Source organism: Bacillus sp. AFS053548 (genome assembly GCF_002575105.1).
In the GTDB taxonomy this organism is placed as follows: Bacteria; Bacillota; Bacilli; order Bacillales; family Bacillaceae_G; genus Gottfriedia.
The window spans coordinates 1-57158 of record NZ_NUHI01000014.1; the positions used below are offsets into that span (position 1 = coordinate 1).

Annotated in this window: 69 protein-coding genes, 1 pseudogene and 2 riboswitches (1 of these 72 running past the window's edge); of the genes and pseudogenes, 47 read left to right on the top strand and 23 right to left on the bottom strand. The window is 31.7% G+C overall.

The window, feature by feature from the left end:
- Positions 1-106 precede the first annotated feature (106 nt).
- The 3 genes from CN946_RS07235 (at position 107) to CN946_RS07245 (ending at position 2788) form a co-directional block, all read left to right on the top strand.
- Entirely contained in the window at positions 107-1402 is a 1296-nt protein-coding gene (locus CN946_RS07235) for an MFS transporter (RefSeq protein ID WP_098860531.1), read from the top strand.
- Positions 1403-1558: 156 nt separating this feature from the next.
- Positions 1559-2029, top strand: a complete 471-nt coding sequence (locus CN946_RS07240) for a DUF4825 domain-containing protein (protein WP_098860532.1) — start codon at positions 1559-1561, stop codon at positions 2027-2029.
- Positions 2030-2128: 99 nt separating this feature from the next.
- The gene (locus CN946_RS07245; RefSeq protein ID WP_098860533.1) at positions 2129-2788 is read left to right on the top strand and encodes a serine/threonine-protein kinase; all 660 of its coding nucleotides are present in this window, start codon (positions 2129-2131) and stop codon (positions 2786-2788) included.
- 252 nt (positions 2789-3040) lie between these two features.
- On the opposite strand, the gene CN946_RS07250 is transcribed toward CN946_RS07245, so the two are convergent.
- Genes CN946_RS07250 through CN946_RS07260 form a run of 3 tightly spaced genes read right to left on the bottom strand, consistent with a single transcriptional unit; the run spans position 3041 to position 4387 of the window.
- Positions 3041-3574 carry a permease gene (locus CN946_RS07250; RefSeq protein ID WP_098860534.1) on the bottom strand — a complete coding sequence of 178 codons (534 nt, stop codon included), beginning with the start codon at positions 3572-3574 and terminating at the stop codon, positions 3041-3043.
- Positions 3571-4053 (bottom strand): hypothetical protein, encoded by a 483-nt coding sequence (locus CN946_RS07255; RefSeq protein ID WP_098860535.1) that lies wholly within the window; start codon positions 4051-4053, stop codon positions 3571-3573. Before CN946_RS07255 ends, CN946_RS07250 begins: the two co-directional genes overlap by 4 nt.
- Positions 4046-4387: a PadR family transcriptional regulator gene (locus CN946_RS07260; RefSeq protein ID WP_098860536.1), complete on the bottom strand. Its 342-nt coding sequence runs from the start codon at positions 4385-4387 to the stop codon at positions 4046-4048. The genes CN946_RS07255 and CN946_RS07260 overlap by 8 nt, the downstream gene beginning before the upstream one ends.
- Before the next feature lie 350 nt (positions 4388-4737).
- Between CN946_RS07260 and CN946_RS07265 the strand changes: the two genes are divergently transcribed.
- The 3 genes from CN946_RS07265 to CN946_RS07275 all read left to right on the top strand — a co-directional run bounded on the left by CN946_RS07265 (position 4738) and on the right by CN946_RS07275 (position 6310).
- A complete protein-coding gene (locus tag CN946_RS07265; protein ID WP_098860537.1) occupies positions 4738-5220 on the top strand; it encodes a DUF2975 domain-containing protein in 483 nt (160 codons plus the stop codon).
- A gap of 10 nt (positions 5221-5230) precedes the next feature.
- Positions 5231-5449, top strand: coding sequence for a helix-turn-helix domain-containing protein (locus tag CN946_RS07270; protein WP_098860538.1), 219 nt, complete (start codon positions 5231-5233; stop codon positions 5447-5449).
- Positions 5450-5527: 78 nt separating this feature from the next.
- Entirely contained in the window at positions 5528-6310 is a 783-nt protein-coding gene (locus tag CN946_RS07275) for a DUF817 domain-containing protein (RefSeq protein ID WP_098860667.1), read from the top strand.
- Positions 6311-6422: 112 nt separating this feature from the next.
- On the opposite strand, the gene CN946_RS07280 is transcribed toward CN946_RS07275, so the two are convergent.
- Complete coding sequence (locus CN946_RS07280) at positions 6423-6605, bottom strand: hypothetical protein (protein WP_069034392.1); 183 nt, start codon at positions 6603-6605, stop codon at positions 6423-6425.
- A 483-nt stretch (positions 6606-7088) separates the two neighbouring features.
- Here CN946_RS07280 and CN946_RS07285 point away from each other — a divergent pair, with 483 nt between their 5' ends.
- From CN946_RS07285 to CN946_RS07300, 4 genes are all read left to right on the top strand, one after another.
- Entirely contained in the window at positions 7089-7796 is a 708-nt protein-coding gene (locus CN946_RS07285) for a hypothetical protein (RefSeq protein ID WP_098860539.1), read from the top strand.
- Between the two features lie 258 nt (positions 7797-8054).
- Entirely contained in the window at positions 8055-8483 is a 429-nt protein-coding gene (locus tag CN946_RS07290) for a hypothetical protein (protein WP_098860540.1), read from the top strand.
- Positions 8484-8635: 152 nt separating this feature from the next.
- The gene (locus CN946_RS07295; RefSeq protein WP_098860541.1) at positions 8636-9229 is read left to right on the top strand and encodes a hypothetical protein; all 594 of its coding nucleotides are present in this window, start codon (positions 8636-8638) and stop codon (positions 9227-9229) included.
- A 108-nt stretch (positions 9230-9337) separates the two neighbouring features.
- Complete coding sequence (locus CN946_RS07300; protein WP_141546874.1) at positions 9338-10045, top strand: DNA alkylation repair protein; 708 nt, start codon at positions 9338-9340, stop codon at positions 10043-10045.
- Between the two features lie 105 nt (positions 10046-10150).
- Here CN946_RS07300 and CN946_RS23665 read toward each other — a convergent pair whose 3' ends face one another.
- From CN946_RS23665 to CN946_RS07315, 3 genes are all read right to left on the bottom strand, one after another.
- Positions 10151-10507 (bottom strand): hypothetical protein, encoded by a 357-nt coding sequence (locus CN946_RS23665; RefSeq protein ID WP_353616187.1) that lies wholly within the window; start codon positions 10505-10507, stop codon positions 10151-10153.
- Entirely contained in the window at positions 10437-10604 is a 168-nt protein-coding gene (locus CN946_RS07310) for a hypothetical protein (RefSeq protein WP_176547243.1), read from the bottom strand. Before CN946_RS07310 ends, CN946_RS23665 begins: the two co-directional genes overlap by 71 nt.
- A 326-nt stretch (positions 10605-10930) precedes the next feature.
- Entirely contained in the window at positions 10931-12133 is a 1203-nt protein-coding gene (locus CN946_RS07315; RefSeq protein WP_098860543.1) for a macrolide family glycosyltransferase, read from the bottom strand.
- Positions 12134-12247: 114 nt separating this feature from the next.
- Here CN946_RS07315 and CN946_RS07320 point away from each other — a divergent pair, with 114 nt between their 5' ends.
- The 3 genes from CN946_RS07320 to CN946_RS07330 all read left to right on the top strand — a co-directional run bounded on the left by CN946_RS07320 (position 12248) and on the right by CN946_RS07330 (position 13684).
- The gene (locus CN946_RS07320) at positions 12248-12781 is read left to right on the top strand and encodes a hypothetical protein (protein ID WP_098860544.1); all 534 of its coding nucleotides are present in this window, start codon (positions 12248-12250) and stop codon (positions 12779-12781) included.
- Positions 12782-12994: 213 nt separating this feature from the next.
- Complete coding sequence (locus CN946_RS07325) at positions 12995-13363, top strand: hypothetical protein (protein WP_141546876.1); 369 nt, start codon at positions 12995-12997, stop codon at positions 13361-13363.
- A gap of 120 nt (positions 13364-13483) precedes the next feature.
- The gene (locus CN946_RS07330) at positions 13484-13684 is read left to right on the top strand and encodes a hypothetical protein (RefSeq protein WP_098860546.1); all 201 of its coding nucleotides are present in this window, start codon (positions 13484-13486) and stop codon (positions 13682-13684) included.
- A 358-nt stretch (positions 13685-14042) separates the two neighbouring features.
- On the opposite strand, the gene CN946_RS07335 is transcribed toward CN946_RS07330, so the two are convergent.
- The gene (locus CN946_RS07335; protein ID WP_286133855.1) at positions 14043-14801 is read right to left on the bottom strand and encodes a L,D-transpeptidase family protein; all 759 of its coding nucleotides are present in this window, start codon (positions 14799-14801) and stop codon (positions 14043-14045) included.
- 230 nt (positions 14802-15031) lie between these two features.
- Between CN946_RS07335 and CN946_RS07340 the strand changes: the two genes are divergently transcribed.
- The 3 genes from CN946_RS07340 (at position 15032) to CN946_RS07350 (ending at position 16787) form a co-directional block, all read left to right on the top strand.
- The gene (locus CN946_RS07340; RefSeq protein ID WP_098860547.1) at positions 15032-15214 is read left to right on the top strand and encodes a hypothetical protein; all 183 of its coding nucleotides are present in this window, start codon (positions 15032-15034) and stop codon (positions 15212-15214) included.
- Between the two features lie 171 nt (positions 15215-15385).
- A complete protein-coding gene (gene htpX / locus CN946_RS07345; RefSeq protein ID WP_098860548.1) occupies positions 15386-16258 on the top strand; it encodes a protease HtpX in 873 nt (290 codons plus the stop codon).
- A 118-nt stretch (positions 16259-16376) separates the two neighbouring features.
- A complete protein-coding gene (locus CN946_RS07350) occupies positions 16377-16787 on the top strand; it encodes a hypothetical protein (RefSeq protein ID WP_098860549.1) in 411 nt (136 codons plus the stop codon).
- Between the two features lie 105 nt (positions 16788-16892).
- On the opposite strand, the gene CN946_RS07355 is transcribed toward CN946_RS07350, so the two are convergent.
- A complete protein-coding gene (locus tag CN946_RS07355; RefSeq protein WP_098860550.1) occupies positions 16893-18329 on the bottom strand; it encodes a glycoside hydrolase family 1 protein in 1437 nt (478 codons plus the stop codon).
- Positions 18330-18569: 240 nt separating this feature from the next.
- Between CN946_RS07355 and CN946_RS07360 the strand changes: the two genes are divergently transcribed.
- From CN946_RS07360 to CN946_RS07375, 4 genes are all read left to right on the top strand, one after another.
- Entirely contained in the window at positions 18570-19295 is a 726-nt protein-coding gene (locus tag CN946_RS07360) for a MurR/RpiR family transcriptional regulator (protein WP_098860551.1), read from the top strand.
- A 102-nt stretch (positions 19296-19397) separates the two neighbouring features.
- Positions 19398-20180, top strand: coding sequence for a class I SAM-dependent methyltransferase (locus CN946_RS07365; RefSeq protein ID WP_286133856.1), 783 nt, complete (start codon positions 19398-19400; stop codon positions 20178-20180).
- A gap of 216 nt (positions 20181-20396) precedes the next feature.
- Complete coding sequence (locus tag CN946_RS07370; RefSeq protein WP_141546877.1) at positions 20397-21563, top strand: collagen-like domain-containing protein; 1167 nt, start codon at positions 20397-20399, stop codon at positions 21561-21563.
- A 197-nt stretch (positions 21564-21760) separates the two neighbouring features.
- Positions 21761-22240 (top strand): hypothetical protein, encoded by a 480-nt coding sequence (locus CN946_RS07375; RefSeq protein ID WP_098860554.1) that lies wholly within the window; start codon positions 21761-21763, stop codon positions 22238-22240.
- Positions 22241-22295: 55 nt separating this feature from the next.
- Here CN946_RS07375 and CN946_RS07380 read toward each other — a convergent pair whose 3' ends face one another.
- Together CN946_RS07380 and CN946_RS07385 are read right to left on the bottom strand one after the other, a co-directional pair.
- Positions 22296-22535, bottom strand: coding sequence for a DUF6429 family protein (locus CN946_RS07380; protein ID WP_098860555.1), 240 nt, complete (start codon positions 22533-22535; stop codon positions 22296-22298).
- A gap of 140 nt (positions 22536-22675) precedes the next feature.
- On the bottom strand, positions 22676-22921 hold the full coding sequence (locus CN946_RS07385) for a hypothetical protein (protein ID WP_098860556.1): 246 nt from the start codon (positions 22919-22921) through the stop codon (positions 22676-22678).
- A 188-nt stretch (positions 22922-23109) separates the two neighbouring features.
- Between CN946_RS07385 and CN946_RS07390 the strand changes: the two genes are divergently transcribed.
- The 7 genes from CN946_RS07390 (at position 23110) to CN946_RS07415 (ending at position 27828) form a co-directional block, all read left to right on the top strand.
- The gene (locus tag CN946_RS07390; RefSeq protein ID WP_098860557.1) at positions 23110-23535 is read left to right on the top strand and encodes a DUF7878 domain-containing protein; all 426 of its coding nucleotides are present in this window, start codon (positions 23110-23112) and stop codon (positions 23533-23535) included.
- Between the two features lie 201 nt (positions 23536-23736).
- Positions 23737-24102 carry a hypothetical protein gene (locus CN946_RS07395; RefSeq protein WP_098860558.1) on the top strand — a complete coding sequence of 122 codons (366 nt, stop codon included), beginning with the start codon at positions 23737-23739 and terminating at the stop codon, positions 24100-24102.
- A 145-nt stretch (positions 24103-24247) separates the two neighbouring features.
- A complete protein-coding gene (locus CN946_RS07400) occupies positions 24248-24628 on the top strand; it encodes a VOC family protein (RefSeq protein ID WP_098860559.1) in 381 nt (126 codons plus the stop codon).
- A 343-nt stretch (positions 24629-24971) separates the two neighbouring features.
- Entirely contained in the window at positions 24972-25121 is a 150-nt protein-coding gene (locus CN946_RS23350) for a hypothetical protein (protein WP_176547244.1), read from the top strand.
- A gap of 130 nt (positions 25122-25251) precedes the next feature.
- On the top strand, positions 25252-26313 hold the full coding sequence (locus CN946_RS07405; RefSeq protein WP_098860560.1) for a DmpA family aminopeptidase: 1062 nt from the start codon (positions 25252-25254) through the stop codon (positions 26311-26313).
- A 117-nt stretch (positions 26314-26430) separates the two neighbouring features.
- Positions 26431-26694, top strand: coding sequence for a hypothetical protein (locus CN946_RS07410; RefSeq protein WP_098860561.1), 264 nt, complete (start codon positions 26431-26433; stop codon positions 26692-26694).
- A gap of 648 nt (positions 26695-27342) precedes the next feature.
- Positions 27343-27828, top strand: coding sequence for a cysteine hydrolase family protein (locus tag CN946_RS07415; RefSeq protein WP_098860562.1), 486 nt, complete (start codon positions 27343-27345; stop codon positions 27826-27828).
- A 163-nt stretch (positions 27829-27991) separates the two neighbouring features.
- On the opposite strand, the gene CN946_RS23355 is transcribed toward CN946_RS07415, so the two are convergent.
- Positions 27992-28135, bottom strand: coding sequence for a hypothetical protein (locus tag CN946_RS23355; RefSeq protein WP_176547245.1), 144 nt, complete (start codon positions 28133-28135; stop codon positions 27992-27994).
- 288 nt (positions 28136-28423) lie between these two features.
- On the opposite strand from CN946_RS23355, the gene CN946_RS07420 reads away from it, so the two are divergent.
- The 3 genes from CN946_RS07420 to CN946_RS07430 all read left to right on the top strand — a co-directional run bounded on the left by CN946_RS07420 (position 28424) and on the right by CN946_RS07430 (position 31050).
- On the top strand, positions 28424-29380 hold the full coding sequence (locus CN946_RS07420; protein ID WP_098860563.1) for a S8 family peptidase: 957 nt from the start codon (positions 28424-28426) through the stop codon (positions 29378-29380).
- A 67-nt stretch (positions 29381-29447) separates the two neighbouring features.
- Complete coding sequence (locus CN946_RS07425; protein ID WP_286133876.1) at positions 29448-30554, top strand: NAD(P)H-dependent flavin oxidoreductase; 1107 nt, start codon at positions 29448-29450, stop codon at positions 30552-30554.
- 52 nt (positions 30555-30606) lie between these two features.
- On the top strand, positions 30607-31050 hold the full coding sequence (locus CN946_RS07430) for an NUDIX domain-containing protein (RefSeq protein WP_098860565.1): 444 nt from the start codon (positions 30607-30609) through the stop codon (positions 31048-31050).
- 84 nt (positions 31051-31134) lie between these two features.
- Here CN946_RS07430 and CN946_RS07435 read toward each other — a convergent pair whose 3' ends face one another.
- Complete coding sequence (locus CN946_RS07435; protein WP_098860566.1) at positions 31135-31767, bottom strand: RraA family protein; 633 nt, start codon at positions 31765-31767, stop codon at positions 31135-31137.
- A 403-nt stretch (positions 31768-32170) separates the two neighbouring features.
- Between CN946_RS07435 and CN946_RS07440 the strand changes: the two genes are divergently transcribed.
- Entirely contained in the window at positions 32171-32782 is a 612-nt protein-coding gene (locus CN946_RS07440) for a hypothetical protein (protein ID WP_098860567.1), read from the top strand.
- Positions 32783-32887: 105 nt separating this feature from the next.
- Here the strand turns inward: CN946_RS07440 and CN946_RS07445 are convergent, their stop codons facing one another.
- Complete coding sequence (locus CN946_RS07445; protein WP_097978761.1) at positions 32888-33076, bottom strand: hypothetical protein; 189 nt, start codon at positions 33074-33076, stop codon at positions 32888-32890.
- A gap of 316 nt (positions 33077-33392) precedes the next feature.
- Here CN946_RS07445 and CN946_RS07450 point away from each other — a divergent pair, with 316 nt between their 5' ends.
- The 7 genes from CN946_RS07450 to CN946_RS07480 all read left to right on the top strand — a co-directional run bounded on the left by CN946_RS07450 (position 33393) and on the right by CN946_RS07480 (position 41282).
- Complete coding sequence (locus CN946_RS07450; RefSeq protein ID WP_098860568.1) at positions 33393-34571, top strand: MalY/PatB family protein; 1179 nt, start codon at positions 33393-33395, stop codon at positions 34569-34571.
- Between the two features lie 17 nt (positions 34572-34588).
- Positions 34589-35038, top strand: coding sequence for a VOC family protein (locus CN946_RS07455; RefSeq protein ID WP_098860569.1), 450 nt, complete (start codon positions 34589-34591; stop codon positions 35036-35038).
- 45 nt (positions 35039-35083) lie between these two features.
- Positions 35084-35962: an aminoglycoside phosphotransferase family protein gene (locus CN946_RS07460; RefSeq protein ID WP_098860570.1), complete on the top strand. Its 879-nt coding sequence runs from the start codon at positions 35084-35086 to the stop codon at positions 35960-35962.
- A 398-nt stretch (positions 35963-36360) separates the two neighbouring features.
- Positions 36361-37338 (top strand): VanW family protein, encoded by a 978-nt coding sequence (locus CN946_RS07465; RefSeq protein WP_098860571.1) that lies wholly within the window; start codon positions 36361-36363, stop codon positions 37336-37338.
- A 182-nt stretch (positions 37339-37520) separates the two neighbouring features.
- The gene (locus CN946_RS07470; RefSeq protein WP_286133857.1) at positions 37521-38795 is read left to right on the top strand and encodes an ATP-binding protein; all 1275 of its coding nucleotides are present in this window, start codon (positions 37521-37523) and stop codon (positions 38793-38795) included.
- 647 nt (positions 38796-39442) lie between these two features.
- Entirely contained in the window at positions 39443-40711 is a 1269-nt protein-coding gene (locus CN946_RS07475) for an MFS transporter (RefSeq protein WP_286133859.1), read from the top strand.
- Positions 40665-41282 (top strand): TetR/AcrR family transcriptional regulator, encoded by a 618-nt coding sequence (locus CN946_RS07480; protein WP_098860572.1) that lies wholly within the window; start codon positions 40665-40667, stop codon positions 41280-41282. Before CN946_RS07475 ends, CN946_RS07480 begins: the two co-directional genes overlap by 47 nt.
- A 38-nt stretch (positions 41283-41320) precedes the next feature.
- On the opposite strand, the gene CN946_RS23980 is transcribed toward CN946_RS07480, so the two are convergent.
- Positions 41321-41731, bottom strand: coding sequence for a peptidoglycan recognition protein family protein (locus CN946_RS23980; protein WP_098860573.1), 411 nt, complete (start codon positions 41729-41731; stop codon positions 41321-41323).
- A gap of 848 nt (positions 41732-42579) precedes the next feature.
- Between CN946_RS23980 and CN946_RS07490 the strand changes: the two genes are divergently transcribed.
- The gene (locus CN946_RS07490; RefSeq protein WP_098860574.1) at positions 42580-42798 is read left to right on the top strand and encodes a hypothetical protein; all 219 of its coding nucleotides are present in this window, start codon (positions 42580-42582) and stop codon (positions 42796-42798) included.
- Positions 42799-42918: 120 nt separating this feature from the next.
- On the top strand, positions 42919-43431 hold the full coding sequence (locus CN946_RS07495) for a membrane lipoprotein lipid attachment site-containing protein (RefSeq protein ID WP_098860575.1): 513 nt from the start codon (positions 42919-42921) through the stop codon (positions 43429-43431).
- Between the two features lie 147 nt (positions 43432-43578).
- Here the strand turns inward: CN946_RS07495 and CN946_RS23360 are convergent, their stop codons facing one another.
- Both CN946_RS23360 and yjeM read right to left on the bottom strand, forming a co-directional pair.
- On the bottom strand, positions 43579-43719 hold the full coding sequence (locus CN946_RS23360) for a hypothetical protein (protein ID WP_175403438.1): 141 nt from the start codon (positions 43717-43719) through the stop codon (positions 43579-43581).
- An 80-nt stretch (positions 43720-43799) separates the two neighbouring features.
- Complete coding sequence (gene yjeM, locus CN946_RS07500; protein WP_286133860.1) at positions 43800-45299, bottom strand: glutamate/gamma-aminobutyrate family transporter YjeM; 1500 nt, start codon at positions 45297-45299, stop codon at positions 43800-43802.
- A 200-nt stretch (positions 45300-45499) separates the two neighbouring features.
- Here yjeM and CN946_RS07505 point away from each other — a divergent pair, with 200 nt between their 5' ends.
- Positions 45500-46198 (top strand): DUF421 domain-containing protein, encoded by a 699-nt coding sequence (locus CN946_RS07505; protein ID WP_098860576.1) that lies wholly within the window; start codon positions 45500-45502, stop codon positions 46196-46198.
- A 48-nt stretch (positions 46199-46246) separates the two neighbouring features.
- Here CN946_RS07505 and CN946_RS07510 read toward each other — a convergent pair whose 3' ends face one another.
- The 5 genes from CN946_RS07510 to CN946_RS07530 all read right to left on the bottom strand — a co-directional run bounded on the left by CN946_RS07510 (position 46247) and on the right by CN946_RS07530 (position 50689).
- Entirely contained in the window at positions 46247-46759 is a 513-nt protein-coding gene (locus CN946_RS07510) for a cupin domain-containing protein (RefSeq protein ID WP_098860577.1), read from the bottom strand.
- A gap of 16 nt (positions 46760-46775) precedes the next feature.
- A complete protein-coding gene (locus CN946_RS07515; protein WP_098860578.1) occupies positions 46776-47402 on the bottom strand; it encodes a methylthioribulose 1-phosphate dehydratase in 627 nt (208 codons plus the stop codon).
- Complete coding sequence (locus CN946_RS07520) at positions 47399-48052, bottom strand: 2-hydroxy-3-keto-5-methylthiopentenyl-1-phosphate phosphatase (RefSeq protein WP_098860579.1); 654 nt, start codon at positions 48050-48052, stop codon at positions 47399-47401. Before CN946_RS07520 ends, CN946_RS07515 begins: the two co-directional genes overlap by 4 nt.
- 6 nt (positions 48053-48058) lie before the next feature.
- Entirely contained in the window at positions 48059-49279 is a 1221-nt protein-coding gene (locus CN946_RS07525; protein WP_098860580.1) for a 2,3-diketo-5-methylthiopentyl-1-phosphate enolase, read from the bottom strand.
- A gap of 64 nt (positions 49280-49343) precedes the next feature.
- A riboswitch (SAM riboswitch) is annotated at positions 49344-49447 on the bottom strand.
- Positions 49448-49504: 57 nt separating this feature from the next.
- Complete coding sequence (locus CN946_RS07530) at positions 49505-50689, bottom strand: aminotransferase class I/II-fold pyridoxal phosphate-dependent enzyme (protein WP_483295377.1); 1185 nt, start codon at positions 50687-50689, stop codon at positions 49505-49507.
- 146 nt (positions 50690-50835) lie between these two features.
- Here CN946_RS07530 and CN946_RS07535 point away from each other — a divergent pair, with 146 nt between their 5' ends.
- The 3 genes from CN946_RS07535 to mtnA all read left to right on the top strand — a co-directional run bounded on the left by CN946_RS07535 (position 50836) and on the right by mtnA (position 54140).
- The gene (locus tag CN946_RS07535) at positions 50836-51618 is read left to right on the top strand and encodes a carbon-nitrogen family hydrolase (RefSeq protein WP_141546879.1); all 783 of its coding nucleotides are present in this window, start codon (positions 50836-50838) and stop codon (positions 51616-51618) included.
- A gap of 63 nt (positions 51619-51681) precedes the next feature.
- A riboswitch (SAM riboswitch) is annotated at positions 51682-51840 on the top strand.
- Between the two features lie 53 nt (positions 51841-51893).
- Complete coding sequence (gene mtnK / locus CN946_RS07540) at positions 51894-53087, top strand: S-methyl-5-thioribose kinase (RefSeq protein ID WP_286133862.1); 1194 nt, start codon at positions 51894-51896, stop codon at positions 53085-53087.
- 6 nt (positions 53088-53093) lie between these two features.
- The gene (gene mtnA / locus CN946_RS07545) at positions 53094-54140 is read left to right on the top strand and encodes an S-methyl-5-thioribose-1-phosphate isomerase (protein WP_098860582.1); all 1047 of its coding nucleotides are present in this window, start codon (positions 53094-53096) and stop codon (positions 54138-54140) included.
- 433 nt (positions 54141-54573) lie between these two features.
- On the opposite strand, the gene CN946_RS07550 is transcribed toward mtnA, so the two are convergent.
- Positions 54574-55233 (bottom strand): CatB-related O-acetyltransferase, encoded by a 660-nt coding sequence (locus CN946_RS07550; protein ID WP_098860583.1) that lies wholly within the window; start codon positions 55231-55233, stop codon positions 54574-54576.
- A gap of 396 nt (positions 55234-55629) precedes the next feature.
- Between CN946_RS07550 and CN946_RS07555 the strand changes: the two are divergent.
- The 3 genes and pseudogenes from CN946_RS07555 to CN946_RS07565 form a co-directional block, all read left to right on the top strand.
- Positions 55630-56057 (top strand): annotated as a pseudogene (locus CN946_RS07555) (GNAT family N-acetyltransferase).
- A gap of 284 nt (positions 56058-56341) precedes the next feature.
- Positions 56342-56743: a MerR family transcriptional regulator gene (locus CN946_RS07560; RefSeq protein WP_056470089.1), complete on the top strand. Its 402-nt coding sequence runs from the start codon at positions 56342-56344 to the stop codon at positions 56741-56743.
- A gap of 57 nt (positions 56744-56800) precedes the next feature.
- Positions 56801-57158, top strand: partial view of a glutamine synthetase family protein gene (locus CN946_RS07565; RefSeq protein WP_176547246.1) — the start only. 944 nt of this gene lie beyond the right edge of the window; the window shows 358 of its 1302 coding nt (coding positions 1-358); the start codon lies at positions 56801-56803; its stop codon lies off the right edge, out of view.

Genomic DNA, 57158 nt, shown 5'->3' on the forward strand with positions numbered 1-57158 from the left:
GTAGCCTAACTAGGCAAAATCGGACACGTGGAAAAGGGAAATAAACGAAATCTATAAAAATAATCGTTCTTATTGATTTTTATAAGTTTTTGGCAACGGTGTTTAAATGAATAATCGAGCGCATAATTTTGCAATGGATTATGTGAATTCAGAGGAAAAACAAAAGATGCTATATAAACGGACACTATTGATGGTTAGCATTTCGCAAATTTTTGGTGGAGCGGGATTAGCTGCCGGAGTTACAGTCGGTGCATTATTAGCTCAACAAATGCTTGGGACAGATGCTTTTACTGGTCTTCCGGCATCCCTTTTTACATTAGGTTCAGCAGGAGCGGCATTAATTGTTGGTAGGCTTTCTCAAAGATTTGGTCGACGAATCGGGCTTGCTGCAGGATTTTTTACAGGTGGACTTGGAGCAATCGGTGTAGTAATTGCGGCAATGACAAACAGTATTATCCTTTTATTTGCATCACTCTTGATTTACGGTGCAGGAACAGCAACCAATTTGCAAGCTAGATATGCAGGAACTGATTTAGCAAATAATAAACAGCGTGCAAAAGCGATTAGTATTGCAATGGTTTCCACAACATTTGGTGCTGTTGCAGGTCCTAACCTAGTAGGTCCAATGGGAAAATTTGCAGTCTCCATTGGCGTGCCAGCACTTGCAGGTCCATTCATTTTATCTGCAACAGCTTTTATTTTGGCCGGCCTATTTCTTTTCATAATGCTTAATCCAGACCCGTTGATTTTAGCAAAAATAATCGAGTCAAATAAAACACAAAAAGTGGATGTAGTTCATTCCACACATATTGAGAATATGAAAGCAAAGAGGGGTATTGCTGTAGGGGCAACGACAATGGTACTGACACAAATTGTTATGGTTGCTATTATGACAATGACACCTATTCACATGAAACATCACGGTCATGGACTAAACGAAGTAGGTATTGTAATTGCGTTCCATATTGGCTCAATGTATCTTCCTTCACTCATTACAGGTATTCTTGTAGATAAAATAGGGCGAACAGCTATGTCAATTGCATCTGGAGCCACTTTATTACTAGCAGGAGTATTAGCCGCATCAGCACCAAGTGATTCGATGATTCTCCTTATAGTTGCTCTTTCGTTACTAGGATTAGGATGGAATTTTGGACTAATCAGTGGGACTGCTCAAATCGTTGATTCAACAGATTCTACTACACGCGCCAAAACCCAAGGTACTGTGGATGTATTTATCGCACTAGCAGGGGCATCAGGAGGCGCATTGTCTGGTATGATTGTTGCTAATTCAAGTTATGCAACATTATCATTAGCTGGAGGAATCTTATCCTTAATCCTTATACCAGTCGTGATTTGGTCACGTGGTGGAAAGAAAGAACGTGAACAAGGTCTTCATATGTAAAATGAAATTTAAGATGAAATAGGAGCTGATTAATCAGCTCCTATTTCACAATTTGCACGCTTGTTATGAAGTTTAATATATTTCTTATTAAAATCGTATGTTTATCGTGCTCACGAATTGAACTTGTACACAATTAAAAAGAGCAAAGGGGGAAATATGAAAAAAATTTTAGGTTATTTCATACTATTAATATTATTAATCAGTTTAACCAGCTGTTTCTTTAACAAAAACACAAATAAGGATATTTTTCATTATAAAAATTCTTATGTCGGTAATAACAGTGCTGTAGGAAGTATTATAAAACAATTACCAAATCATAATGAATTCACCAAAATGTCCCTCCAAACAAAAAAGAAGCCTTATGGTATGACGATTGTTTATAAGAATTTACCGGCTAATACTAAAAATATCGTAATAAATAATGGAACTTACTTATTTGTATTGATCAAAAATGTGGAATGGATTGTTTTTGATTTTGCTGATCAAAAATATACTGTGACAAGACAACAATTTAATGAATGGTATGGAAAAGATTTAAGTTCTTATACGAATGAAAAGGACCTAGAGGAACTAATCCACACTAATTTAAAAGATAAAAACAAAGTAAATCAGTTATTTAAGAAATAAAATCTTTTATTATTGTTAGCTATTATTAAAGGGATTGGTAAATTCTAATAGGCTAATAGATTGAGAAATAATAGTAAACAGTTATAAAGGGGTAAATGCATGTCTATTTTAACAAATCAATCTGATTTTATGATTCTAATTGAAAATGAATTAATTCCGAATGTAAACCTCAAGAGTGAACGGCCAAATGACCCAATAGTAGTTAAGAATATACCTAAAGGCTGGAAATGCATTGGCTCAGGTAATTATGCTGCCGTTTTTATACATCATTCCGAACCAAATGTGGTTGTTAAAGTTTATGGAAAAGATCTAGATGGTTTAGAAAAAGAAGTTCAAGTCTATAAACAATTAGGAGAGCATCCAGCTTATTCGAAATTGATCCAATTCGGTGAAAAATATCTAGTATTAAAAAGATTAAATGGAATTACCCTATACAACGCCCTTGCAAATGGTGATCGAATACCTGAGAGTGTGATTAAAGATGTAAATATTGCGCTTAAGTATGCGATAAGTCGTGGGTTAAATCCATACGACGTTCACGGGAAAAATGTGATGATGAAAGATGGTAGGGGATACGTTGTAGATATATCTGACTTTTACAAAAAAGGAAAGGATGAAAAGTGGGAAGATTTAGTCAAAGCTTACTATAAACTATATAAAAAAACTTTGTATAAAGTACCTATTAAAATCCCGTTGAAATTCCTAGATTTTACTAGACACTCATACAGATTTTACAAAAAATTGAAGAGAAAGTTTTAAGATAGATTACGTTGGGAAATGTTAGTTTAATAGGTTATATAATTGAACATTTCATATGACTGCAATGGATACTAAACAAGAAATAGCGGTTTATATTTTAAGAAGACTAGCATACGGGCTAGTCTTCTTGAGTTTGCAGTTATACATTTAGTTTATTAATGTTGAGTATAAATTCGCTCTTCATTTTGTACTCTTTTTTTCACTAAGACCTAATTAAAATAATGACTGTTTTCATTTATTCGTAGTATATAACTATTTAGAAATATCATGGTGCTCTTCATAATGTAACAATTGTTTACGATTATAAAACTTCTCAAAAATGATTCCCATTAAATAGTAAAAGACTAAGCCAAAACATAAATGGATAAGTGTAAATTTAATACCAAATGAATCAAATTCATAGATAACGACAGGTAGTTTAGCCGTTGTCCAAACTCCTAAAAAGAAAACAACATAGCGAATACTTGCTCCTTTTTTCAGTAAAAGTACCGCGATCGGAAAAGCTAGGTATAGAGGACCAGCTGCAATACCACCGAGTAAGAGAGCAAACAAAACACCGTAAATACCAGATTTATCTCCCATATATTTAATAAGATTTTCTTTCTCAACCCATTTATCAAGTAAGCCAACAAAAATTAAAACAGGTGGGAGGAGAAATAACATATTTAATATACTATTTCCAGTTAATTGAAATGCTTTCATTCCAAGGGAGTGGTTTATTAATGTTAGAACGATGAACACTACTAATAAAATAAAAAAGAAGCGATATTTTTTTAATTGACTCATACCATCACCAACCAAATAATATATGCAAAGAAAAGAGACATTAAAAGTCCACTTGCATTACGTGCATATGCAAAACTTCTTCCAAATAATTTTTGTTCCATAGGTAACGTAATAATTCCTACTGACATTAATGTTGACATTAACACTGCTACTTGTGGGAGGCCAGCACCATTTTGGACTAATGTTTCTCCAAGAGGAAAAACGATAAAACTTGGAATTAGTCCAACAGAACCAATTAATGTAGATAGTATTATTCCTTTTATTCCAGAGTGTTCCCCAATAATTGATGAAATGAGTGTAGGTGTTAATAAGGATAGGGATAGTCCTACAAAAAACATAATCGTTAAAATTTCAGGAAAAATATTACAAAACATTTTCCATGATTTTAATAGAGCTTCTTTCGTTTTTTTTCGATCTTTTATAAAAGAAATTATAGTAAGGATTATTGCTAAACTGTATAGGATCGAAGCATTAATCATGATTCTTCACCTTCCATACATTGTATCTGCGCAAGAAAAATGTTAAATTCTTAAGCTTTTCTTCAATGTTTATTTGAAATTCTTCCAATTTTTCTATTCCAACTTCAGTAATTTTATACATCTTAATTGGTTTGTCTTGTTCGGATGTACCTAAATAAGACTCAACAGCACCTTCAGTCTCTAATTGCTTTAGAGTGCGATATAATATGGAACTGTCTATTGGATTGATTGGTAGTTCTTCCTCACACTTCTGCAAAAGCTTCCCTCCATAACTATCCCCCTCTGTTAAAAACAATAAAAGAAATGCACCAGTATGTCGGCCTGTATGTTTCATAATTAGTTAACCTCCTTAATTCGAATATCTTCCTAACATCATCTAATTTTAACTGTTAACAACAGTATACTGTTAGTAACAGTAAAATGTTACTAACAGTATAATTAATCTATAAAGATATTTCAACTCTTAGATTATAAAATTTTTCTCTTTCAGAGGTTGAGATGGGTTGGAGAATATAGGTTTTATATAAGAATTTCTTTAGTTGAAAATGCTTTTTTACTATTCATAAAATGTGAAAATGTTTTTATAACAATAATAATAATATAATAAAAAACAACAATAATTTATTGTAAAACGATAAATAATATGTTAAATTCAAATTGAAAATAATTTAGTGAGGTGCTTTTATGAAACGGGGGTCAACTCTCTTTTTAAAAATGGTAGTGATTCTTATTGGGTTGCCAGTTCTTACATTGTGTATATTTGTGGTTCCAAAGATTGCAGAATTTGCTGCTGAGCTGTATCCGAATATTGCTTTAATGAAATATTTCATTTTTATAGATCTATATGCTGCAGCTATTCCTTTCTATTTTGCTCTTTATCAAGCTTTTAAACTTTTAAGCTACATTGATAAAAACAAAGCTTTCTCGGAATTATCGGTTAACGCTTTAAAGAAAATAAAATTCAGTGCAATCGCAATCAGTGTTTTGTATGTACTAGGATTGCCGCTTTTTTATTTAATTGCTGATATGGATGACGCTCCAGGAATTATCGTTATTGGCATGGTCTTGATTTTTGCTTCAATGGTAATTGCAGTCTTTGCAGCCGTACTCGAAAGGCTTTTGAAAGAAGCGATTGATATAAAATCAGAAAATGATTTAACGGTCTGAGGTGAAGAACATGGCAATTATTATCAATATTGACGTGATGTTGGCGAAAAGGAAAATGAGTGTAACCGAGCTTTCGGAAAAGGTTGGGATTACGATGGCGAATCTTTCTATATTGAAAAACGGTAAGGCAAAAGCGATTCGTTTTGCAACATTAGAAGCGATTTGTAAGGCCTTAGACTGTCAACCTGGAGATATTTTAGAGTACCAAATTGATGAAGATAACAAGTAGATAGTTGAGATTGATATTAAAAATTAAGAAGGAGAGCTAATTGTGAATTTAATACTTCAAAAGGCTGAGTCACATTTTATAAGAGCGGTAAAACAACTTGTTCGATTTGGTTTTGAGCAGGCTTTATCATGTATTTTTCCTGTTGTGATTTTTGCCTCTTTAGCTTTTACTAAAATTGTGCCACTTCCATTTCTTCCAAGATATGATTGGCTACTACTAATCTGTATATTGATGCAGTGGCTGATGGTGCGTACTAAGCTTGAAACATTGGATGAATTAAAGGTCATTACACTGTTTCACCTAATTGGCCTTGCACTTGAACTTTTTAAGGTACATATGGGCTCTTGGGCATATCCTGGGGAAGGATACTCAAAGCTATTTGGAGTGCCACTATATAGTGGATTTATGTACGCAAGTGTTGCCAGTTATTTATGTCAAGCGTGGAGAAGGTTGAATGTTGAACTAATTAATTGGCCTCCCTTTTTTGTAGTTGCTTCACTTGCAGCAGCAATTTATTTGAATTTCTTTACTCACCATTTTTGGATGGACGTTCGTTGGTGGTTATCAGGGCTTGTCATAATTGTTTTTTGGAAATCTTGGGTCACTTATGAAATTCATGGGAACAGGTACCGTATGCCAATCGCACTTTCTTTCGTACTAATCGGATTTTTTATATGGATAGCCGAAAATATTGCAACGTTTTTTGGTGCATGGCAATATCCTAATCAGTCGGTTGCATGGAGTTTAGTTCATCTAGGTAAAGTAAGTTCATGGCTCTTATTAGTAATTGTAAGCTTTCTGATTGTCGCTACCTTAAAGCGAGTTAAAGGAAATAATTCAATTAAAAGGAAAGAACACTAAAAAAGTAAAAAAATAACCTGTATCTAAGATTAACTAGTAATCAGATACAGGTTTATTTAATAATTTGTATCGTTAGTGTATTTTAATAAGATGCCTGAACCTAATATACTGCCTACTTACCGATAAGATTCATAAACCCTTTGTATATTAGGAAAAGGGAGAAAATTAAAATAGCTAAAATACCAATTAAATCTGTTAATGGCTCTACACTTGATAAGAATGTGCCTGCTAAAGGCATTTTGATTAAAGCAAAACCAGCAATAATACTAGCTAACATTAAAAAAATTCTTTCCATTCATTCATCCCTCCATTCAATATATTTTATGTGCAAGTAGAATGTAAGTGCTTTCAAAGACAGCCTTTTATAAAAAATGTGCTTTTGTCACGGAAAATAAGGAATTGTTCATATGAATACACTTAGGAAAATTAAGAGGAGTAAGGCGTTTAGGATACTATTTAATCTTTTAATAGATTTAGTTTTCAAGTTCTTTTTACATAGATGGTAGTCAAAACTATTTCATTCCGATCATTTAACCACTTTTTAATCTAATCGCCGTTTCACATATTAATCTCTTTCATCTATTAATAGAGATTAATCATAATAGGAGTGAAGAATAATTGAGTTCAAGGCATAAACATATGTATCTTTCCAAACGTGGAATCTTTATTTAGGATTTCCCGTCGTTAGTAGGAATAACACTTATGGCTGAATCTATGAAGGGCATTTCATTAAAGAAATTGAATACTATTAAAAAAGACTATTTTTAAGGAGGTTTTAATGAAAAGGATTAGTCTGTTCAAGCTATCGTTTATCATATTGCCTTTACTACTTGTCGCTTGTCGTTTCACCCCTTCAGAAAGCCAATCAATTATAGATTGGGTAGACTTTGTTAGAGTTAATGGGGTTGAGTACAATGGCATACAATCAGGGATTTTAGCTAATGAAGAATTCATTGATGAAAAAGTAGGGGAAGTTAAATTCAGGGTAGCAGATCATGTTACAAATCCCAATTATAAAATAAAAGATGGAGATGCAGCATTCCATGAGAAAGGAACGGCCATTTATTCAATCAAGGGTAATCCTGAATTAATTGCCTTAAAAGAAAAAACGGCAATAAATGGATATAGAATCTATTTTGCAAAAGGAACAACTGATTATAAGTGGTATTTTAAAGATGTACCAATCGAAAAAGTAGATCTGATTGAAATCTACCAATCTTTTTCACCTGGCGCGAAAAAGATATCTGAGATTAAAGACAAAGAAAAAATAGTTAACTTTCTAGCTATCTTAAAGAATAGTAAGGAAGATTCAAATTTTCAACCAAACAATGATCATACAGATTCTACTCGCTATGAAATTGTACTGTATACAAATGAACCAATCGCTTATAAGTATACGATTGAATTTGACGGAGCTAACTACTACTGGTATCCGTGGGATACTTCAATTTTGTCAAATGAGATTGGGGAATTTATACCAAAGTAGTGTTTTAAACCATTTCTAAATAACAAAAATTAACTCGCTAATTATTTTTAGCGAGTTTTTGCTTAATCTAACTACATAGGACAAAACTCAAATCAATTATGTGAAATCCGACCGAAATCTAGTCATCGAAAACCAACTAGTAAAATATGTGAAAGATAGATGAAACTAGAACATTTTTTATATTAAACTACCTTTAAAAATGGTAAAATATGGTTATATCATATTAGAAAGCGGATCTTTTTTACGGAGGGGCTATAATTGAGAAAGCCATATATATTTTTGATATGCCTAGCAATCCTAGCTTTATGCTTAGGTGGATTTTATTTTGAAAAAATGAAGTATACCAAAACAAAAAATGAAATATTGATTGGTTACAACTACACAAAATTTGGGGAAAATATAATCAAATGTAAACCAGTAAAAGTAGAAAAACAAGCAAAATTAAATCAATTAGAAGAAATATTTTTATTTAGTAAAAAAGTAGAAAAACCAATTGTTGATTTAGCTAAATATGATATTCAGTTATCATTCAGAAGTCCAATAGATGAAACAGTTGAATATAGTTCATTACTTTGGTTCACAAAAAGTGGTGCAATCATAAAAATTAATGGATTTAACGGATATAGAAGCGTTGGTATTGAGAATGCCAAATCAATAAAAAATATCATAAATTATATAGAGTTGTAATGATTAAATGATGTTTTAGTAAATGAGTTGTCATGGCAACTTATTTTTTTTTGATGTTAAAAGGGAGAATTGGTTGGAGATTTAGTAGTGGAAGAAATGATATAATATTATAAAAAGCAAGCTTATTATTTAAACTTTAAGTTGGTGATTGAATGTTTCGTTTCTTTAAATCTAAAAAGAAGGTAAGCTTCAGTGAACAATTATGTGAATTGCAAAAGATTGGTATAGAATTAAATCCAAATTTAAATGAAGAATTAATTCTTGCTGAGTATAGTAAAGAGGAATTTGAAAGAGAACCTTACCTACTATTACTTATCGAATTAGGAAGTGAAATGGAGCTAAACGAAAATTATATTAACTGTTCAAATGAAATATGGCATTTGGACACGGAATGTATTGAGGACACAGGAGATTATGTTCGAATTGCAGAAAGAATTAAAGACTTATCAAAAGATTATTTAAATCTTAAAAATATTAAAGATTTTGTAGATGTTGAAAATCAAACGGCATCAATTTCATTTACTTTAGATGAAAAAGATTATTGTTGGAAGTTAGAAGTAAATGATGACTGGATCGATGAGAAAATTATTGTCAAGTTTAATGACTTATTAGAAATAAAAAATACGGACAAGAGAGTTTATATTCTAGATTTAGGAGGACAAGATTGTTTAGTTGGTATTTATTCTAAAGAACAAGTAAAGAAGTTAAATAACTTACTTAAAGGATATAAATTTGTATCATTATAAAACAACAACACCTTACTATTGAACTGTTAATTTGATTATGTCCTTGAAAAAAAATTTGGATAAAAGGAAACAATGTAGTGGGAATGTGAAGAAAGGAAGTGTAAAACGGTGGAATTGGAAACGGTTATGCAGGAGCTAGAAGCACTAGGTAAGGAACGGACAAAAAAGACATACATAAGTAACGGGGCACATGAGCCACTATTTGGAGTGGCAACTGGGGCAATGAAGCCGATTGCTAAGAAAATTAAAATGGATCAGCAATTAGCGAATCAATTATATGCAACAGGAAATTACGATGCGATGTATTTTGCGGGGATAATTGCAGAGCCTTTGAAAATGACTGAAGAAGACTTTGAAAATTGGATTGATGGAGCTTATTTCTATATGCTTTCAGACTATGTAGTTGCTGTTACTTTAGCTGAAGCTGATATTGCGCAAGAGGTAGCCGATAAATGGATTGCTAGCGGAGACGAACTTAAAATGTCAGCTGGTTGGAGCTGTTACTGTTGGCTTTTGGGGAATCGCTCGGATACTGAATTTGACGCAAACAAAATTTCAAATCTGCTTGACCAGGTGAAAGAGACAATCCATGAATCTCCTGAACGAACAAAATCTGCAATGAATAATTTTATTTATACAGTAGCCATTTCATATTTACCTCAACATGAAAAAGCGGTTGAAACTGCAAAAGCCATTGGACCAGTCGAAATGAAAAAGGACAAGAAAAAAAGCACCATTTTACTTTGCTCTGAAAAAATTCAAAAAGATTTAGATAAAGGTATATTAGGATTTAAGCGTAAACATGTAAGGTGTTAAAGTATAACATTCGTTTTTTTAATTGATGATATAGGTGTAATGGGTATCATTTTTTTAAATTGTTAATAGAAAAAGCTGAATCATTATTTTGATTCAGCTTTTTCTTTAATATTGATATGACTTTTTTCTATTTTTGAAAATAAAAAAGTAGCTTAAAAAGATAATGAGAATTAAACCTAAACTAATAAAGACTCCCATTCTTTGAGTTGCGTGAACTAATCCACCTGAGACCCCCACTAGTATTAATAAAATGCCTAAGTAAGAAGTGAAGGGGTAACCGAACATTTTAAAATGATCATTTTTATCTCTTTCTTTTCTTAGTTTAATTTGTGAGGATAAGATTGTTGTCCAATTTAAAATCATCATAACGCCTGCTGCAGTTGTTATATATTCATATATTTTTCCTGGTAGAATAAAAGAAAATATTAAAGAAAAATACAAAAAAGGAAGTGATTCCTCCAATAATATAATTGAGCAATATTGCTGGACCTGCTATTTGGATCGATAAACCAGTACCTAAAAAGAATCCAGCCCCAATGATCGAACCAATTCCGATCAAAGAAATCTGCCACCAAGAAAGTTTAGATGTTTTTCCTTTTTCAAGATTAGCCTTTTTTTGTCAAGTACTGGCTGCTTTATCGAATGTTTATTATCCATTAAAGGTCTCCTTAATTTTATTCAATACTAGTTATACATTCCCCATTTGTATAAAATTAAATCGGTTATTTTAGAATTATTTCTAAATAATAGAATGTCAGTGTCAGTCTATTATTGGTTAGAAATCGTATCTATTTCTATAGTTGAATAAAAATGAGAGCCGAACATCGGCTCTCATTTTACTCTTTAGAAGACTAGTAAAGAAAGGAATAGGAAGATGAAAAGGTGTTACTTAGAATTTTTATAAAATTGGAAGATCTCATTAACAGCTTGATGATAGCCTCCCGCTTCTCGAAAAGATTTCTTTATGCTGTCGATTGCTTTTTTGTAAGACGAGTTATTATTTAACACATTTTCCGCGGCTTCACGTAGTTGTATTTGTGTTAAATTTTGTGATTGTAATTGCAAACCTGCACCAATCTTGGCTATTTGCTCTGCAATCATTGGCTGATCAGCATTCTGTGGGATTACGATTAATGGAACACCATAATAGAGACCCTCACTTGTACTATTCATTCCACCATGAGTTATAAATAATTTAGTATATTTTAGTACTTCGGTCTGTGGAACATATTGTTTCACAATAAAGTTTGAAGGAATACCCCCTAAATCATCTAGATTGGTATGTTTACCAATCGACATTACGACTGAGTGTTCACTATTTCCAAATGCTTCAAAACATAACTTATAAAAATCAATTGAGCGGTTAAAAACAGTTCCCAGAGAAATATATATAGGATTTTTACTTTTAATGGTAGAAAGGTCAAAAGGATCCTGTTGTATTCGTGAACCGATAGATGGGCCGACAAATTTGTATAAATGATTAAAGGCTTCCCCATCAGGTTGAAAGGCTCTAGTTGTATATACGATTGTTAATGGGGCAGGATTACAAAAAACTTCAAAATATGAATTGATCTCTACACCATATTTTTTCTTAATATTTAATGACAGTTTCTTAAATTCATCATTAATCGGTTTAATTATCTCTTCAGGAATATTCTTTGACTGCTTTTCCAACATTTTATCGAATGTTTCTTTTGTCTCTGCAAAAGAAGTACAAGAACTGATTGCGGGAAGATTAAGAATTTGAGCAATTAAACGTCCACAACCAAACATTGAATCGTGTATGATGTAATCGAAATGCTCTCCTTTAATCTGTTCAAGAACACTAGGTATTACGATTTCTGCTGTATGTAATAGACCATTGATTCTTTCTAGTAAATGAGTTCGACCACCTGAGAGAAAGGCTTTAATAAATTTTTGTTCATCAATTGTCCGCATTGTAGCTCTAGTCTTTTCAATTCGTTCTCGAAAAGACTCTATCGAAAAGTAGACAACCTCTTCACCTCGTGAAATAAGCTCTTCTACAACTGCAATAGTAGGATTGATATGCCCTTCTGAGCCTCCATTTATAAATAAAACACGTGCCATTCCAAACACTCCTCGGTTCAATTTATTACTATTTAAAAGAAAAATGAATAAGCTTAACTAAATAACATTGTATAATGTTAAAGTAAAAAATGAAAATATTGGAGGTGATTTTGAGTGAAGGAACAATTAATTAATTTAACAAATACAGAAGAACTCGTTGAAATTTATAATGATTTAGGGGATGTTGATGTATGTGCTGTTGCAAAGGTTCTTTATGTATCAGATGACTATGTAATTTTAGCTAATATTACTCCAAATGGAATGTACGATGGCTATTCATTAATGAAAACAGACACTATTTTTCAAATTAATGTAGATTCTCGCTATCTACGAAAAATAAAAAAACTATATTTAACTAAGAAACAAACCCATATAAAGCTTGAAATGGAAAATAAAAATTTAATGGAAGGTATTCTTGATATTGCTTATCAAAATAAATTTTTAATTTTAGTAGAATTATTGGAAAGTGCTAACGTGCAAGGTATCATTAAATGTAAAGTAGATGATATCCTCGTTTTATCGGTCATAAACCAATATGGTGAATACGATGGAGAATCAATATTCAAGATAGAAGATATCACCTCAATGAATATAGATGATGAAGAAAGAAATTGTATAAAATTACTAGATTTTGATAATCGAGAATAAAGATAGATTATCTATTAATTTTTGTATATCAAATGCCGCCTTCTATTAAATAATTAATTTAAAAAATTTAAATTGGTTGGAGTATATGAAAAAGGATTTCCAAAATAATAGATAGTTTATAGTTTTATTTTTATAGGAAGTGAAAAAATGTTTACATATTATTCTATGCTCATAGTAGGATTGTTTTTGATTTTAGGAGCAGTTTTTATATTTATGCCAATGTTTATTGATCGAGTATACTCGTTAGTAAAGATCAGTAAAAGTATTGGCTGTTTATTACTTGGTGTTTTACTTTTAGCGTTTACTCTTCCAAGTCTTAAATATGTTGTATTTAAACAATATGATGTCGTAAGCGGAAGATGTGTTATAGAAATTGATAGTTCAAGCCGTACTTCTGAAGCCGATTTTGATATGCAAGATACAAATGAAATATTTACTTTCAGAGATATTCCTAATCTGGATGCTTATGGGAGATTAGTTCCATATTATTGTAAGGTGACAGTTACAAAAGATCATAATTTTGAAGTAAGTTACAAAATATATAATAGCAAAACAAGAAAATTAATTTTGGCAAGTGAATAGTTTATTTTAAAAAAACTACTTTTAAACTACTTGGACAAGTGAGTTCAAAAAAAGTTAAAGGAAATTGTGAGTTCATTATTGAATTTAAATTAAATAATAAAAATGCAAAAGGAGATAATAATGAAACAATTGATTTCTGCTTTGTATATTTTGTTTGGATTATTAATTGTAACATTAACCTACTTTTCTAATTTTTCTGGTCCAAGATATCTCACAAATATAGGTTGGTTTCTTATTGTAATTGGAATTATATATCCATTTTATAGTCGAGTTGTGAATTATTTTAAGATTGAATATGAAGATGAAAAAAATAGTGTATAACTACAACGAAAGGCTGCTTAGGTAGTCTTTTTAATATGGAAATTTTACACTCGAATAATCGTTAATAAATTTTTACATATAGAGAATTAATAAAATCTTATATTAGCACTTATTCAAATTTTACCTAGTTTTGTTCAATTTATAGAGGGCTTTTAATATTAAAGAGAACAGAGCAATTATATCGAAAAGTTTAGCTTCTTCTACATCAAAAATGAATCAACAAAATTAGTTGGAGCTAATGGTACATATTGTAAATTAGCTAAAAATAAATAAAGCTAAGATTTAGTGTTTAGGTTTTAGCACAAAAAGATTACTAGAAATAAAAAAATAGAGGAAGATCCTCTATTAAAAGTCGAACTTATAAACCGCCAAGCGCTTTAATCGTTGCAGGTCCTACAATTCCATCTACTTTTAAATGCCGGTCTTTTTGAAATTTGCGCACGGCTTGGTCTGTATTGTTTCCAAAGATACCATCGATACCTTTTGTACTATAGCCTAGTGTTGTAAGCTTTTGTTGAAGCTTCTTAACTGTAGTTCCACGATTTCCCTTTTTTAATACAGTTCCACTTGGGATAACAGCATTTGAACCACCATTACTACTTGTTACTTTGTATCCATTTGAATTTGCAATTGAGTCAAATGATTTACTTGAAGTTGTAATGACTACAGGTGTGCTCAATTTTACTCTATCAAAAAGCCATTCTACTTCATTATCATACATTCTAACACAGCCGTGACTGACGTATTTTCCAATCGAACTTGGATTATTGTTACCGTGGATGGCATATGTAGTTCCCCATGTACCACGAGCATTTAATCCAAGCCAACGGTTTCCGAGTGGATTTCTTGGATCTCCGCCAGGAATGTGACCTGTATAGTAAGGTCTATTCACAATCTTATTTACAATTTTAAACTTTCCTTCTGGCGTTAGAGTTGGACTTTTACCAGTGGCAACTTTAAAAACTTTGTAGAGTTTACCATTTTCATAATAAGCTAGTTGATTTGTTGATTTATTAATTATAATGAATTGAGATGTAGCTGCCTGGCTAGGTTTAATACCAATACCCACAAACATAAGACAGGTTAAAATTAAAACAGCAAGCCATTTTCTGATCAATACCGTCCCTCCCGAATCATATTCTAAAAGTCTTAATCAATTAATCCTATGATTGTAGAAGTTGTCCATTTGTCATTTTTTTCAAATATGCTTAAAATAACTAAAGAAGATGACATTTGTAATGAATTTTCATAGTTCTTTTGGTTTGTATGATTTGGACGTAAAAATGAAATGTGGTACTATTGGCTCGAAAAGGGGAATGGTATATTTAAAGTAGTGGAGGTGAAAAGATGAAAATTAATCATTATATGCTCCAACTATCTTTACTAATCATCATTATTTTTGGTGGGACTTTTATTCTTCATTTAATAAAAACTGGTGAGTTTTTAATAGATCAAATTCTTGGATTTTCAGTAGGGATCTTAATCCTATTCTTTACTTTAATTTGGAGAAAATCTAGCGAACTTTCATAAGTCATAAAATTTGAGAAATCTAATATAACAAAATTCGAGTTTTATAGTAGAATGAATATAAGTTTAAGAAATTTATTGTGTTCTTGGATTGTATAAGAAATTAGGCTCTATATTTAAGAATAAAAGTTAAATATAATAGTCTTTCAAGTATTTAGTTAGGGAGGAACGATTTTGTTTAAACGTATTTCTTTCTTTATTTTTGTTAATATTTTAGTGTTAATTACAATTACAACGATTACAACATTATTAGGTGTACCACGTTATATTGGTAATGGAGGATACTGGGTACTGCTTGCATTTAGTGTAATTGCAGGTTTTAGTGGAGCGATTATTTCTTTGTTATTCTCTCGTATAATGGCCAAATGGGTAATGGGTGTAAAATTAATTGATCCTCGCTCTTCACAAATTGATCGTTTAAATTTTGTATTAGAAGAGACTTATCGTTTAGCAAAACAAGCTGGTTTGAAGAAGATGCCACAAGTGGGCGTTTATGATTCAGTAGAAGTTAATGCTTTTGCTACAGGACCTAGTAAAAGGCGATCTTTAGTAGCTGTTTCTAGTGGAATGATCGAGACCATGGATCGTCCAGCAATTAGTGGTGTTCTAGCACACGAAATTGCCCATATAAAAAATGGGGATATGGTTACTACAACATTATTACAAGGTATCATTAACACTTTTGTCATTTTCTTCTCCCGTTTAGTTGCAAAAATTGTTTCTAATTTTGTAAGAGAAGAGTTATCTTATGTAGTTTATTTTCTTTGTTCAGTAGTATTTGAGATTGTATTTAGTATTTTAAGTAGTCCAATTATTTTCTGGCATTCAAGAAATAGGGAGTTTAAGGCAGACAGGTATGCAGCAGAACTTGGTGGAAAAGATAACATGATTCATGCTTTAGAATCATTAAGTCGAAATATAAGATTAGTTGATGATCGTCAAAAATCGATTGCAGCTTTTAAAATTAGCGGAAAAGAGAAATTCGCAAGATTATTCTCAACGCATCCACCATTAGAAAAACGAATCGAACGTTTAAAATCATTATAAAAGTTAAAGGCTTTTTACATTTAACGATGTAAAAAGCTTTATTTTGTATTAAATTGAAAGAAGGATTTCATTTAGTTTTAGGGAATATAGATACTAAAAAGATGAGGTGTACTTTAATTTGGAGAGAGATAAAATTGAAAAATTGAAGACAGCAGGAATAATTTTAGGTACCTTTGTTATAACCCTCGGAATTATCATATCTATTGCTATTATTAATTTTAATCACGCTAAAGCACATCCCATTATTATCAAAATTCCTAAATCAGAAAGAATAATTACTCTTGTTAATAAAGAAGAATTAATGAACGTAGATTCAAATTTAAAAACTAATGTTTGTGAAGTTATCGATCTTCCAAAAACAAATAATAAAAATCAGTATCAAATAGTTTGTGATGATTCTGAGAAATACGGATTTACTTATAAAGAAATAATAGATAAAAATTCTCACCCTGCCTTGAAAGTCGGTGACACGGTTTACTTAACAATTTATAAAGATGGTAAATTAATGGTGAGAATAGAAAATGAATAAGTGTTAGAAGTCTAAATAAATGTTGAAAGCTAAATACACACCTATCTGATTCCTAATATGAATAAAGGAACTTCGAATTATAAGAAGTTCCTTTTTCTAATTTATTTATAGTTTTTCTCCATTTGAAGCAATTACGTCTTTGTACCAGAAAAATGATTTTTTCTTCTTTCGTTCTAATGTTCCACTACCGTCGTCATGTTTATCGACATAAATGAAGCCATAACGTTTTGAGAACTCACCTGATGATGCACTAACAAGATCAATACAACCCCAACTAGTATAACCCATCAATTTTACGCCATCTTGAATGGCTTCTCCCATAGCATTAATATGCTCACGTAAATAATCAATTCGATAATAATCATTAATTGTTCCGTCATCTTCTACTTTGTCATATGCACCTAGACCATTTTCTACAACAAATAACGGTACTTGGTAACGGTCATACAATTGATTTAAACTAATTCGTAAACCTACGGGATCAATTTCCCAGCCCCAGTCACTTGCTTTTAGGAAAGGATTTTTAACTCCGCCAATCAGATTTCCTTGTGAGCTTTCTAAGTCAGATTTTTCCTTTTTCTCTGTTCTAGACATATAATAACTGAACCCAATATAGTCAACAGTGCCTTCTTTAATTAATTCTAAATCTCCATCTTGCATTTCAATATTAATATTGTTTTCTTTAAAGAAACGCTTAATAAATGACGGATATTCGCCACGAACCTGAACGTCTGCACAGAAGTAGTTAAAAAAGCGTTCTTCTTCAAGGGCATACATTACGTTTTTAGGATTCGAATCAAATGAATAAACTGGAGCATATAAAATCATACAGCCAATTTGAGAATTTGGAATGATTTCATGACATGCTTTGACAGCAATACTACTTGCAACAAATTGATGATGAAAGGCCTGAAATGTTGGTTGGTATTTATCTTTTTCTTCTTTTACCGAAAAACCAAGACCCATAATTGGCATAATTAATCCACTATTAATTTCATTAAAAGTCATCCAATATTTTACTTTGTTTTTATAACGATTGAAGATTGCGTTCACATATCTTTCAAAGAAGTTTACTACTTCTCTATTTCTCCAACCGCCATATTGTTTTACAAGATTTACTGGCATTTCATAGTGTGAAATTGTAACAACTGGTTCAATGCCATGTTTGTGTAGTTCGTCAAAAACACGATCATAGAAAGCCAATCCTTCTTCATTTGCTTCTAATTCATTTCCATTTGGAAAAATTCTTGTCCAAGCAATTGACATTCGGAAAACTTTAAAACCCATTTCCGTAAATAAAGCAATATCTTCTTTATATCGGTGATAGAAGTCAATTCCTTCGTGGTTAGGATAATTATACTTTGAACGATCAATCTCAAAATTAAATCCAGGTGACTGTAAAATGTTCAAGCGTTCCTTTCCGCCTGGAAGAACATCGGCTATATTTAAACCTTTGTTCCCTTCATAAAATCCGCCTTCCATTTGATTAGCAGCAGTAGCGCCACCCCATAAAAAATCTTTAGGAAATTTAAACTGATTCATTTTTTTACCTCCTAATTTCTTTTTAGATGTTTTAATCCATATTTTTAATTAATGAGAATATAAACGAATCATAACGTTAACGAAGATGTTAGTAAATATGTGAATTGAATCTAGTTTCTATTCACAAAAGTAAATATTTGTTTCAGAAAAGTAACGCTGTGTTTTTTGTTTTTGTATGCTAAGATAATAAAACAGAATATATTTAAATTGGAACTAGCTATAAAAGGAGAACTATATAAAATGTTTTCAAATGATCAAATCGCATCTTTCAATGAGTTAGAGTTATCTTTATATAATTACATTTCACAAAATATGGAAAAAGTCGCATATATGCGTATACGTGAAATTGCAGATGAAACCCATGTTTCAACTTCAACAATTTTACGTTTTTGTAGGAAACTAAATTGCGACGGCTTTTCTGAATTTAAAGTAAAGTTAAAAATGTATTTGGAAGAGGAGAAACGGACCTTTGTAAAAAGCGCTCAACATACGCTAGTGGAATTTTTTGAGAGATCTTTAAAAGGTGATTTAGAAAATAAAGTGAAAGAGGCTGCTATTGAAATAAACAAAGCCGAAAATGTAATTTTTATTGGGATAGGTAGCTCAGGTATTCTCGCTGAATATGGTTCAAGGTACTTTTCAAGTTTAGGGAAATTTTCACTTTACATAAAAGACCCACATTTTCCGATTCATTCTAAATTAACAAAAAATAGTATAGCAATTGCTTTGTCAGTCTCTGGAGAAACTGTTTTCACAGTAAATCATCTGAATTTGCTTAAACAAGAAGGTTGTAAAATTATTAGTATTACGAACAACAAATTATCGACAATTGCCAAAATTTCTGATTTAAATATTCCCTATTATGTAACAGAAGAGTATTTTGAAGAGGCAAATATTACTACTCAAGTACCTGTGGTCTATATAATTGAATCAATAGCGCGCGAAATTTATCGAATTAATCAATAAGTCAAATGGTCTATGAATATTTTTACTAATTATAAGAAGGGATTTCTCGTAATGTGAGGAACTTTATTTATTCTGATAAAGAGTAAAGGAGTATTAATATTCATGAAATTAATCGATCCAACATTACATAAGGATTGGGTAACACCACATTCAACAAAGTGGTATGAACAAATAGGCAAATTATATGGGGAATATAAATATCCTTGGAATTCAACAATTACAGAGCCAAATGGGGAGTTAATTTTTAATAATGAAGTATTTGAAATAATAAATAACAAAACTGTATTAGATGTAGGGTGTGGTCATGGAGAATTCACTATTAAATGTAGTGAAAAAGCAAAAGAAATTGTAGGATTTGATCTTACAAATGATTTTATTAAAAGTGGTAATGAATCAAAAAAACTAAATGTGTCTTTTATTGTTGGCAGCACAAAAAATGGATTGCCATTTGAAACAGGACAATTTGACTGTGCTTATAACAGAAAGGGACCGACTTCAGCTTATCAAGAACTTAAAAGAGTAGTAAAAAAAGGAAGCAAGATCATTGGACTTCATCCTGGTGATGATTTAGGAATTGAATTGCCTAAATTATTTCCTAATCTTTTTGAATCAATTAATAGTGAGAAATCTATTTTAAAAACGATAAGACAAAGAGTTGAATTAAGTAAGTTTGAAAGTGTAGAAATACAAGTTATTAATAGTTTTGAATTTTTACATACGCCACTGGATGTTTTAATACTAAGATGCTTCGGCCAAAAACAATCGCTAATTAAAGATATAATAGAAAATAATTTCTTAGAAGTAAAACGAATATTTGAACAAAATGCAACTAATGAAGGATTGCCGATTACTTTTTCGCGCTACATCCTTAGAGCGCAGGTTTAATTTTATTTAAGAGGATAAAGATATCCTCTTTTTTTTGAGTTTTAAACTATAAAAATATCTATCTTTATTCCATGTTTTTCTATGTAAAAAATTACCATTTATTTTATAGACATATAAACTAATCAAATTTTAATGTAAAAACATAAATTATATTGGTATGGAAAATGGACAAGAATTTATTACCAAATCGGTTTTCTAGTAAGAAAAGGTGATAATTTGGGAAAAGACAACAAAGAAAATAAAAAATCTTGTAATTGTAAAGATTGCAAATGTAAGTGTAAGAACTGTGAGTGTAATGAATGTAAGAAATGCAAATGTAAGGACAGTAAATGTAAGAATTGTAAGAGCTGTAAATGTAAAGATTCAAAGAAATGTTGCTGTTGTGATAAATGTTGTAGAGGACCTAGAGGTAAGAGAGGTAAAACTGGTCCACAAGGGCTAACTGGAGTAACCGGGGCTGCCGGATCAACTGGTCCGACTGGAGAAAGAGGAGTAACAGGTTCGACGGGCTCAACCGGAGTAACCGGAGCGAATGGTGTAACAGGAGAAGGAGGAGTAACAGGTCCGACCGGCACAACCGGAGCGAATGGTGTAACAGGAGAAAGAGGAGTAACAGGTCCGACCGGCATAACCGGAGCGACTGGTGTAACAGGAGAAAGAGGAATAACAGGTTCGATGGGCCCAACCGGAGCGAATGGTGTAACAGGAGAAAGAGGAGTAACAGGTTCGACCGGTTCAACCGGAGCGAATGGTGTAACAGGAGAAAGAGGAGTAACAGGTTTGACCGGTTCAACCGGAGCGAATGGTGTAACAGGAGAAAGAGGAATAGCAGGTTTGACTGGCACAACCGGGGTAGCCGGGGCAACAGGTGTGACGGGAGCAACAGGGGTAACAGGAGCAACGGGAACGACAGGAGCAACAGGGGTAACAGGAATAACAGGCCCAACCGGAGCAACAGGTCCAACAGGTCCAACAGGTCAAAGACCAACTCTAACATTTGCAGAAAACGCAGGATCGATTGCTGTATTCCCACCACTTAATACAGAAGTAACAATTGTAAGTATCACTCAGGCTGTACTCGCAAATCAGCAGCTTAAAATTGACTATGCAACAGCAATCGAGTTAGTGGTTACTGCAAACTGGTCAGTTACATTTGAGTTGAGACTTTATAGGGATGCAACTTTAATAGACACTAGAGTATTTAATAGTAGCCAGCCGACAGCTGGTACTCACCGATATCAATTTGCAAGTACTCAAGTTAATATAGCACCGGCAAATGCAACTTCAACCTATAGTCTTAGAGTAATATTTACTGCAATTTCGAATGTTACTTCAGCATCGGCAATTAATAGAGATATGAATATAATCACATTTACACCTTAAGAGTTAGAGTTAAATTAATAGATTAATATTTCCCCTTATAATAGACAGTTTAAAATGTTAACGCTGTTTATTAGAAGGGGCTTTTTTAATTTGAGATAAGGGCAAATGGATGAATAAAGAGCCTAATCTTCAACTAAAAACATTTTATTTTTTTTCACATACTTTAATAAAAAAAGAAAAATAAGGATGTGGAGAATTTGAATCGCTTTAATGGCCGTAAAGTCGAACAGTTACGATTTGATATTGAATTTAGAAGCCAATTTACTTTTATAGTAAATGATGAAACTTTCAGTTGTGTTTTAAAAGATATTGCTAACGATTCAGTAAATATTGTTGGAATTTTACTGACAAAAAGTGGTGAAAATAATAATTTCGTTAGACTTGTACCTGGTACAACAGAATCGCAAAATAAACATGATCTAAAAGTAGTTAAAGAAGTACTTGAATCATTTAATGTTAAATTTAAAGAAGAAACTATATTCGCTCTATTAAATATTCCCCCTAGTATTCCAGGAGTATTTAGTAAAATTTACGGTAGTTTATGGTGTAAAGTTGGTGTGAAATCATTTTTTATAGGAGAAAAAGATAGTCTTTTTTTAACCGTTTCAAATATAAAGAAAGCAACGGACATTTTAAAGAATGATTACTTGATACAATGCGATAATCATTGTGAATAGCCTTGTTCTAGATTTCTATAGTTTTAAAATAGTTGACTTAAATAAAGCTTAATCTTCATTTTTGTATAGTATATTTCTGCAATAATATGTTAGCTAATTCTATTCCATCTTCTGTTAAGTAAACTGATTTAGCACGATTACTAAAAATAATGAGATTATTATTCGATAATTTATTTAATGTATCGAATGGATAGCCTTTCCAACTTCTGAGTGAAGTTTCACCTAATACTGTGTTTTCTTCAAATGCTGTTAAATATAATAACAATAAAGTTAATTCATCGATTAGTTCTTTCATTTAAAATAATTCCTTTCTAAATTATATTAAATAAATAAGGAAATAAGAGGAAACCTTTTTAAATATAAGCTTTCCTCTTATTTATAATTAATAAACTATAAATTAGTACCCCATATTCGCGGTGAAAATAATAGCGTAATTTAATCATTTATAATTGGCATCCGATCTCTATGACCACAAACGGGACATTTAACTAGCCGTTCATATACTTTACCGGTTTTAAATGCTAAAGCAAAATTTAATTTAGATAATTTAAAGCGACTGCTACAACGAGGACAAACAAAATGAGTATTTCTTGTGCGAATTTCTGAATATTTATAGACAAACACGAATGCTAAAATTAATATAAGAATCGATTGAAAAAGACCAGCAATAAATTGATTCATATTGCAATCCCACTTTCTTTTTTATAGATAAGACCATAAAAAATTATTTTTGTTTGATAATTAAAGAACCTAAAATAAACTTAAAAAAGAAAAATAAAAAATGAGGGAAATACCAAAAATAGGAAACAATAGAAACTAAGTACAAAATACATGAATAAAGATTGAACTAAATACGAAAGGAGAAATTTATGAATTTAAAATTCTTGTTTATATTAAATGATTATCTACCTACAGAACCGGCTTATGTTGCCAATACTGGAAAATATATAGATGGTTCATTAAATATTTATTTAAATGAAACTTTATTTTTTCATGATCCGAATTTAAATCTTACTGAGTTTTCGAGTCAATTAAGTGAATGGGTTCAAAAGGTAGAAAATGGATCAAGAGATAACATGAATTATGAATCGATTAATCGAAATGAAGATCTTATGAATTTCCTATATAAAGGAGATGACAAGTGGGGGATTTATTCGGTGTGGCAAATGTTTGAACCGACAGAATATATTAATACAGAGGTATTAGTTGAGTCTGTAAATAGATTTCTTACTGCGTTAAATGATGGACTTATTGAAATCAATTATGATTATACGCTTGATAAATATAATCAGTAATTTTTATTATTAATCAATGTTGTTTTACTAAAAAGAGTTGCAAGAGTAACTCTTTTTTTAGTGCATATAGGGAAATTTTACTAATAAAAATTTGATTTCATATCCGTAATATATCTTTTTAATTATTATCTAATGGTTTAAAAGGAGTAATGGGTAAGATGTTGAATTTTATTAGAAAATCGTAAACAAAATGGAGGATTAATGAGAAAACTTCTAATCGTTTTTTTTAGTTGTATATTCCTATTTGGCTGTTCTATGAAATCAAATACTGAGAGTAAAACTAGTAAAGTTGTAGGTATTATTGGAGTTACTTCTGTAGATACAATTATTTATTCGGCGGATCAAGACTATAATTTAATTAAGAAAATCGAAAAAGGTTTTAATTTAAAGAACAATGTGGATAAACAAATGGAATCCACAGATTTAAGACTCACTTTTCTTGAGAAAGATGGTAAAAAAGAGGAATTTGAAATAAATTACAATCAAGGTATGTATTTTCAAAATGGTAACGGATATAAACTTGATTCAAAGTTAACCAAACTATTGCAGGAACAGTTTGGGAATTAAACAATAAAGAAGAGGGTTACGAAGTTCATCTATACCGCCCAGATACAGTAAAAGTATCAAAGTTTCATTAATAAAACTTCTATTTTCTAACTTTGATGGTCAAGATAATTGCTATGGACTAAATTATTTTTAAGCAGAGAATGAAATGATTAATATGCTTGGTCAAGTTATGGTATATGTAAACAATCAAGAGGAAGCAGTGAACTTTTGGACTGAGAAAGTAGGCTTTAGTATTATTTCAGATAATAATAGTGGTCAAGGAATGAGATGGATTGAAGTTGCACCTTCAAAAAACGCTGAAACAAGTATTGTACTTCATAATAGAGAATTAATTTCTAAAATGCAGCCATCTCTTAATTTAGGTACACCTTCTTTAATGTTTTTTACAAATAAACTTGATGAAATGTATAGTGATTTAACAAACAAAAAAGTAACTGTTGGTGAAATTGTTGAAATGCCAAATGGTAGAGTGTTTAACTTTGCTGATGATGAACAAAATTATTTTACTGTAATGGAAAAAAAGTAAAAGATTTACGTAATAAATTAAAGCACAGGGTAAAATTTTACCTTGTGTTTTTTTATGAATTTTATTTAAAAAATCACTTTTACCATGAAGATAAAAGTGATGTGTACCTGTTTGCCAATGCCCCCAAGAAAACAAGGTTAATACAGGGTATGTTAGGAAATGGGATTAGTTCGTTTTTCTCATATGGTAATAATTTCCTTATTGGTTAAACAAAGAAATTTATAGATTGAGGATAATCTTGGAGAGTAATTGAGATTTTTATTTTTATAAAGTAAGTAACTAATTTTCTAAGTTATCTGTTAAAATAATTCGTAAGATTAATCATAAAAGGAGAAATCAACTTATGATGAAAGTATTTTCCAAAAAAATCGTACTAATAGTCACTTCATTGATGATTTTACTAATGATAAGTGGAGCGTTAATTTCTTTAACTTATATCCCTTTAAAAGTTAAAGAAAATCAAGAGAAAATGAAATTAATAGAAAGTCATTAATATATCTTAAAAGAAGACAAATTATTTTTACTAAAAAGCTCTGAATAAGGGCTTTTTGTACTTTCGAAATTAAAATCATTTAAATTTATGCTACTACACATTTTGAATATGAATCTGGAGGGTATTTTTAATGAGTCAAAAAAGAATAAGAGATTATGGTGTTAATATTGGGTACCTAGAAACAGGAAAACTAAATTCTATTACGGATGTTGAAGGGGTTACAGTAGGTCATGTAACGATTAGCGATCAAGACATTCAAACTGGTGTTACAGCAATATTTCCTCATCAAGGTAATCTATTTAAGGATAAGTTAATCGCGTCGTCGCATGTTATTAATGGGTTTGGTAAGTCGATGGGCACGATTCAGATCAATGAGTTAGGAACGATCGAAACGCCAATTATTTTAACAAATACTCTAAGCATTGGGACAGCTGCAGACGCTTTAATTGAATATATGTTAGAACATAATCCAGAAATAGGTCGTACGACAGGTACTGTTAATCCAGTAATTTGCGAGTGTAATGATATGCTTTTAAATGATGTACGAGCTAGATTTATATCAAAAGACCATGTTTTTCAAGCATTAAGTAACGCTTCTTCAGATGTGAAAGAAGGAACTGTTGGAGCAGGAACTGGAATGCTTTGCTATTCATTAAAAGGCGGGATTGGAACTGCTTCTCGAGTGATGAAGATGGAACATGGTACATATACAATGGGTGTTTTAGTCTTATCTAACTTTGGGATTTTAAGCGATTTAAAAGTAAATGGAAAACCTGTTGGAGCAGAATTGCGAGATTATATCTTAAAAGAACGAGACGAACAAGATAAGGGTTCAATCATTATGATTGTTGCAACGGACCTGCCCGTATCTGAAAGGCAGCTAAATCGTATCATTAAAAGAACAATTACGGGTTTATCAAGAACGGGCTCAATTATTACAACAGGAAGTGGTGAAGTCGTCATTGGTTTTTCAACTGCTACAAAAATACCTCATGAAAAAACAGCGCAATGCATTACGATTCCGACTATACATGAAGAAGATATTGATCTCGCATTTAGAGCAGTAGGCGAAGCAACAGAAGAAGCGGTTTTAAACTCTTTAGTAACTGCAACACATATTGTTGGAAGAGATGGAAATGAAAGACCAGCTTTTAAAGATTTAATAGAAAAGTACAATGTTAACTTAATATAGATTATGGAATTCAAAAATCTAACTAGAAAGAAGAGACTTCTAGTTCTAATTCCGAAATAAATTTCATAAAATACTCTTAATCTTAAAGTTGGACAAGCATTAAGTTAGGAGGCTGCTATGAAAAAAATTGTATTTTTTGTTTCTACATTTGTAATTTGTTTAGGTGTTAGTTTTTTAGCTTTTGATCAAATTGGATTAAAAAAGACTAATGTTACACTAAAGGAACGCATTCAGAATGCAACTCAAAATGAAGCAATTGCCGATAAAAATATAAATATATTGAAGCTACCTTTGCCAAATTTAGATCAAAGAAAATATAGTGTGAAAAAATTACCGATCAATGGCAGCCAAATAGAAATAAAAAAATTAAATAATAAATAACTTCGAAAATTCATAAAAAATGACAGATCTAATTGTATATTAAAGGGCTGTCATTTTCTAGTTCCGGCTGAAAAAGAATCCGTTTAAATAAAAAACTCTAAAACGGTCTATAGGGAAAACAAAATTAAGTGGAACATTATAGATGTTATAATTCATTTTTTTATATTTATTAACGATTTTAATATACCAAGCAACTATAGTAATTGTTTTTTCGTAAATTAAAGATATTAAGAGCAAATTTTAGATAGTTAGTTTTATATGCATAGTTTATAAGTTGATTTACAATCTCAATTGACTTACAAACTGATTGATAAACTGTTATGTTACTCTAAGTAAAGGATATTTAGGGTTTTATCGTAAACTTTTTTGATGAATTAGTTGATTGGAATGGAGGGATGCTCGACTCCTATGGGATATGCGGGAAGGCTAAAGACCCCGCAGGCTNNAAGATTGTTTTTCAACAGCGTTAGCATTGATAATCAGCTCAATGCTATTTTTGTATTTTTTATTCTATCAATATTGTTTTTTCTTCCAGCATTAAATATGAAAGTAATCGATTAGTTATTTTTATTAAAAAAAAGTAGGACAATAACAAAACAAATAGAATAATTATTTAAAAGGAATAAAGAGTGTCATGGAGGGTAAATAATGAAAATTGGTTTTCTTATTATTGATATGCAAAAAATATTTTTAGAGGATAAAAAAGAATCATTGAATGTCGAAGGTGCTTGTGAATATATAAACTTTGTTGCTGACCGTATTCGATCTAAAAATCATCTAGTTATACATGTTCAAGATATTGAAGGAGCAGATGAACTAAATTCAGAATTACTTTCTTTCATCCCCGAAATTAAAGTTGAAGAACAAGATATTTGTGTTTCAAAAGAACATTCAAATGCATTTTGGAATACTGAGTTAGAACAGATTTTGAAAGGAAATGATGTTGAGTTAGTTATAATAGCTGGATTTGCAGCAGAACATTGTGTTCTATTTACTTATAATGGAGCTAGCGAAAGAGGATTTAAACCTGTCTTATTGCAAAATGGAATACTAAGCACAAAAAGTGATGTAATAACTCAAACGTATCGGGATCGAAACATTATTTCATACAATGTTGTACCATACATTATTTAGTATAAAAATAGATTGATAACATAAAAAGTGCTCTTATAAGTCATTGTACTTTGAGCACTATTTTTTATAGAAGAATAAAACAAAGAAACCACAAGGTAAAATGATTGATCTTGTGGTTCTAATCTTATCTATTGGGAATTTAGACAAACTTTCTCATATTCTTCTAATGAATACGGATTAATTCATAAATATCAGAGTCAAATCGAACTCTTGTATGCTTGGATTCATTTCGTTCAATTTCTTCTATTTCTTCTCGTAACTCTCCAAACCACCAAAATTTGATTTCAGTTAAAAAATTAGTAAGCATCTTATTCCCCCTAGTTTGAATAATGCCTTAACACTATTAGATTATAAATCTATTTTTTTAAGCTAAGATTAATCTGATGTAAAGGTTAGCAAAGTTTTTATGTAGTGAAAGAAGATTTATCAATTTGCTTAATTAAATAAGTGAATATATTAATTTGTAACCGTTTTAGAATTAATTTTAAATAAAGTTGAATTTGTTTAAAGGAAAATTATGGATGGATGTAGAATACTAATCTATACCTCAAAGATTTATCCTTTATGAATAAATCCCAAAAAGGAGTTGGTAGGCATGTCTAAATTTAGATTAATTCCTTACAAGCTGGAAGAAGTTAAAGGTAGTACAAATGAAGTACCACCTGGAGTTCGTTTAATTGAAGCTAAATCTATTTGGGACAAAGGGTGTCAAGGGGAAGACGTGGTTGTAGCAGTTATTGATACTGGCTGTCAGACTGACCACCCTGAATTACAAGAGCGAATTATTGGTGGATATAATTTTACTGAAGATTACGGTGGGGATCCTAACGTATTCTTAGATAATAACGGTCACGGTACACATGTATGTGGAACGATTGCAGCTTCTGAAAATGGAGAAGGTGTTGTAGGAGTAGCTCCAAAAGCTAAACTTCTCGTTTTAAAAGTACTAACTGGTGCTGGGGAAGGTAGCATTGAATCAATTGTACAAGCGATTGATTATGCGACGAATTGGAAAGGCTCTAATGGAGAAACTGTTCGAGTGATTTCAATGTCATTAGGTGGCCCAAAGGATGATTCTTCGTTACATGAAGCGATTCAAAGAGCGGTTGAACAAAATATAGCCGTTGTATGCGCAGCTGGTAACGAAGGTGATGGGGAGGGCTCAACCAATGAATATAGCTATCCAGGGGCTTACGATGAAGTTATAGAAGTAGGTTCCGTAAGTCTTCAAAAACGGCTATCAAATTTTAGTAATACAAATAACGAAATTGATTTAGTTGCGCCGGGAGAAAAGATTCTTTCGACGTATCCGACAAATCAATATGCTGTTCTTTCTGGTACATCAATGGCAACACCACATGTATCAGGGGCAATTGCATTATTAATTCAACAGTTTGAGTCTGAGAATAATGAGAAAATCACTGAACCAGATTTGTTCGAACTGCTAATAAGTCATACAGTACCAATCGGATACAGTACGTTTGAGGAAGGCCATGGACTTTTAAATCTAGGCGTAAATATACCCTCAAAATCTCCGAATGTAATAAAATAATAGGTAAAGTCCCGGGTAGTGTTGCTAGACTATTCGGGACTTTTTTGATGAATAGAAAAAAGTTAAAATTAATAGAGGTGAAATAATGTTTAAAAATCAAATAACTGAACTTTTAAATATAGAATATCCAATTATTCAGGCTCCGATGGCTGGGGGAATCACTACTTCAGATTTTGTAGCTGAAGTATCAAATTGTGGAGCTTTAGGTACAATCGGAGCAGGCTATATGACTCCATCACAAATACGTGAACAAATTAGAGAAATAAAAACGTTAACGAATAAAAATTTTGGAATTAATTTATTTGTCCCAAATGATTTTATTGTAAACGAAAATGAAATTTCAAAATCCAATGATTTATTACAACCTTTCAATGAGGATTTAAATATAAAACAAAATGATCGTATACAAGTTCAAAATTTTAATTCTTTCAATGATGCATTTCACGAACAAATAAAAGTGATCATTGAAGAAGGTGTTCCGATTTGTTCATTTACATTCGGTATACCTTCAAAGGAAATGATAAAAGAGTTAAAACTTCATAATATTATTTTGATTGGAACAGCAACTACTGTAAATGAAGCAATTGAAATTGAGAAGTCAGGAATGGATCTAATTGTCGTACAAGGTAGTGAAGCAGGTGGACATCGGGGTAATTTCTTAAACGATCATGAGGAAAGTTTAATTGGATTAATGTCGCTAATACCTCAAGTAGTTGATCAGGTTAGTATTCCAGTAATTGCAGCAGGTGGAATTATGGACGGAAGAGGCTTAATGGCGTCTCTTTGTTTAGGGGCGAAAGCTGTTCAAATGGGTACAGCTTTTCTAACCTGTATTGAAAGTGGGGCACATGAAGTACATAAGAATGCTATTCTAAATTCTACTGAAGACCAGTTAGTTTTGACCTGTGCATTTTCAGGGAAATGGGCAAGAGGAATCGAAAATAAGTTTATTAAGGAAATGAAAAAATACGAAGCTGAATTACCACAGTTTCCCGTTCAAAATACGATTACCCAAACGATGAGAAAAGCATCCTCTGTACAAAATAATAAAGAGTTTATGTCACTCTGGTCGGGACAAAGTCCTAGATTAGCTAAAAAGGAATCGGTAGAAAACTTAATAAATGAAATAATGGATGAAGCTAAAAAACTAATTCAAGGTATTGGAAAAAATTGAATTGAATGCTATGAAAATTAGTTGGTACTAATATTTTAGATTAGGAGGCTTTATGAATTATTGTGAAGGTATGAGAGAAAAGATTGGAAATGCCCCTTTAATTATTGTACGTCCAAGCGTTGCTATCCTAAATTCTGAAGGTGAAATCTTACTTCATCAATACGGAGGAGGCAATTGGGGGATACCAGGTGGGATTTTACAATTAAATGAATCGGTTGAAGAATGTATTAAGCGAACTGTTCTCGAAGAGCTCGGACTTAAGGTAAATTCTTTATCATTAATTGGTGTATATTCCGGAGCAGAATTTATAAATAAAGTTGAGGGAAGTGGAGACGAATATCATACAGTAGCAATTGGTTATATTTGTACAGATTTCGAAAATGAAATTTGTCCAGATCAAAATCAATCAATTAAAGCGGAATTCTTTCATTTAAGTCAATTGCCTGAGGATATTGATCCTTTTATAAAAAGTCAGTTGAAAAAATTAAAATTTTAGCCAAGAAAAAAAGGTTCTAATAGGTTTATTTGAAAACCTATATTGAGAACCTTTTTTTTTAGAGGTAAATAATTTATTCTTTTGTTACTTTAAAAGCATACGATCAATATACGATTTAATAGCTTCAATATTACCAGATACTTGTTCTTCTCTTTGTTCATCTTTTTTTATTTTATCTAATGATTTTTCTAGAATCGTTTTTGCTTCCGATTGAGGGATTACAACTACACCATCTGCATCACCAACAATGATATCACCTGGGTTAACTGATGTACCTCCACAAGATATTGGAATATTAATATCACCTACTCCAATTTTTCCACTTGCAGCTACGGTAGTTCCTTTACAGAATACCGGGAAATTTAATTTTTTAATACCACTTATATCTCGGATTACCCCATCAACAACTATTGCATTAACACCCATTGTTTGTGCCATTCCAACAACAAAGTCTCCTGCAATTGCCCGGTATCGATCCCCTTTTGCATCGATTACGATGACATCTCCTGGATTTGCTTCACGAATTGCCTTTAATACAGCCAAGTTATCACCAACAGGGATTTTAACAGTCAATGCTCTTCCTGCAAATCGATATTCTTCTTTTAAAGGCTTTATGGATGGATCCATATTATTTAGACCATCCATTACATCTGAAATACAAGTTGTTGGTATATTTTTAAATTGATTAAAAATAATAATCGCTCCCTTATAAATCATTTATTTAATGAAATTATATAAATAATTTGCTCTCGTGAGAATTTCGAAAAAATTATTAAGCTTGATAAAAAATAATTATTGAATTAAGAAAGGTTGCAATAAATTAATATCGAATAAAATAAGTTGATAATAAAAAATAGAGTAATCTTTAAACATCTTGAATTTAAACATCATGTAAATAAGGATCTGATTGAAGTGAAAATCAAGATACTATCATACACATTTTATAAAGAAAATACATTCCATTAAGTTTCACTACATTATTAATATTTTACATTAGGCTATTTTTAGACCAGCCCTAATTAAATTAAGAGTATGCTTAAGAATGTAACATGATTGACTTCATTTTTTAATATATAGAGATATCCTTGTATAGTAACCTTTAATTAAGGAGTTGAGGTGCTTGAGAAACAAAACTAAATACGTCTATTTAACACACAAGGTTCAAATAGAATCTACTGAAAAACTGGAAAAGCTATCCCAACTTACAGGGAAAACTAGTGCAGAATTAATCGAAAAAATGATAGAAGAAATGTATGACCTACATATAAATTCAAAAGAAAATGAAGAAAATCTTAATGAAGTTCTTAACGATGAAAATTTATTTGAAGATATTACAGATCAAGAAATAAGAGATGCAGAGCAAAGATGGCGAAACTCCAAACAAGGTATTAAAGATTTTAGTCAAAGAATGGAAGATTGGAAGACAGAAGAAAAAAGGAAAAATGCTGAGAAAGCAAAAGAATATAAAAAGAAAATAGTTGATTGGGCTAGAGTTTGGGAAGAGTATTTAAGAAATTACTCTACTTCAATCAAAAAAAATAAAAAACATAATTTCAAGTATTTCAATCCGAATGATAGTGCTGAAGTTTGGAAAAAGCAGATGAGGGAATATACAAAACTTTGGCATCCTGATTATGCACCAGACCATGGGAATCCTCAAAAGTTTGGTGAAATGAAAGCTGAATATGATATTTTAAAAGGAAAAATTCCAACTGAAGAATATAGTTTATAAATATATCGGTAATACATATATAGATTGTAAGTATAGTTCGATTTGTAATAATAGTAAAAAGTAGTGGAACTACTATCGTTCCACTACTCATTTAACCTACTGTATTTAATCTTCTTTCGCACTATCCTCAGCAATTACTCTTAGTTCTTGATAAAAAATGTCATGATTACATTCTGGATTTTCAGCTTGTTTATACTTGTCTACAATTTCAAGTAATTCACCAGTATCACCTTTTGCATTGATAATTTCTAATATTTGATTCATATCATCAGTGTATTCATCTTCTTTTTTCATTACAGTTCCTCCTTCACATTTAGATGTTAATTATTATTTACTAGCTTTATGAAAAAAATAGATCGATTTTTGAAATAGATAGACATCTAATGAAAGATTGAAGCTAGAAATTCTTACAAACCCCACCATTTTAATAAAGTGTTGTTCTTGGCCGGGCATTTCATTTTAAATTAACATTTAAATTTGAATTTTCTAGCGGAATAGTATAATTTGGATATAAATTATGATTACGAAAATACTATGGATTACCTATATACTGGAATAGAAGTAGTCAAGTCTTATTCATAAATGATTAGAAAATGGTGGGGGATTAAAAATGAACTTTAACTTTAATGAAGAACATAATAGAAAAAATACAAATAGTACAAAGTGGGACTCAGTTGATCGAGTATTTGGATGTACGGATGTACTACCTTTATGGGTTGCCGATATGGATTTTGCATGTGCACCCGGGATTGTAGAGGCTATAACGAAACGCGCTCAACATCCTATTTATGGTTATGGACATATACCTGAAGAATTTTTTGATTCAGCAATGAATTGGGCAAGTAAACGTTATAATACATCGATTAAAAGAGAATGGTTAACAAATATACCTGGTGTGGTTCCAGCATTAAATTTAGCCATTGATGCTTTCACAAAACCTGGTGATGAAATCATCATTCAGCCACCAGTTTACTTTCCATTTTTTAGTACAATTAGAAATAATGGAAGAAACATCGTTGAAAATTCTTTAATTGAAGAAGATGGTTATTATTATATGGATTTAGAAGATCTAGAAAATAAAATTTCTTCTAAAACTAAAATGATTATTCTATGTAGCCCTGCAAATCCTGTTGGAAGAGTCTGGACGAAAGAGGAATTATCAGGTTTATTTGAAATATGTAAAAGGAATAAAATTGTTGTAATAGCTGATGAAATTCATGCTGATTTAGTCTACAAGAAAGGTAGTCACATACCTTTTTATTCATTAAGTGAAGATGCAGAAAATATGAGTATTACATTTATGTCGCCAAGCAAAACATTCAATATTGCAGGCTTATTTTCGTCACTTGCTGTTATTCCAAATCAAGATTTATTTACAGAGTTTTCTCATGCAATTGCTCGTTCAAGTTTAGAAAACTTAAATATTTTCGGAATTGAAGCAGTTATAGCAGCTTATAACGAAGGTGAAAAATGGCTTGATGAATTATTGATTTATTTAAAAGGAAACGCGGAGTTTATACATAATTACTTAAAAACAAATATTCCAGAAGTAAAAATGAGAGTGACAGAAGCGACGTACTTAGGGTGGCTTGATTTTAGAGGTTTAGGCTTAAGAGGTACCCAATTAAACGAATTTATGATTAATGATGCTAAATTAGGTTTAAATGAAGGTCGGGGTTTTGGAATAAATGGTGATGGTTTTATGAGATTGAATTACGCATGTACACGTAAAACATTAGAAGAAGCTATGACACGATTAGAGAAAGCTGTAAAAGCTAGTAAGAAATAGATAAGGAGAGAGCATTTATGACGTTAAAAATAACACCATGTATTGTTATGAGTGGGAATGCTAAAGAAGCAGTTTATTTTTATGAAAAAGAACTTGAAGCAGAAGTTGTAAATATACAAACTTACGGTGATATGCCAATACCTTGTCCAGAAGCATTAAAAAATAGTGTTGCAAATGCAATTTTAAAAATCGGAGAAAGTGACCTTATGTTATTCGATGCCCCGATTCAATCGAATCCGAATATAGACAATGATTTTCAACAAAATGCACCTAATTATCAAAATAGAAAAGTAGAAGTCACCATTAATATTTCAATTGATAGCGTGGAAAAAACAAAGCGCATTTTTAATTCATTACAACAAGATGGCAATGTTATTGCCCCGTTAGAAGCAGTACCATTTAGTCCCGCATTCGGAACAGTTACAGACAAGTTCGGCGTTACATTCATATTGATCACGCAAAAGTAAAATACAAATAATTTATTAGTTTGATTGCAAAAATGGGGAGATTAGATGGATAAAATAAATGTTGAATTAGTAAAACAATTAATTAAAGAACAATTTCCAATTTGGACTCCATTAGAAATAAAGCCTGTAGAATTAAGTGGAAACGATAACAGGACGTTCCATTTAGGGGATAAGATGAGTGTAAGATTACCAAGCGCAGAATGCTATGTTCCTCAGGTTGAAAAAGAGCTTAAATGGTTACCCATTTTAGCGAATAAACTAAGTTTACAAATTTCAAAACCATTAGCAAAAGGAAGTCCTAGTAATGACTATCCTTGGCCATGGACAATCAACGAATGGATTGACGGAGAATCTTTAAGCAAAGAAAATATAAGTGATTTAAGTCAATTTGCAAAAGATTTAGGTCACTTTTTAAAAGAATTCCAGTCAATTGATGCTAATGGAGGACCGATTGCAGGAAAGCATAATTTCTTTAGGGGTGGAAACTTAGCTGTTTACGATCAAGAAACTAGGGATTCAATAGAACAAACAAAAGAGTTTTTTAACAAAGATTTACTATCAGAAATTTGGGAAACAGCACTCAGTTCCAAATGGGAGTATGAACCAGTATGGGTGCATGGCGATATTGCGCCTGGAAACTTACTTGTTAAAAATGGAAAGCTATGTGCGGTCATTGATTTTGGAATACTAGGAGTAGGTGATCCTTCATGTGATGCAGCAATGGCATGGACATTTTTTGATACTGATAGTAGAAACGTTTTTAAAAAGGTTTTAAACTTTGATGAAAATACTTGGAATAGAGCGAGAGGCTGGGCTCTATGGAAGGCTTTAATTACATTTAATGCAAATAAAGATTATTCTACAACGATAAGAGAAGAATCATTTAATACGATAAATGTCATCATGAATGATTTTAAATCTTAAATGGATGAAATATTTACGAGTTGCTTTAATAGCGACTCGTTTTTTTATCTTGGTACTTCAGTGAGTGTGCAATTAAAATAGCTCAAACTGCAGGTAAATCAATGTAAGTGCAAATGAAATAGTTAAAACTGCAAATTAAATTTTGTAATCTGCAAATAAGCTACCTATCATGAATAAATAGAATGAAAACCACAAAAATTAATAGAAATAATAATAACAATGACTTGAAAAATCGATTAAAACATGCAATTTACTGTAAAAATAGCTTAGAGAAGACGAAAAGTCCTTCTCTATTTTTATGGTAAAAATGTCAAAGGTGAGCATACGTGAATGATCTATAATAAAAAACATGAAAGTATTGAATCTTGTTCATACTAATGTTGGGGTGAAATACAACTATGATCCAAAATTTACTAGCTAGTTTTTTATTAATGACGCAATCAGTTGAACTTCCTGACAGCTTAACTGTTATTCAACAGGGCCATCCGATTGCCGTAATTAATCGTGAAGATTTTACCATGTCACTTCCAGGGACACCATTGATAAACGATAAAAAGTTTAATCAATTTATTGAAAAACTTGATCAACAAATTTACCGAAACCCTATAAATGCGACAATCAATGAACAAGGTAGGATTGTACCAGGACAGGTAGGATACAGACTTTATAAAAAAGAGTTTAGGGATAAATTTACTACATATTTTTATAGTAATGGACCTTTTAAAATTGAAGTACCAGAGTTAGATATTTATCCTAAAGTCGATAGTGAATTATTAGCTCATATAAGGATTCAACAAATTGGACAATATGTAACCTACTTTAATTCGAATAATAAAAGTCGGGTGCATAATATTTCACTTGCAGCAAAAGCAATTGATAATTACGTAGTTTTCCCAAATGAAGTTTTTTCTTTTAATAAGGTAGTAGGAGAGAGAAGTGGAGCAAAGGGATACAAACGTGCACCGATCATTGTAAGGGGTGAATTGTCTGAAGGAGTAGGAGGAGGTATATGTCAAGTGTCCTCTACTCTATTTAATGCAGTAGATCGCGCTGGTCTAAAAATTATTGAAAGATATACCCATAGTAGACGAGTTCCATATGTACCAGCTGGACGTGATGCTACTGTTAGTTGGTATGGACCAGACTTCCGTTTTCAAAATAAATATAATCAGCCAATTCTAATTCGAGCAAAACAATATGGCGGAAGTATGATTGTTACGCTTCATTCTTCAGATGTAATCAATTATGAAGTAAGAAATGTCCCTATAGCTCCAACTCGATTACCAGAAGAAATAAATACAGAAGATGACAAACATTCTTCAAATCCTTCTAGAAAAGGAAAAATAATTCCACCGCATAAGTCTGTAGGGGATTAAAAATTACTACATACTAAGTAAACCCCACAAGGGAAATTAAAAATCCTTGAGGGGTTTTTGTGTTTTTATGAAATAGAATCATTATGGATAAAAAATAATGAAAGTCTAATCTTTCAACACTAGACTTATAGAAACTAAGGATTTAGAATTATAAGAAAGATTTGAAAACAAAGGAGAATTGCATGACAAAAATAAATGTATTATTTGATTCGAAGGATATGGAACGAAATACATTACCTTATTACTACGATTACGGAAAGATCATTTCAACTATTCAAAGTCAGCTAATTGATACTTTTGGAGTAGATTTTCAAATGTATTCAGATGAAGATACTACAAATGAAATTTGGGAAATTCTAGAAGAAGATCTTAAAGAAGAATCGAGCGAAGTTCAATTAATCAGCCATATTTATAATGAGCTTGAAACAAAAACTATTTCTTCGAATCACACTGATAAAAAATTGGAACTGATCATTAAGCCAAGGGTTGAAAATGGATTGTATTATTATCCGAATTACGGAGTAGCTTTATCGAAAGCGATGATATTTGAAGCGGATAATCAATATAATAGAGACCTGATTTTTGCTAAAAATGATTCATGTCTTTCATCCTTTTTTCAATACGTACTAAAAAGAAAACGAGATTATATTAAAAATTATGTAACAGTCTATACAGATACAGATGATGGTGTAGAAACATCAATTGAAAATATTACCAAAATGGTTAGTAGAGAAGATGTATTTTTAGAAGAACCACTAAAACGAGAAATTTATCGATTAATAGATCATTTCTTTAATGAAGGTCGAGATTTCTTTAAAATATATGATATCCCATATAAACGAGGATTTTTATTATATGGAAATCCAGGAAATGGAAAAACAACATTAGTAAAATCAATTGCAAGTAGTATTAACGCACCTGTTGCATATTGGCAAATTACTGAATACACATCAAGTTACACAATTAAAGAGGTTTTTAGTTCAGTGTTAAAATTAACGCCAATGGTACTAGTTATCGAGGATATTGACAGTATGCCTCCTTCGGTTCGCTCAGTATTCCTAAACACAATCGATGGGGCAACTTCTAAAGAAGGTTTATTTTTAATTGGAACGACTAATTATCCTGAGAAAATCGATCCAGCTTTAATGAACCGCTCCGGTAGATTTGATCGAGCATATGAAATTAAACAACCAACAAAAGAAATGCGTTCTGATTATTTACAAAAGAAAAAATTAAATCGAATTTTAAACAATGAAGAATTACAGCTACTAATCGATTCGACGAATGACTTCTCTTATGCCCAATTAAATGAGTTATATATTTCAATCATAATTGAGTGGGACTGTGAACAAAAAGTAGATATCATTCGAGTATGCGACGAAATGAGATCAAGTTTACGTAAACAAAAAAAGCAAAATTGGGAAAAGAATCAAACTATGGGATTTTCTTTTGAATAATTGAGTTTACTCATTCATCGTGACTTAGTTATGAGAAGGAAAATACAAAAATAAGCTAATATAGTTCTTCATGAGGGTGTTATGAGGAAGTAAAATACAGAAAAAGGCTAGAATAGTTCCTCATGAGGATGTTATGAGGAAGTGAAATTCAAAAATAAGCTAGTATAGCTCCTCATGAGGATGTTATGAGGAAGTAAAATGCAAAAACAAGCTAGAATAGTTCCTCATGAGGATGTTATGAGGAAGTAAAATACAAAATAACGTCAGTGTAGTTCCTCATGAGCCAGTTACGAGTAAGTTAAAATCAAAATTACGCGCTAAATCTACTCATAAACCAGTTTGGAGTAAATTAATTTCATCATTATATCTCTAAAAAGATAGAAACTCGAAAAGAGCTTCTATCTTTTTTTCTTTTTATTTAATCTTGTCTGTAAAATATGCAATCCAATTACCTTTTCAATTTCAATCCAGTCTAATGAGTGAAAGTAATACAATCAAAAAATTTTAATACTTTTAATTCCATTTTTGAATAAAGTTAAACGAGGAAATATAGCTAATTTTCAGAAAAAGTAATTGAAAAACGACATCGGTGTCGTTATAATTAAATAAAAACGACACTAGTGTCGGTTTCGAGGGGGCTAAGCAAGGTGAAGGGTCTAAGGAATAATAAAGGTTTTTTAACATTAATGGCTGCTCAAGCGATTTCAAATATTGGTGATTGGTTAAGTATTGTCGCGATCATTACGCTTGTAGGGTTAAAATGGAATGCTTCGCCAATTGAAGTGTCATTTATCATTTTATGTCTCGCTGTTCCGATGGCTTTATTAGGACCTGTTGCGGGAACGATAGCAGATCGTTTTAGTAGGAAGCAATTGATGGTTTTATCTGACATTGTCCGTGCTGGATTATTTATTTTACTTGCATTAGCAAATACGCTGTGGATGGTTTATATTTGTTTGTTTACAATTGGATTGTTTTCTGCTGTTTTTAATCCTGCGAAAAATGGTAAGTTAAAGGAACTAGTTCCGAATGAAGAAATAAAGAGCGCGATGTCAATTACAGCTATGATTGACTCAGCTACAAAAATTTTCGGACCGATTTTGAGTGGGATCCTAGTTTCGGCAGCAGGAACAACGCCAGTATTTTATATTAATTCAGTATCATTTATTATCTCTGCAATCTTAATTTTCTTGCTTCCAAAAGTTGCCCAGCAGATTAAAGAAGAAAAAGTGAAAGATAAAGCTAAATCTTCCTATAAAACTGAATTTATGGAAGGCGTTTCATTTATTAAATCTAATACTCAAATTTTAGTCGGTATGTTATTTTTAGGTTTTAGTCTCTTAATCTTGCAGTTATCAGATTCGCAAATTATAGTTTTAATAAGGGAACTTAAACATGCGTCACCAGGTTTATTTGGCTATTTAGTAACTGGTTCTGGAGTAGGAATGTTTTTTTCTAGTTTAATTTTAGCGAAAAAAACTAATTATCGTGCCTATAATTTAATGTTAATTGGGGTTTTTGGAATCGGCCTTGGTTTTGGTATGATGGCTTTATTCACACATTTTAATCTCGATTTTTCAATTGTTTGGGCACCATTATTAGGTTTGTTTGCAGGATTTGCAGCTGGCTTAGTATTTGTTCCATTCCAGGCATCTGTTCAAGTCGATACCCCAGTTGAGTTAACTGGTAGAGTATTTGGCGTAATAGGAAGTGTTACCACAACCGCAACAATTATTGGACCTATATTAGGTGGATGGCTATCAACGGTGATAGGTGTCATTCCAACATTTATTATATCTGCATCACTTTTAGTATTTGTCTCACTAATAGGATTCTTAACGAAAAATAGAGTAGAGCGGGGGAAGAAAGATGTCTCCGAAAGTCAGCAAGGAGCACCAACAGCAACGTCGAACTAAAATTTTAGAAGCAGCAAAACAAGTGTTTATCGAAAATGGGTATGAAAGAACGACTATGAAGCATGTGATGGATGCATCAAATGTAAGTAGAGGTGGATTATATCAATATTTTGCTAATAAAGAAGAAGTGTTTGAATCACTTTTATATGAGTCACTATTGAGAGTGTCTGAAGAAACTAGTAAATTATTGAATCAACATGTTGATTCATATTGGGAATTACTTTTATTAAGAATGTTCGGTGAAAGCAGAGTGCCAAATGATCGAATGGATCCTTTGGCACCAGTTACTTTAGAGTTTTTCATAACTGGTAGAAATGATGAAAGAAGAAAAAAGTATGGGAAAGAACGATATTTTTATGGTATTAAAATCTTTTCTGATGTCATAAAAGAAGGTCAAAAAAACAAAGAATTTAGTAAAAAGTATGATAGTGAAATCTTAGCAAGAATGATTGTTTCATTTATTGATGGACTTGCACTAGACTATGCAATACTCTCAGCGGAAGAAATAATGATAAAAGAACAATCGATTTTGTTTATACAATTTTTAAAATTTGCTCTCGAATTAGAATGAAAATTCGGGATGTTTTTAAATTGACATCCCGAATAAAATTATTTATTTAACATGTTCCAGGTCTTTTCACCAACAATCCCGTCCGGTGTTAGACCAATCTGTTGTTGAAATAGCTTTACGGCATTTATAGTTTGTGTCCCAAAATGACCGTCTGGCGTAATGCCTAAAAGCTGTTGAATTGTAATAACATAAATATCTGAAGCTCCTATTTTAATTACATGCCCGGGATATTTTAATGAGTGATTCAATAAATGCCCTACATTTATTTTGAAATGATTAAAAATCTCGCTATATTTTACAAATGGGTATGGACAAGGTTTTCTAGTAACATCAAAATGACGCACTATATCTTTTAGAGTTAAATTAAACATTGAACATAAATCATTTACAACCATAACTGTTCGATTGATTGTCGTATTTGAAATACGATTATCCTTTTCAACACACATTTCAACTGATATCGATAATAAATTGGCATTTGGCTTTTATGCTTCTACACCTCGAAATGGTACACCATTCACATAAGTGTATTTTTCATTTGCATGGAATGTGACCTCATTTAAAGGGATGATACAAATTGCCTCTTTAGGATCCACAAAAATATGTGCCGAAGCATAAGATGGTTTTCGCCCTTGACTAATTGCCTCCGCATTTTGCCCAGGTAAAACCTCACCAAAATATTTATAATGTCCGTAAGCAGTCGCACCTGGATTAGCAGTCCAATGAATAACGAGTTTTTTAACTCCATTTAATTTTTGACCTCATCTTGTAAATTGATTAATTAGGATGAATTTATTTTTCCAACTTGGCATGAAGCAACCTCCTTATCGATATTTTTAAGGATTTTTAGTAATGAAGCTGTTGAATTACAATGGTCACTAATAATAGATTATGAACATTAAATTTTTATCATGTTGAAAATGGCCTCAATTCAAGGTTAAAAGAAGGTATACAATTAAATTGATTGAATTCATATAAGTGAAGCAAATGTTTACTAAAAATGGTGAATGAGTTTAGGAGGTACCAAATGACAGAGGTAAAAAAAACTAAAATCAAAAATTCATTGGAATATGTATGCTTACGTTAATAATTTTGATGAATTAAATTTGCTATTTGATGAATTAAAAACAAATGGAGACATAATCGTTATTGAGCCTAAATTAAGCGAATTTGATTGGGAGTTTAGAAGGAGTTTTTGGTAAGAGACTTGGACGGTTATGTAATTGGATTCGGAACAGGGGATAAAATTGAAAACTAAGAATATGGCTATACTAATGGTGACCAAAGGAGTGATTAGATGAATTTTCGATCAAAGGAACAAATTTTAATGGAGCAGCCTTCAATAGAAAGAAAAATAGAATTTAGAGGTAATAAATACAAATTAGTTGATACAGTTCATGATGTTTCGCACGGTGGTTTTGATGATCTTACATGTTATACATACCGAAATGAAACGGAAAACGCGGATATATTGCTATATGTGCAAAAAGGAAAAATCGTAATTGTTGAACCTTAAGAATAGGATTTTAGACTGTCCTGTATATACAGGCAGTTTTTATTTGTTTTGGGACTAATATGATGACATTTAGAGATATTAAGTGAAACGGTAGATTTGAAAAAATAGGGGGCATGTGGATTGAAAAAAATTATACTTTTATTCTCAATTCTTTTCTTAACTGCTTGTTCGCATAATAACGGTGCAGTTGAATCATTAAAAAAAGAATATCCTAAAACGATAAAACAAGTAGTAGATCAATTACCTAAAGATGTACAAAAAGAACTAGTTGTACCAGAAAAGATACCGTTTAGAGCAAAGGATGTCACAATGGATGTACAAAAAAATCAAAAAAATGGAGCTATTAATGCTACCTCTTTTAATTATTCTAATGAAGAAGTAGAGGTCACAATGTTTGTCATCACTTATCATAATAAAAAACCTTCCTTCCCAGATGAACAACAACCATTAAAAACAACCAAATTAAAAGATGGTACAAAAGTTTTGATTGTTGCTGATGATGATAATACAAAAACAATTCGTTGGAAGAAAGACGGGCTTTATCATTCAATTTCACTTCTTTTTTCAGAAGAAACTGGTAAACAATACACTATTCGAGATTTAATAAAAACTGCGGATTCGATGAGTAAATAATTAAAGAGACCGCCAAACAAATGACGGTCATTTTTTTACACATTAAGAAAGTATAATTTGGCAAACGGAGAAGAAAAATCCACGTAGAGGTCAGTGCAACTACGCCCTCTGACTTCTATTAACGGCTCGCTAATCGGCGAGTTTTCTTTATGAATTTTTAACTTCATTAAGAGCTTCAGTATTTGATTTGCTAGGAGCAAAATAGCCTTCTGAATTAACTGCAGCTGGTGTAGGTTGCCCTTTATTTTTGTTCTTCTTTTTTACATGTGGATTTTGATTGTGACCCATGAATATCACCTCCAAATTTAGTATGTGCTATATTTCCAACTTACTTTCGAAATTGTTATTAACAAAAAGTGGGAAGATTGCTAGGCAATTTTCTTCTCTTTTTGGGTATGTTTTCTTGAACGGTTAAGAATTAGTAAAGCTAATATTGAAAAGAAGATGGGACCTGCAATCATCCAGATTGTTGAGTTGTAATCACCTTCAATAGCCGGTTGAATGATCGTAAAAAAGTTTGCAAATCCAACTACTAAAATAACGAGAATGCTTACAAATAAAGCAGATGAATTTGATTTTAAAATTTGGAATGGTTTATCGATTTGATCATTCCTTTTAAACATTGGATAAGCAATACCTAAAAATATATAAGGTAATGTCATTGAAACATTCGTCATTAAAGTTATTTTATTAAAAAATGATGATGCTCCTTCACCCCCAAAGGATGTTAGGACGATAATGATTGAAACAATTGCGAATTGTACCCACATTGCATTGACAGGCATACCTTTTTCATTTGTGTCTGAGAATTTTGTCGGCCATAAGTATTTTGGTGTGCCTTTAATGATGGTTTTTATTGGTGCATAAATTAATGTGAAAAAAGCACCAGTATATGCAAGAAACATTGATAAGCCAGTAATTCTTGCAAACCAAATACCAATTAGATCGGCAGTCTGTGTTGATAAATTAAAAGCTTTTCCAAGTTCTAATCCTAAATTGTACATTAGAACATATGTTATGTTCCCTAAATTTGTGGTGCTTGCACTTAAATCATTTGACCAGTTAATAAAGATCCCTACTAAAAAAATGCCTAACGAATATCCTACTGAAATAATAATTGCTGAAATTGTAATCCCCTTCGGAAAATTTCGTTCAGCGTTTTCCGTTTGATCAACTAATCCACCAATTGCTTCTAAACCGCCATATGCAAAGATTGCAAATACAACAAATGATAAGATTGCGAGGGTAGATAGATAATTTGGATTAGGTGAGTGAGCAAAAGCTGATGAAAAAATTTTGATTGGTTGAGCAAATTTTCCTCCATTAAATATAAAAATAAGGATACTGGTGATTAGCAACACAATATTTAATGAGAAAACAGTAACCCCACCAATGGTTGTTACTTTGCTAATACTTTCAATACCCTTTGAAGCGAAATATGTCACAATTAACATCCAAAGTAATGCTAATAAGCCAATCGATTGAGTTGAAGAAAGTCCAAATAATGATAGGGATTGCGTTTTGTCACTACCAAAAATAAACGTTGATAGTGGAATCCAAACCTTTGAAGAGACACTAACCATATAAATTACGTAAGAAGAGAACCACATAAAGGTACCGATAAAAGCGAATTTAGGTCCAACTGAATCTGCCATCCATGTATAAATTCCACCTTCAGAATGCTTATATGCAGCTCCGAACTCAGCCATCATAAAAGCAAAAGGAATAAAAAACGTAATAGCTGAGAGTAAATACCATGGAATTGCACTATATCCCATTAAATAAAAGGCTGTAGGTATATTTCCAAAACCATATACAGTTGTAAAAACCATTAAAATTAAGCCAACAAGTGAAAGTTTTTTATTCAAGATCTCACCTCAGGTAATTAGTCGATTATAATTGAATAGTAATATTTTCTTCAATAATCGGTAAATTATGAGGACATAACAAACGCACCAGTATTACTATTTTTTAGAAATAATATGGAATAGTTTCATTCCATTTTTCAAACGCTAAGTTGATTAATAATATTTAAAATGGTTTGTGTAAAAGAGAAAGGATGAAATAAATGAGCTTAAATGAAGTTTTATTTAGGGTTATATGCTCATTTTTTGTATTATTTATTTTAACGAGGTTAATGGGGAAGAAGGAAATTAGTCAATTAGATGTTTTTACATTTATAACGGCTATTACAATAGGGAATATAGCTGCATCAATTTCGGCAGATAAAACATTAGATGTTGGGGATGGCATAATTGGATTAGTTGGCTGGGCAGTTTTAACAATTATAATGGGTTATTTAAGTTTGAAATCTAAGACTGCACGAAAGTTTATACTTGGAGAGCCAATAATCTTAATTAGACAAGGAAAAATAATGGAAAATGCATTAAAAAAAGCTAGATTAGATACAGAACAATTTCAAGGAATGCTACGTAATGAAAATATTTATTCGTTAAAAGATGTAGAATACGCTATATTTGAAATTGATGGAAGTCTATCTATAATGAAAACAAAAGATGTTAAAACGAAGAAAAATAAAACATGGAAAAAAACATTATTATTTCCAACTTCAACAGCGGTGGTATCTGATGGGGAAATAAATGAAGATGCGTTATCAAATTTAAACTTGGATAAAAAATGGTTAATGTCTCAACTCGAAAGGGTAGGCATAAAATCGGTTTCAGAAGTTTTTTTTGTTGAAGTACAAACCGATGGGTCTTTATATATCGATTACCGAGAAGATCATTTCAATGAAGAAGAAAATTAATTGACTCACATCCTAAAGTGGATATGAGTCAATTTAGTTTTTATCTAATTATTCGTAAATCGGTACCCAGCCTTCAGTAGTAACAAACAATCGAACAGCAACTACTTTAAGATCTTCTGCTAACGTGAAGTAATGGCGTACATTTGGTGGTACAGAAATTAAATCTCCAGGATTCAAATTAACATGGAAAAATCCTTCATTTCCTTCGATAATAAACGTACCGTGACCGCTAACAATGAAGCGAACTTCGTCATCTGTATGATGATGCTCACGGTTGAAGTTTTTAAGTAATTCGTCAAGATTTGGAGTTGCTTCTGAAAGAGTAATAATATCACTCGCTAAATAGCCACGTCTTGATGAAATACTGTCGATTTCAGCTTTAAAAGTTTCAAGAATCGCTGCTTTTTCATCATCTGATAAACTAAACTTTTCTTGTAACGAACTATGTAATTGTTCGATATTCCAATTTTCGTAAATTACACCTTGTTCTTCTAAATATGCTTTTACTTCAACATCACTTGTAATATGATAATCTTTTTTTTCTACCCAAATTGTTGCCATTCTTCATTCCTCCAAGTTAGTTCTTTATAAATGTATTTTTTTGTATACCTTGCAATGCATATTGGAATAGAAACTCATAAGCTTCTAAATGTTTCTTAGCCTCAAATGCTGATTCGGCCCATACTGTTATACCATGATTATGAATTAATACAGCACCATGATCATTCTTAATATGTGGAAGAAATTCATTTGCAAGAGTAGGGATATGCGCATAATTTTTTATAATTGGAATTGTAATTTCTGCATTTTCTTCCCATAGTCCTAATGCTTTAATAATTTCGATACCAGAAAAAGATAACTCATCTTGATATGGAAAATCCTTTGTTATAAAGTTATTTGCTAAAGTGTGTACATGAAGAACGCATTTTGCATTAGTGTGTTGATAAATTAGACGATGTAAAATGGCTTCAGCTGAAGGTTTTTTTGATTCATCCCAAACAGATTGGTCAAATTCATTAACGAGTAAAAAATCGTCATAAGTATGTTTAGTTTTATCTTTACCACTAGTTGTAACTAAAAAGTTTAAAGGCTCCTCATTTACTTTAATTGATAAATTTCCGCTAGTTCCTAAAAACCAATCTCGATCAGCTAGTACTTTTTTTACTTCGCGTATTTCATCATAATGCTTGAAAAAGTCCTTCATACTAACACCTCCTTCTCTAATGAAGCTCGAATATCATAGAAATTTTCAAAAGGAATGAAATGTAAAGATAGTTCTTCACATTTATCTTTTAAGAAATCTCGAGCAAAAATTAAATTGGCTTCTTTTGCAATTTGTAAGTCAGTAATTGAATCGCCAATGACAATGATAAAATCATTTGATTCACTAAACTTTCTTTTAACAGATGGTTTACACATTCCACAATCATTCGTACAGTTTTCATCACAAGAGTGATCCCAATGAATTTTTACAGTTTGACCTGTAAAGTCAGTACGATTACATAAGATATCTGAAGATGGAAGATAATTCGCTAAAATTGGATGAACGAAAAAATCTAGTCCGCCACTTACAACTTTTAACTCATATTGTTGAGCGCTTACAAATTGAATAAAATCGCTAAAACCATATCGAATGACAGTACGATCAATTACAAAATCGGTCATTTCTTGTTTTTTCGTTGAAGGAATCGTAGCAAACATTTTCTCTACGCCTTCTCGAATTGATATATTGCCATTTAATACTTCACTTGTTAATTCACTTACTGAAGGTGGAGCAAATTCTTTAATTAAATTAACGATATTGTCTCCCTCAGTAATTGTTCCATCAAAATCACAAAAAATCTTTATTGCCATTGTTGTTTACCCCCAAAGTTGTAATGCTTTTTGTAGTGATGTATTTGGAAGTGCGTAGTCTTTTAGCTCAACTCCAGACAATGTTGCTGAAATTGCTTCTCTAAATGCATTACCTCCACCGATTGGTCCATCCGGATGACCATGAACACCGCCGCCAGCGTTGATGACTTGCTCAATTCCAAAATCTTGAATTAATTGAGGCACTAGTCCTGGGTGAATTCCAGCAGAAGGGACTGGGAAAGTCTCTTTTAATCCATTTGATACTGTTAAATTTTCAGCGATTTTTAAAGCTGTCTCTTTTTGTAATGCAACTGATCCATATGGTGAAGGGAATAGACTAAAATCTGCACCAGCAATTCGTAAAAGTTTCCCTAGTAATAATCCTGCGTCAATTCCATAAATTGGTGATGATGTAAACGCCCCCGATACAGCAGGATGAGCCATAATTGGAATATTAATTGATGGATCTTCTGCCAAATCTTGAAGGACATCAATTCCATACGAGAACACATTTAATAAAAACACATCAGCACCAGCTTCTGCAGCACGTAATGCTTTTTCTTTTAAATCATATGTACGGCCAGTTAAATTCACCGCATATAATGTTTTGTGTCCTGTTTTCTCATAAACTTGGTTCAAAATATTTTTTCCGTGAGTGACGCGATCCGTAATAGATGTAATCGTGTCAAAAAGAATCTCGTCATCTTTAATTAAATCAACGCCACCTAAAGCTTGCTTTTTTAATTCCTCTGAAATGTATCTAATATCTCTGCCGATAATTGATTTGAAAATGCTCATTAATAAAGGTCGATCATATACATCCAATTTCTCTCGAATGCCTTTAATACCAAATTTTGGACCCGGAAAAAGATTTAAAATGTCGTCAGTAAAATTTAAATCAATTAGTTTAATTTCACCATCAAGGGATAGCTTACCGAAAACGGTTGTTAAAATAGCTGGAAGATCAGCTGAAAAATTTAAGCTAGGATAATAGATTTCAATAATCCCTTTTGTCGGTTTATACCCTAAAAAGTTAACGATATTCTCTTCGCAATCTAATTCATGAACTGAAAGAACTTTGCCTTTATGCTTTTGTAATTGTATTTGATCATTTTGAGGTAAAGACGTCCAAGAACCAACCGTTAAACCTAGTGCGATTGACTCTGCCTTTTTTTCTAAATGATGATTTTTATCATAAACTTGGTAAGTTGCTATTACTCCACTCATCTCAAAACCTCCAAAAAGTTTTAATCAAACAAAAAACCTCTCCACTAAGGAGAGGTTTACCTACACCTTATCTGTCAGCAAATGCTGCGAGAATTAGCACCGTACTAGTTAACTAGCCGGTTGCCGGGTTTCATCGGGCTCGGTCCCTCCACCTACTCTGAATAAAGTAATATTTAATTTTGAATTCTTAATCTAATCGCATTATTTCATGAACAATCGCAATTGTCAAACATTAAATTTTGAAAATATTTCAATCTCTTTTAATCTAGCAACTGCTTCCTTCAATCGATCAGCATCTGATAATAGCCCGACTCTTACATAACCTTCACCATATTCTCCAAATCCATTTCCTGGAGCGACTGCGATATGAGCCTTTTCAAGTAATAGATCAGCAAATTCCTGTGAAGTAAAACCAGATGGAATTTTTAACCATGCAAAAAACGAGCCTGCTGGTGCAGTTACTTCCCATCCAATTTCGTGACAGCCGCTAATAAATACATTTCTACGTTCTTCATAAAGTGCCAATAGTTGTTTGACACTTTCTTGAGATTCAGTAAGCGCAACAGCGGCAGCTTCTTGAACAGCAGGGAAGATGCTAACGTAAAGATGATCCTGTAATAGATTAATTGCAGAAATAACCTCTTTATTTCCAACTGCAAAACCAATTCTCCAACCAGCCATATTATACGTTTTAGAAAGGGTATAAATTTCAATCCCGCACTCCTTTGCCCCAGGCGTTTGAAGATAACTTAAAGGTTTTTTGCCGTCAAAACCAAATGCGCCGTAAGCAAAATCATGACAAACTGTAATCTGATTATTTTTTGCAAGCTCAACTGTTTCTTTAAAAAATTCTTCAGTTGCTATAGCACCTGTGGGATTATTTGGATAATTGATAAATAATATTTTACTAGCACCTAAAACATCCTGAGGAATTGATTTATAATCTGGTAAAAATTGATTTTCTTCAAGTAATGGAAGCATATATGGGACTGTTTTTGAAAGAGATATACCCGATAAATAGTCTGGATAGCCTGGGTCAGGAACTAAAATTGTATCCCCTGCGTCACATAAACAAAGTGGTAGCTCAACTAATCCAGCTTTTCCACCGAATAAGATAGCTACTTCTTCCTCTGGGTCTAAATCAACATCATACTCTCGTTTATAAAATTCTACAACAGCATTTTTAAGAGAGCTCATTCCTCTAAACGGAGAATAACGATGAGTTAAAGGGTTTTCAACAGACTTTTGTAATGCTTTTATAATATGGTCGGGTGTAGGTTGATCAGGATTTCCTTGACCAAGATTAATTACATCATGACCATTACTTATTGACTGATTCACTTTTTGGACTAGTGAAGCAAAAAATTGTTTTGGTAAATTGTTTAATAGTTTACTATGATTCAAGTTAATCACTCCAAAAATATAATAAAATTAATTTGAATAGATCGTTTCTTAATCGAATGATTTTCATGAACGACTGTTGCAATAACTTTCACCATCATATATGCTCGATTTAAAAATGTCTATAAAATTTAGAATAGGGTGAATAAATTGTGATTAAAATTGCGTGTATTCAATCTGACGTTATTTTAGGTGAATCAAAGTCTAATTTAGAGAAAATGAAAACTCAAATAAACGAAGCTGTTAAAGAAAATGTCCGTATAATCGTATTACCGGAATTATGGACAACAGGCTATTGTCTGGAAGAAATTGGTTTGCACACAGATGAACAAGAAGCGGTTATTTCTGAACTTCAGTCAATCGCAAAATCAAAAAACGTAATTTTGATTGCTGGTTCGTTCCCAATTGCAAGAGAAAAAGGTGTAACGAATACGTTAATTGTTATTAACAGTACTGGTGAATTAGTAAAAACATATGATAAAGTTCACTTATTCCAGTTAATGAACGAGCATCACTATCTACAATCAGGTGAAACAGATGGTCTCTTTGAAATCGATGGATTAACGGTTGCAGGTTTCGTTTGCTATGATTTGCGTTTTCCTGAATGGATTGGAGCGCATTCTCAAAAAGGTGCAAAAGGTTTATTTTTTGTTGCTGAATGGCCAATTCAAAGAATGAATCATTGGGAAATCTTATTAAAAGCAAGAGCAATCGAAAATCAGTGTTATGTCGTTGCTTGTAATCGAGTAGGAAAAGATTTAGCGAATACATTTGGTGGAGGATCGATGATCATTGACCCTTGGGGAGAAGTAGTTACCAAAGGCAGCACGAATGAAGAAATCGTTTTTGGCGAAATTGATCCGAAAAAAGTCGATGAAATACGCGGTACAATCCCTATTTTTGAAGACAGAAAAGAAGAAATTTACAAAAAGTTTTAAAAAAATAATTGACAAATTTAAAATCTATAAACTAAAATACGATTATAAAATCAAATATGCGAACTCTTATTTCGAGTAGGCGGAGGGATTTGGCCCGACGATGCCCAGCAACCGACCGTAATACCATTGTGAAATGGGGCGTATTGTATACGCCTGAGCTTAAATGCTCAGTAAGGCACGGTGCTAATTCCAACAGAAAAGAAATTTTCTGGTAGATAAGAGACGAAAGCCAATTAGTATTGCCTCTTTTCGTCTCGGAAAAGAGGCTTTTTATTTTGCAAAATTCAAAGGGGATGAATTTAGTGACTGTCATTGAACGAAAAGAATATAGACCATTAACAGAAGCAACTGCAATAACTTATTTACAAAAACTTGGCTATTTTAAAAATGAACTATGTGAAAGTATAGAAATCGGGGATGGAAATTTAAATTTAGTGTTTAAAGTTAATCCAGTAGGAAGCGAGAAAGGGTTAATTATAAAACAGGCTCTGCCATATGCAAAAGTTGTTGGTGAAAGCTGGCCACTTACATTAAAGCGAGCTACGATCGAGAGTAATGCGACAAAAATATACAATGAGCTAATCCCACTACATGCACCAAAAATTTTAGAACATGATGAAGAACAAGCCGTAACTGTAATGGAGGACCTTTCTCACTTGCAAATTTTACGAAAAGGTTTCATTGAGAAAAAAAGCTATCCGTTTTTAGCTGAACATATCGGTGAATTTTTAGCAAAGTCTCTATTTTTCACTTCAGACTTCGGAACTTCACCAGCTAAGAAAAAAGAGCTAGAGTATCTTTTTAATAATCCAGACTTATGTGATATAACAGAAAATCTTGTTTATACAGATCCATTTTTTAACAGTGAAACAAATAGTTTTGAAGAAGAATTAACAGAAGAAATTCAAGAACTATGGAATGATGCAGATCTACAAATTGAGGTTGCGAAACTAAAATTAGATTTCTTATCGAAAAAAGAAGCTTTATTACATGGTGATTTACATACGGGAAGCATTTTCGTATCTGAAACAGAAACAAAAATAATTGACCCGGAATTTGCATTTGTCGGACCAATCGGATTTGATTTAGGGCAAATTCAGGCAAATTTACTTTTTCAACTTTTCAGCCGTACTGAACTAAAAGACGAAATTATTGAACACATTTTAAACATTGAAAAAGTTTTTAATGAAACATTTATTCGATTATGGGAAGAGCATAGTGTTAGACCGTTTAACCAAATAGCTCTAATTAAAGAAAAACTAGAAGGATATTGGGTGGATGCAATTGGGGTTATTGGATGTGAATTAATCCGAAGAAGTATCGGTCTTGCTCACGTTGAAGATATTGATTCACTGGAACATAATCAAAAAATTGAAGCAAAGAAAAAAGTCTTAAAATTCGGAGTTTATTGTATAAAAAATAGATTTACTATTAGAAATATTGGAAATTTACTTAATGGATTGGAGTAATAATCGATGACTACATTACAGCAAATACCTGAATCATTACAATGGAACGGTGAAAGTTTAAAAATTTTAGACCAAACAAAATTACCAATTGAAATACACTATTTGGATGCAACGACATTATTAGATGTACGTGAAGCAATCGTAAAATTACAAGTAAGAGGAGCACCAGCGATTGGTTTAGCAGCTGCATATGGACTTTATTTAGGTGTTCGAGAAATCAAAACTGAACAAATTGATGAATTTCATCAACAAGCACGATTATTAGCGGATGAACTAATTAGTGCTAGACCAACTGCAGTAAATTTAGCATGGGCTGTTGAAAAACTAATTGGCTCTAGTAAAGAAGCAGTGACTGTATCTGAAGCTAAATTAATCATCATGGAAGAAGCGATTAAATTACATGTAGCTGATGAGGCAACTTGCAAGGAAATCGGTGAAAACGCTTTAACATTATTACATGACGGTGCAACAGTTTTAACTCATTGTAACGCAGGGAGTATTGCGACAAGTCGATATGGAACAGCTTTAGCTCCACTTCACTTAGCAAAAGAAAAAGGTTGGGAAATTTCAGCTTATGCAACAGAAACAAGACCAGTATTTCAAGGTGCAAGACTGACATCTTGGGAATTGAACCAAAGTGGTATCCCTGTTACATTATTAACTGATAATATGGTCGGCTACTTATTACAAAATCAAAAAGTTGATGCAGTTATTGTTGGAGCTGATCGCATTACTGCAAATGGAGACACTGCAAATAAAATTGGAACATTACAATTAGCGATTTTAGCAAACTTTTACCAAATCCCATTTTATGTAGCAGCTCCTTTATCAACAATTGATTTATCAATCGAATCAGGGAATGAAATTGTCATTGAACAACGCGATCGTACTGAAGTAACGCATATCGGAAATGTTCAAATTGCCCCTGAAGGAATCGATGTACTAAACCCAGCGTTTGACGTGACGCCGAATGAATTAATAACGGCGATTATTACTGAAAAAGGAATTGTTTCTAGCGATTATAAAGAAACGTTTAAAAGTTGGGAGCAATAGTAATTTAATTCAACGCAAAAGTCCTTCAACTTATTATTGAGGGACTTTTGATCGATTAATGATTGCATTTAAAAGAGAAAAAACGATTTCCGTTTATTAGTTAAGTTCTTCCCTAGGAAATAGTTAAAAAGAGCAGTTTTACTCATTCTTGTACAATTTTAAAACTTAATTAGTAAAAGATTGGGTAGGTAATGTTAAGTTGTGATTAAAAATATAAAAAGCCCAATTAACTAGCTTTTGAGTTTCGAAATATACGTTTATGTGAACCCGAATCTTCTATTAATATAGAAACTATATGAAATTTTGAATAACAAAAGAAAACATATTAAAGCCAATCCTTACTTGTAGGGATTGGCTTTTTTTAGCACAGCATGCTTTAATCATAAAAAAAGTATTTCTATTTTAACTAATTGGTATAAATTGATTAATGAAATTATCTATCTTTTACTTCAATATTATAAAAATCATATAACTTTTCAATGGATGAACTGGACAAAAGAGGTATCGACCTCTTAACCAATTCTCTATCCCAATCAAACCAACGCATTTCCATTAGTTTATTAATTTCTGAATCAGTGAACCGTTTCTTTATTTCTATTGCAGGATTTCCACCAACTATTGTATATGGAGGGACGTTCTTAGTTACGACAGAACCTGCTGCAACGATTGCCCCTTCACCAATTGTAACACCAGGCATTATAATAGCGTTCATACCAATCCAGGCATCGCTTTTAATAACTGTATCATCTTTTGGTTCATAAGATTGTCCTATTTGTTCAACAAATGGATAAACTGTGATCCATTCTGAATGGTGGTTATGATTACCACCCATTAAAATGACAACTCCACTTGCAATACAAACATAATTTCCAATAATGAGTTTATCTAGATGCCAACCAAACTGTTCAATTGGATTGAAGAGTTCTTGGGATTTAGCATCACCCCATAAATACCTTACACAGCCATCTTCAAAATTTTGATTACCATAATACCCTGAATAATAGGAATACTCCCCTACTTCAATGAGCGGATTTGTCACTATATCTTTTATATACTTTGTTTCAGACCAATGATTAAAAAATGGATGATTCATAATTATATATTCCTCGCTTCTAAGTATTGTAGATTCTAGAACTTACTTAGAAGCTTAATACCACAGCGACATTTTTAAACTTTTTCAAACGACGAATCATTATCTTCAGCCTTTCTGTTAGCGTAAAAAAAATCATAACTTAATAAATTACTTTAGTCAAATTGTAAAATTATGTACTTAAACTAATCGTGCATTAGTTTAAGATTAGCTGCTAAAATGAGTCTTTTTTATTAAAGTAAATGACAGGATAGTTGAACAAAAAAGCATAATTACGAAGAGGGAAATGGTAAAATAAGGTAAAATTTATTATGCTACCACTGATAAGTCTTCTTAGCGAAAACAATCATGCGATATTTACTTAATAATCGTATGAAATAGAATAGGAGAAAAGTTAAAATGGATCTAAATATAACTAAAGATTTAAATGAGAAAGATAAGGAATATATTAATAGTAGTTTGTATGAATTTAACTAAAACATTTTCCTGAAGATTTAAGGGGCAGATATCAAGAGATTAATTTATTTCTTAAGGATGAAAATGGTAATGTACGTGGCGGGATATTAGGTGAGATTTGCTGGAATTGGTTAGAGATTCATACTTTTATGATTGATGAAGATATTCGAAAACTAGGATATGGAACCAAATTGTTACTTGAAGTTGAACAAATTGCACTTAAAAAGAATTGTGATTTCATAAAGGTAGATACTTTGAGTTTCCAGGCTTTAGATTTTTATAAGAAGTTCGGCTATCAAGTTTATGGAACTCTTGATAAAGTTGGGAGAGATTATGAGCATTTCTTCTTAAAAAAAGATTTATCATGTTAAAGTTCTTATTGGATACCATATCAGTTTCAATTAGGGACATTCAAATGAATCCAAGCTAAAATAACGATCAAAAAATAATCGTATTTAATCATATATGAAGAGAATACAAACCCTTATAATCTCCAAACTAATGGAGATTATTTTTTTTAATAAAATAGTAGAATTTTACCTAATATTGCATAGAATAAAAAACAAATATTTTCATGTTAGATTTTCTAACATCGTATTGACAGGTTATCTAACATGAAATAAAATACTTATAGATGAACGAAAGGAGCATTGCTATGAATGATCAAGTAAGACGCTCAACGCCACTTTTCCCAATCGGAATAGTCATTTCGTTAACTGAATTATCTGCAAGACAAATTCGATATTATGAAGAGCATGATTTAATTCGTCCAGCTCGTACTGAAGGTAATCGTAGATTATTTTCTTTCAATGATGTCGATCGATTATTAGAGATAAAAACTTTTATAGAACAAGGCTTGAATTTAGCAGGAATTAAAGAAGTACTCAATTTAAAATCGTCAGAAAAATCCAAAGAAACAGTGGTTCAACAAGTCATTGTTGAAAAATCAATATCCGATGAACAGCTTCGAAAAATGCTTCGTCAAGAGTTATATCAAAATGGTAAATTAGGTAGAACTTCTTTACGACAAGGAGATATGTCTCGATTCTTTCATTAAGTTATTGATTAAGTCCGGATTATTCTAGCTTTTATATTTATATGGGGGGAAATATAAATGAAAAAGGAAACGATTTTAAATAGTGTTGAAGAACACAGTCTTGAATTTGTACAGTTATTTTTTACAGATGTAGAAGGGGTTTTCAAACATTTAGAACTACCAATCACACAAATTGAAAAAATACTTAATAATGAAACTATGTTTGATGGCTCTAGTATTAACGGATTCACAAGAATTGAAGCAAGTGATATGATGCTTTTCCCAGATTTGAATACTTGGAAAGTCGATACTAACGAAAAAGTTGGACTCTTCATTTGCGATGTTTATTATCCGAATGGTACACCTTTTGAAGGTGATCCAAGAAATGTGCTTAAACGAGCAATTGAAAAAGCGACTGAAAAGGGATTTACTTCTT

Coding starts and splice junctions, on each gene's coding strand:
- CN946_RS07380 (WP_098860555.1), bottom strand. CDS start 22,535: ATGAAAGAACTAATCGATGAATTAACTTTATTGTTATTATATTTAACA.
- mtnA (WP_098860582.1), top strand. CDS start 53,094: ATGACTACATTACAGCAAATACCTGAATCATTACAATGGAACGGTGAA.
- CN946_RS07405 (WP_098860560.1), top strand. CDS start 25,252: ATGAGTCAAAAAAGAATAAGAGATTATGGTGTTAATATTGGGTACCTA.
- CN946_RS07430 (WP_098860565.1), top strand. CDS start 30,607: ATGAATTATTGTGAAGGTATGAGAGAAAAGATTGGAAATGCCCCTTTA.
- CN946_RS07390 (WP_098860557.1), top strand. CDS start 23,110: ATGAATTTAAAATTCTTGTTTATATTAAATGATTATCTACCTACAGAA.
- CN946_RS07240 (WP_098860532.1), top strand. CDS start 1,559: ATGAAAAAAATTTTAGGTTATTTCATACTATTAATATTATTAATCAGT.
- CN946_RS07355 (WP_098860550.1), bottom strand. CDS start 18,329: ATGAATCAGTTTAAATTTCCTAAAGATTTTTTATGGGGTGGCGCTACT.
- CN946_RS07445 (WP_097978761.1), bottom strand. CDS start 33,076: ATGAAAAAAGAAGATGAATACACTGATGATATGAATCAAATATTAGAA.
- CN946_RS07560 (WP_056470089.1), top strand. CDS start 56,342: ATGAATGATCAAGTAAGACGCTCAACGCCACTTTTCCCAATCGGAATA.
- CN946_RS07515 (WP_098860578.1), bottom strand. CDS start 47,402: ATGAAGGACTTTTTCAAGCATTATGATGAAATACGCGAAGTAAAAAAA.
- CN946_RS07385 (WP_098860556.1), bottom strand. CDS start 22,921: ATGAATCAATTTATTGCTGGTCTTTTTCAATCGATTCTTATATTAATT.
- CN946_RS07255 (WP_098860535.1), bottom strand. CDS start 4,053: ATGATTAATGCTTCGATCCTATACAGTTTAGCAATAATCCTTACTATA.
- CN946_RS07330 (WP_098860546.1), top strand. CDS start 13,484: ATGAAACAATTGATTTCTGCTTTGTATATTTTGTTTGGATTATTAATT.
- CN946_RS07365 (WP_286133856.1), top strand. CDS start 19,398: ATGAAATTAATCGATCCAACATTACATAAGGATTGGGTAACACCACAT.
- CN946_RS07410 (WP_098860561.1), top strand. CDS start 26,431: ATGAAAAAAATTGTATTTTTTGTTTCTACATTTGTAATTTGTTTAGGT.
- CN946_RS07260 (WP_098860536.1), bottom strand. CDS start 4,387: ATGAAACATACAGGCCGACATACTGGTGCATTTCTTTTATTGTTTTTA.
- CN946_RS07325 (WP_141546876.1), top strand. CDS start 12,995: ATGCCAATGTTTATTGATCGAGTATACTCGTTAGTAAAGATCAGTAAA.
- CN946_RS07400 (WP_098860559.1), top strand. CDS start 24,248: ATGATTAATATGCTTGGTCAAGTTATGGTATATGTAAACAATCAAGAG.
- CN946_RS07480 (WP_098860572.1), top strand. CDS start 40,665: ATGTCTCCGAAAGTCAGCAAGGAGCACCAACAGCAACGTCGAACTAAA.
- CN946_RS07465 (WP_098860571.1), top strand. CDS start 36,361: ATGATCCAAAATTTACTAGCTAGTTTTTTATTAATGACGCAATCAGTT.
- CN946_RS07550 (WP_098860583.1), bottom strand. CDS start 55,233: ATGAATCATCCATTTTTTAATCATTGGTCTGAAACAAAGTATATAAAA.
- CN946_RS07460 (WP_098860570.1), top strand. CDS start 35,084: ATGGATAAAATAAATGTTGAATTAGTAAAACAATTAATTAAAGAACAA.
- CN946_RS23350 (WP_176547244.1), top strand. CDS start 24,972: ATGATGAAAGTATTTTCCAAAAAAATCGTACTAATAGTCACTTCATTG.
- CN946_RS07420 (WP_098860563.1), top strand. CDS start 28,424: ATGTCTAAATTTAGATTAATTCCTTACAAGCTGGAAGAAGTTAAAGGT.
- CN946_RS07245 (WP_098860533.1), top strand. CDS start 2,129: ATGTCTATTTTAACAAATCAATCTGATTTTATGATTCTAATTGAAAAT.
- CN946_RS07505 (WP_098860576.1), top strand. CDS start 45,500: ATGAGCTTAAATGAAGTTTTATTTAGGGTTATATGCTCATTTTTTGTA.
- CN946_RS07315 (WP_098860543.1), bottom strand. CDS start 12,133: ATGGCACGTGTTTTATTTATAAATGGAGGCTCAGAAGGGCATATCAAT.
- CN946_RS07270 (WP_098860538.1), top strand. CDS start 5,231: ATGGCAATTATTATCAATATTGACGTGATGTTGGCGAAAAGGAAAATG.
- CN946_RS07520 (WP_098860579.1), bottom strand. CDS start 48,052: ATGGCAATAAAGATTTTTTGTGATTTTGATGGAACAATTACTGAGGGA.
- CN946_RS07235 (WP_098860531.1), top strand. CDS start 107: ATGAATAATCGAGCGCATAATTTTGCAATGGATTATGTGAATTCAGAG.
- CN946_RS07455 (WP_098860569.1), top strand. CDS start 34,589: ATGACGTTAAAAATAACACCATGTATTGTTATGAGTGGGAATGCTAAA.
- CN946_RS07415 (WP_098860562.1), top strand. CDS start 27,343: ATGAAAATTGGTTTTCTTATTATTGATATGCAAAAAATATTTTTAGAG.
- CN946_RS07510 (WP_098860577.1), bottom strand. CDS start 46,759: ATGGCAACAATTTGGGTAGAAAAAAAAGATTATCATATTACAAGTGAT.
- CN946_RS07250 (WP_098860534.1), bottom strand. CDS start 3,574: ATGAGTCAATTAAAAAAATATCGCTTCTTTTTTATTTTATTAGTAGTG.
- CN946_RS07395 (WP_098860558.1), top strand. CDS start 23,737: ATGAGAAAACTTCTAATCGTTTTTTTTAGTTGTATATTCCTATTTGGC.
- CN946_RS07435 (WP_098860566.1), bottom strand. CDS start 31,767: ATGATTTATAAGGGAGCGATTATTATTTTTAATCAATTTAAAAATATA.
- CN946_RS07295 (WP_098860541.1), top strand. CDS start 8,636: ATGTTTCGTTTCTTTAAATCTAAAAAGAAGGTAAGCTTCAGTGAACAA.
- CN946_RS07360 (WP_098860551.1), top strand. CDS start 18,570: ATGTTTTCAAATGATCAAATCGCATCTTTCAATGAGTTAGAGTTATCT.
- CN946_RS07525 (WP_098860580.1), bottom strand. CDS start 49,279: ATGAGTGGAGTAATAGCAACTTACCAAGTTTATGATAAAAATCATCAT.
- CN946_RS23355 (WP_176547245.1), bottom strand. CDS start 28,135: ATGCTTACTAATTTTTTAACTGAAATCAAATTTTGGTGGTTTGGAGAG.
- CN946_RS23980 (WP_098860573.1), bottom strand. CDS start 41,731: ATGTGTGTTGAAAAGGATAATCGTATTTCAAATACGACAATCAATCGA.
- CN946_RS07265 (WP_098860537.1), top strand. CDS start 4,738: ATGAAACGGGGGTCAACTCTCTTTTTAAAAATGGTAGTGATTCTTATT.
- CN946_RS23360 (WP_175403438.1), bottom strand. CDS start 43,719: ATGGGTCACAATCAAAATCCACATGTAAAAAAGAAGAACAAAAATAAA.
- CN946_RS07340 (WP_098860547.1), top strand. CDS start 15,032: ATGAAAATTAATCATTATATGCTCCAACTATCTTTACTAATCATCATT.
- CN946_RS07280 (WP_069034392.1), bottom strand. CDS start 6,605: ATGGAAAGAATTTTTTTAATGTTAGCTAGTATTATTGCTGGTTTTGCT.
- CN946_RS07490 (WP_098860574.1), top strand. CDS start 42,580: ATGAATTTTCGATCAAAGGAACAAATTTTAATGGAGCAGCCTTCAATA.
- CN946_RS07470 (WP_286133857.1), top strand. CDS start 37,521: ATGACAAAAATAAATGTATTATTTGATTCGAAGGATATGGAACGAAAT.
- CN946_RS07450 (WP_098860568.1), top strand. CDS start 33,393: ATGAACTTTAACTTTAATGAAGAACATAATAGAAAAAATACAAATAGT.
- CN946_RS07285 (WP_098860539.1), top strand. CDS start 7,089: ATGAAAAGGATTAGTCTGTTCAAGCTATCGTTTATCATATTGCCTTTA.